Origin of the sequence: Verrucomicrobium sp. 3C (assembly GCF_000379365.1) — a bacterium.
Classification (GTDB): domain Bacteria; phylum Verrucomicrobiota; class Verrucomicrobiia; order Methylacidiphilales; family Methylacidiphilaceae; genus Methylacidimicrobium.
This window is the reverse complement of the sequence record NZ_KB901876.1, coordinates 105066-160587: the sequence shown is the minus strand read 5'-3', so window position 1 is coordinate 160587 and position 55522 is coordinate 105066. Positions and strand designations below refer to the sequence as shown.

Below are 55522 nucleotides of genomic sequence, written 5' to 3'. Positions count from 1 at the left end.
CTTGAAGAAGGCGGAGGAAGCGGACCGGAGAGGGGAAGCGGATCCGGGCAAGCTGCCCGAGGAGATCGGTCGGCGGCAGCGGCTCCAGGAAAAGCTGGAGGAAGCGCAACGCCGCCTGGAGGAACGGGCCAAGGAGCGAGCGGAGCGGGAGCGTGCCGATTACGAGCGGAAGGTAGAAGAACGGGAAGCCCGCAAGGGGAGTGCCAAAGGCCGACACATCCAGCCTCCGGAGGAGAAGCCTGGGGCGGAGGAGCACAGCAACCTGACCGATTCCGAGAGCCGACTGATGCGCAAGAGCCGGAACGAAGCCTTTGAACAGAGCTACAATGCGCAGGCGGCCGTGGATGCGGACGGGAGTGCCTTGGTGCTTTCGGCTCGGGTGAGCGTCTGCGCCAACGATACCGGCGAGTTGGAAGCCGACGTGCGGGCCATTCCTACGGAAGCCGGTCGGGTCCGTGCGGTGCTGGTCGACACGGGGTATGCCAATGGCGAACAGGTCGAGGCTCTGCAGGCGGAGGGAATCGAAGTCTACTGTCCGATGAGGGCCGAAGCTCTGGAATGCCGTCGGCGATACGAGTTCCGGCCCACCGATCGTCGTCGGGAGAAGCCCGTGGCGTATACCGCCCCGTGGAGACGCAAGATGATCGAGAAGCTCGCCAGCCCAGAAAGCCGCCGCCTCTACGCTCGACGCAAGCAGACGGTCGAACCGGTCTTCGGCATCATCAAATCGGTGATGGGCTTCCGAGCGTTTCGGCTCCGCGGGCAAGCCAAAGTCCAGGGCGAATGGTCGTTGGCCTGCTTGGCGTACAACTCCAAGCGCCTTTGGAGCTTATGGGAGGACGCCGAACCGGGCCAAGCCAAGGAGGGATTACCGGATCTCCTAGCATCGCCTCGATCTCCGCGTTCCTCCACGCGCTGGTTGCAGTCTCGCGCTCCGCGCTTTCCGGCTTCGGCAGAAAACTTCTCGCCATCTCGCGAGGGACGCTCCTCAAGCATTGCGGTTTTCTCGCATTAACCCCGATAGGCTGCTAGCGAAAGATTGGGGTAATTGTGAAGCTCAAGAGGGAAGCGAAGACACTGAAAGCCAAGTCCATAGCGTCTTTGAAGCGTGGGCTAGAAGCGTTCAATAACCACGACGACGATGGAAGGCCGGAAACCGTGCTGCTCATGCTCCAGCACGCCAGTGAAATGCTGGCCAAGGCATTGCTGGTTCAGAAGGGGCAGGACGTCTTCGACAAAGAAAAGGGAACCTCCATCGGTATCGAGAAGGCGTTGAACATTGCTCAGTCCAAAGCGTGGATGAGCGCCGCACAAGCCGGGGCTATCCGCGTCATCAACGCGATGCGTGACCAAGCCCAGCACTGGATGATCGTGGTTCCTGAAGACGCTCTCTACATCAACGCGAGAGCGTTGATAACTGTGTTGGACGAAATTCTGAGCGAGCATTTCCAAGATACGCTGGCGGATAACCTTCCGGTGCGGGTCCTGCCTCTGTCTACCCAAGCGCTCCCTGATTTCTTAATGTTGGTGAATCGGGAATACGCGCAGATTCGAGAACTGCTTGCTCCGGGCCGAAGAGCGCGAGATGAGGCCAGGGGACGAATTACAGCACTCCTGGCTATGGAAGCCCACGTCAGCGAAGAGGTAGCGGTTTCCAAACGAGACCTGGACCGAATCGAAGAGGCCATCAGAAACAACACTCCGCTGGAGCAAGTGTTCCCACGGCTGATGACCCTGGCAACGAACGTTAAAGGAGAAGGCCCAACAATTCGTGTCCGAATTACCCGAGCCGCAGAGGCTCCTCCGGTTCGCTTCGTATCGGGCGATGACCCTGAGGGCGCGGCGGCCATCCGTGAAGTAGATCTCCAAAAGAAATACCACTGGAGTCCGAGTGCGTTGGCGGAAAAGCTGCGATTGACAATCAACAAGACCAAGGCTGTCCGCGACTTCCTGCATATAGACGAAGATCCAGCCAACGTCATGGTGTTCGAGTTCGGGTCTCAGAAACACCCTCGGTATTCCGACAACGCACTACGCGCGCTTCGGGAAGCCATCACCCCGAAATTTGGTCGAGGAAGCATGGCGTGCACGCCCACGGGGTCGCGGTAGATAGCTGTCAGGGTTCGCATGATTACCTCCTAGAAAATCGCCGTCCGTTGCTGATCGGGCGTGCGGTGCTTCGGGAGGTTGTGGCAAGCTGGAAAGCCGAGGTAAAGGCATGAGGATCACCCTCTACAAGAATGCGACGACTACGCCGGCGATCCGCACGGCGATTCAACGGGCAACGGGCAGCGATTACGAGTTGGCGACGGCGTTTCGCGTGACTCGGGAGACGATTCGTCGGTGGCGGAAGCGGGATTTTGTCGAGGATGCCAGCCACACCCCGCATCATCTTCCGACGACACTCAATGTGGGACAGGAAGAGCTGGTGATCTACTTGCGCACGCAGCTCCAGCTACCGCTGGACGATCTGCTGGCCGTCATCCGCGAATTTATCGAACGCTCCATGACCCGCTCGGCCTTGGGTCGGCTCCTGCGGCGTCGAGGCCACTCCCGGCTGCCTCAACCGGAAAAACCGGCCAATCCCACCCAACCCTTTAAAGTTTACCTGCCGGGCTATTTTCATGTGGACCTCAAATACCTGCCCCAGATGGCCGACGAGACTTCTCGCCGTTATGTCTTCGTCGCCATCGATCGAGCGACTCGTTGGGTCTTCCTGGCGGTCAAGCGTGCAAAGACCCCAGCGGCCGCACGCAGCTTCCTCCATGCGCTGGCCAAGGCGGCACCCGTGAAAATCCAAACCATCCTCACCGATAACGGCAAGGAGTTCACCGATCGGGTCTTCGGCCAAGAACCCAAGGATGCTACCGGAGCCCATGAGTTTGACGCGCTCTGCCAAGCATTGGGAATCGAGCACCGCCTGACCAAGCTGAAGTCGCCTCGCACCAATGGCATGGTGGAGCGCTTCAACGGAAGACTGGCCCAGATCCTCCGTACGCATCACTTCCAAAGCTCCCTCGACCTGAAAACCACGCTCCACCACTACGCCTGGCTCTACAACGAACACCTCCCTCAAAAATCGCTCAATCACCAAACCCCACTTCAGGCCCTCAAAACATGGCAACAATCCCATCCGCAGCTCTTCCAAAAAATAGTACGTAATCATCCGGGACCTGCCACTTAAGAACCGCGCAGCTTCGAGACGGGATCAGCCAGGCAAAGACATGAAACAGGAGTGATGATGTACGATGAGATTTGTTACGAGAGTAGTTTTCTGAAAGAAGCGATTGCACGCATTGATTTTATTGCGCCGATTGAAGAGCTGAGCAAATCATTACCGCCCAAGTTGGCTGACGCGCTCTCTAAACACTTTCCAATAAGTGAACCAACCGAGGCGATTGCACAGCAACTTCAGTTAACTGGCGAAAAAGTGAGACACAATCAAACGCGCTTCACGAAGTGGACTTTCTTTGGCAAAGAGCGTGAGAAACAGCTAGTTCTGATAGCGCAGTGTGTATTTGTCAGATACGAAAGATACACCACGTTTGAAGATATGAAGGGGCAGTTTACCGCTGTCGTTGACGCCGTGAAAAAGGCGTTTCCCGACGCAAGAGCAGGTCGCTTTGGCCTGCGATATATCAATCTCATCGAGATTCCAGACTTAGCCACTCCCACCACATGGGGCGATTATATCGCTCCTGCACTGCTGGGAACGATGGCTTTCTTTACGCAGCCGCGACATCTGACTCGACTCATCCAGGTCGCTGAACTCAAGCGCGAAGGCCTCGATGTGAGGTTCCAGTTCGGCATGCCCAATCCTGACTATCCGGCGATGATGAAACGTCCTCAATTCCTTTTAGACATCGATGCTTATGTGCCAACGGTGCATGATCTTGGGGAGTCGCTTCAACACATGGAACGGGGGCACGGGCTAATACAGGAGTTGTTTGAGATGAGCATTACCAAGCAGCTCCGGGAGCGGATGAATGCCAGATCAGTCTCCGTTCAAGAGTGACTATGACAAAGGTGAGGGGACAACCTCACGAACTGACGAGGTTCCGCCCGAAAAGCCGATCACTGCCACATCGCAGGCATTTTCCACGGGACCGGGCAGTCTGTCCACTGATGTCGCAAACGTTCAGCTTTTTGGAACTGACTATGACAAAGGTGAGGGGACAACCTCACGAACTGACGAGGTTCCGCCCGAAAAACCGACCACTGCCACATCGCAGACGCCTTCCACGGGACCGGGCAGTCTGTCCACTGATGTCGCAAACGTTAAGCTTTTTGGAGCTGAAAAGCCGCGTCGGGTTGTGATCCGAGGGAGGATTTCCCGTGAATCATGACGTTAATGTCAGAGTGAGGAGAAGACGTCTGGGACGAATCTCGCAAGGCGACATCTTCCGCGAAGTCGAATGCGTTGAATATGTTGCCGAGAAGCACGGGGTGCTGGAAGTAAGCAAGCTCGTGTTCCCCCTTGTTGTTGTTCTGACGCAAGATTGCGATCTGGAACAAGACGCGCGCTATCGGACACGGCAGGGGAAGAAGCCACAGTCCGACGACAAAAAGCTGTTTTCCGTTCTCGTTGCACCACTCTACAACGCCGATCACGTGTATCAAGGTCAGCATCTCCTTGATTTAGAGCTGACTATGGCCAAAATGAACAAGGAGAAGACGGAAGGCAGAACGCTCCGGCAAAACGAGCGGCCCCGTTACCACTACCTGAGTTTTCCGGAAGACGTTCCCATTGTTCCGTCTATTGTCGACTTCAAGCACTATTTTTCGGTCAATTCGTCATACTTGGCAAAACTCAAGCCGAAGCACCTTGTGTGCGGCCTATCCGCGCTTTACCGGGAGGACCTTTCGCAACGCTTTGCGGCCTACCTAGCTAGAATCGGGTTGCCTTATCTTCCAGCAGATGTCGGTCATGTTGGAGCATGCCCTAACCTGGCGTCAGGCGGAGCGGCGAAATAGCGTCAGACTAGAGTCCATTTCTGAATTTATTTACATCTACCGGCAAGGGTAATAGAGTTATTCCTGACACATTTCCCTAAGGAGCACCTTGCACGGTCAGCGCATCGGCTACGTCCGCGTCAGCAGCTTCGACCAGAATCCGGAACGCCAACTTGAGCAGGTTTCGGTGGATCGGCTATTCACCGATAAGGCTTCGGGCAAGGACATCCGGCGTCCCGAGCTGGAACATCTGATCGCCTTCGTGCGCAGGGGCGACACAGTGGTCGTTCATAGTATGGACCGCCTGGCGCGCAACCTCGACGACCTGCGACGACTGGTGCAGAAGCTCACCCAGCGCGGCGTGCGGATCGAGTTCGTCAAGGAGAGCCTGACCTTCACAGGCGAGGACTCGCCGATGGCGAACCTCATGCTGTCGGTGATGGGCGCGTTCGCCGAGTTCGAGCGAGCCTTGATCCGCGAGCGGCAGCGCGAGGGCATCGCACTTGCCAGGCAGCGGAGGGCCTATCGGGGTCGCAAGAAAGCGCTGTCTCCGGAGCGGGTGTCCGAACTGCGCCGGCGATCCGACGCCGGCGAGAAGAAGGCACAACTCGCCCGCGAGTTCGGCATCAGCCGTGAAACCCTCTACCAATACCTGAGAACGGATAACTGACCATGCACCGGCGCTCCATTCTGTCCGCCGCCGAGCGAGAAAGCCTCTTGGCGCGTCCGTTTGCATCTTGCCTCTCATTCCAGTGGCTTCCTTTTTAGCTTAACCACTGGTCGGATGTTTAGGGACTGACTTCGCGCTTTCGGAGCTTTTAGACTAGATTCAAAAGGAACACCGTGGCATGATAATATGGTTATATGAATGTGATTCCACCTCGCCGGTTCTTCCATAGTTTTCCACGCCCTAAATCGGGCGAAAACGAGGATGCCACGATCGAGCGTGGCTTGGCCATCTTGGGTGCTATGAGAACAATTGGCCTAGTCCTCGCGCCAGAAATTGTTGAGTGGGATCTACAGCAGATAACTGGCGGGCGAGAAGAACTAAAACTGCTGCAACGGCGTGCTTCATTTACTGAATTGTCCGATGCTGAACTGCCGCGACATAGCAGACTTTTCGGCCCAATCTCTTTGTCTTTCGACATAGGGTCATTACGTGAAGCAGGTGCGACGCCGGTCATGTATATACCGAACGGGGTTGGCAGCAGCGCTCTTAGCCACATCGGCACATTCTGCGTCCGCGGCGCCTACCACACCCGGTATGTGTTGCGTCAGCTTCAGGGCCTGAAGGAAATTAGCGATTCGCCGACGGCTAGCGCTAGGTGGGGGTGTCCCGTCTCTCCAGATTATAAATTGACGCTAACGAATACAGATGCCACCGACAAAGTTGTCGCGAGCTACGACCTCGCTGCGTCGGACGTTAAGAATATCCTTCAGTATTTGGGCTACAACAACATACCCTTCGCTCACAGCGTCGGGATACTGACGATCTTCATGAATATGTTCTACCCCACGGACAACAAGCACGCCCGCGACGGGTTGGGGTACTACCGGCAACGCGAATGGCGCTTGATCGCTGGTGATGTCAACTTCAACGGCCGACCCATGGGCCGCCCGTTGTCCGGTGCAGAAATCTCAGTGCTCGAAACAACTGATCCAGATTTCTGGACTCGACAAATCACCTACGACGGAAAAGCATGCAAGCGCTCCGAGTTTGCGCTCGTTTATGATCCAGTTCCCGACTGGAATGTCTTTGACCATATTCAGTCTGTCATTGTCCCGGAGCGGGCCGCTGATACAGCGCAAACGATTGTCGCAGACAAGCCGGTACGCGTTTTGGAGAAGTTGTGTCCAGCAACGTAAAGAAGTTCATGGCGTGGACTTTGGCGCCTGAACAGACACTAAAGCGGGCTCTCCGGGGAAGGACCGGACGGGGGGCAGCATACCAAGCAAGCCGTGGTCGACCGCGAGAAAGCAATCGTGTCGACGGCCGATGCCCGGGCGATTCGCGGTCAAGGACAGGACACTTCGACTTCGTCGATCCTCCTTGACGGCGGCTTGCCAAGCGCGCCTCGTTTTCCGATTCTTTGGGCATGGGCGCGAACAAACTTTTAGCGAAAAGCGACGGGCAGAAGAGTCTGCGCGCTTCCCTTTGCGCCACCTATCCCCGATTGGGAAGAGCCATTGGGCTGCGGGAGGCTCTGCAAGAGATCCTTGCCCAAGAGGATCCCCAAGAGCTCCGCTGGTGGCTCCAGTGGGCCGACTGCAGCCGGCTCACTCCCTACCGAAGGCTTTCCAAGACGATCAAAGAGCACATGGACGGCGTCCTTGCTTTCCTCCAGAGCCGGGTGACCAATGGTCTCATCGAGGAGAAAGGCGGCCTCATCCAGCTCGCCAAAAGGATGGCCAGAGGGTTCCGAAGCTTCCGGTGCTTGCGGATCGCCGCTTCCCTCAAAGCCGGAAAGCTGACGTTGGATCTTCCCGCCGTGGCCACTTAAAACGGAGAATAGGCCTTGAAAATGCGCTTCCCGCGCGGGTTTTGGGATGCGCTGCTGCGGCGGCTCCACCCCCTGCCACCGCTGCTCACCGCACGGATGAACGATCACCATTATCTTCTCTGATTTTCTCCGATCTTTTATATACTTCCCCAAACGCGAGTTACGGAGGGCGCATGACCGACGCAATCCTGACGATCCGGGATGTGGCGGAACTTCTTAAATCAATGAGAAGACCGCCTACAAGCTCACCTCGCCGGGCAAGTTTCCTGGCTTCAATGTCGGCGGGTCGTGGAGGTTCAGGCGACAGGAAAGCGCAAACTGGAGGAAGCGCAAGGTGGAAGAACAACAACGGGGGTAGCCGGGAGTGATAATCCAGTACCACTCCAAATCACTTGCCCATGCGCTGAGCGGAAGGCACAAGGCCCTTATCCTCGCCCCTGCGAAGAAGGGGGGCGCGCGACCATGACGACCCCAGCCAGCCCTTTCTTCGAACAACCTATCCTCAACTCCCCCTATGAGGAACCGACCCGGCACCATCCTCTTGATGCCGAAGGCCAGCCGCTCAATGAGCCGCCGCGCAACGGACGGCGAAAGTCCGAACTCATCACGCCTGTCCCCAAGCCGCGCAAAAAGAAGCGCAAGAGCGCCGACTGGGATCAGGGCAGCCTCGACCTGCGAAACGACGACGGGCTTTCGACCAAGGAACAGGAATACAACCCGACTCCCATCATCAATGAGATTCGTACCCATGTCGGCGCATGGCGGCAATCAAACCCAGCCGTTTGGGGCGTGACGCCCGCCACGGCGCGGCTCCTCAATCATTGGCGCAGCTATCAGTTTCAGGGGGTGCGCCCATTCTTCTGTCAGGTGGAGGCTGTCGAGACCGTCATCTGGCTGACAGAAGTTGCCCGAAATAAAAAGCAATATGCCCGTATCTGGGAACACATCCTCGGGGCCAACGAACAGGCCAACCCTGGATTGCTTCGCCTTGCCATGAAGATGGCGACCGGCGCGGGCAAGACCACCGTGATGGCGATGCTGATCTCGTGGCAGGCGGTTAACGCCGTGCGCTCTCCCACCAGCAGCAACTTCTCGCGCGGCTTTCTGATTATCGCGCCGGGTATCACGATCAAAGACCGCCTGCGCGTTCTGCTACCCAGCGACATCGAAAGTTATTACCGCGTCCGCGAACTCGTTCCCGGCGACATGCTGGATGACATCAACAAGGCGAAGATCGTCATCACCAATTACCATGCGCTGCAACTCAAAGAGATTCTGGAAGTCAACAAGGTCGGGCGCTCGCTACTCCAAGGACGCCACGCGCTGATTGCGACCAAGGAAACCGAAGGCCAGATGGTTCGGCGTGTGGCCGAAGAACTCATGGGCCTTAAGAACATTGTCGTCATCAACGATGAGGCCCACCATTGCTATCGGGAGAGGCCGAATAACGAAGATATCGACGAGTTGAGCGGCGATGAGAAGTCCGTCGCGAAGGAAGAAAATGAGGCTGCGCGACTTTGGATTAGCGGCATCGAATGCTTTAAGAAGAAGCTTGGCGTTCGAGCCGTTTACGACCTGTCCGCCACACCGTTCTTCCTGCGCGGCTCGGGCTATGCCGAAGGCACGCTCTTTCCCTGGACGATCAGCGATTTTTCGCTGATGGACGCCATCGAATGCGGCATTGTGAAACTGCCGCGTGTTCCGACCGCAGACAATATCCCCGAGGCAGATGTCCCAGTGTTCCGAGATCTGTGGGAGCACATCCGCGACGAGATGCCGAAGAAGGGGCGCGGCAAGGGGCGGGGCGACCTTGATCCCGATTCGCTTCCGGCCAAACTCCAAACTGCCCTTGTCGCCCTCTACAATCACTATCAGGAAACATTCGAGAAGTGGGCCAAGGCCGGCATCGAAACGCCTCCGGTGTTCATTGTCGTCTGCAACAACACCTCCACGTCGAAGTTGGTCTACGAATGGATTTCCGGCTGGCAACGCCCCGTCGCCGAGGACCGAGAGGAACTGCGCAGCTTCCACCCTGCCCACCTTGAATTGTTCAGCAATTTCGATGAGCACGGCAATCGCCTTTCCCGTCCCAACACGCTGCTGATCGACAGCAAGCAGCTTGAATCGGGAGAAGCGCTCAACGACGATTTCCGCCGGGCCGCCGCCCTTGAGATCGAGCAATACAAGCGCGAGATCGCGCAGCGCTCCGGTGCGGGCGAAGTCGGTGAATTGTCCGACTCCGATCTACTGCGCGAGGTCATGAACACGGTCGGCAAGAAAGAGCGGCTTGGCGAACAGGTGCGTTGCGTCGTGTCGGTCGCTATGCTGACGGAGGGCTGGGATACGAACACCGTCACCCACATCCTCGGCGTCCGCGCCTTCGGCACCCAGCTTTTGTGCGAGCAGGTCGTCGGGCGCGGCCTACGCCGCTATTCCTACGACCTGAATGCCGAAGGGCTGTTCAACGTCGAATATGCCGACATTATGGGCATCCCGTTCGACTTCACGGCGAAGCCCCAGGTCGCTCCGGTTAAGCCGCCCAAGAAGATGACGCGCGTGGCGGCGGTGCGCGAGCGCGTTGCGCTGGAAATGATCTTCCCGCGCGTGGTCGGTTACCGCATCGACTTGCCAGAAGAAAAGCTGCAAGCCAACTTCACCCCAAATTCAAAACTGGTTCTCACCCCCGATATGGTCGGGCCGGGACAGACCTTGCTCGAAGGTATCCTCGGCGAAGGCGTCACCCTCACCGTCGCCGAAATGAAGGACAAGCGCCCCAGCACCGTGTCCTACGAACTGGCGAAGTATCTTCTTTATTCGTATTTCAAAGACGGGGACGGCGAACCTAAGCTGTATTTGTTCTGCCAAATCCAGCGCATTGTCCGCCGCTGGATCGACGAAGGCTATCTTGAGTGCAAGGGCGGTACCGGACCCTGGATGCTCCAAATCCTAAGCATCGCCGCGCAGGCCGCCGAGCGCATCTATAACGGCATTGCAGCCGCCATTGGCGACGAAGAACGCATCCGCGCCGTCCTCGATCCCTACAATCCGAAAGGCTCGACCCGCCATGTCGGGTTCATGACGAGCAAAGATCTCTATACGACCGACCCGGCCAAGAGCCACATCAACTACGTCGTCTGCGACAGCGATTGGGAAGCCGAGTTCGCCCGCGCCGCCGAGGCGCATCCGCGCGTTCTGTCCTACGTCAAGAATCAGGGCTTGGGCCTCGAAGTTCCGTACAAGGACGGATCGACGGCGACATTCTACCTGCCGGATTTCATCGTCAACATCGACGATGGACGCGGCCCCGATGATCCCCTGCACCTGATCGTCGAGGTCAAGGGCTATCGCCGCGAGAACGTGAAGCTCAAATCCGAAACCATGCGCCAGAAATGGATCAGGGGCGTGAACAACCTTGGCACTTATGGACGCTGGGCGTTCGAGGAATTCACCGACGTGTTTGAAATGCAGAAGGAATTCGCCGCGTTGATTGAGCGGGCGGTTGAGGCGAATGGCGACTACCAACTGAAAGAAGCGAGCGAGGCATGAACAAGGGGAGAAGAAAAACGGCGGGTGCGCCCAAGCAGATTGAGACGCTGACGCACACGGAAGCCAAGCGTAAGAACATCCCGACCGCTGAGCTTCAGTCAGCCGCGCAGCGGGCGGAAGAAATCGCCCCCTTCGCGCCTGTCGTCTATCCGCGCCGCTATCCCCTTGCCGAGGGCGAAACCCGCCCGCGCGATGCCGACCTCGATCCGCAGCTTGTCTGGAAAGGCGCGCGCATTCGCCTGACGCGGGAGCAGATCGAGAAGGCGGCGGAGAGCGGCTATGTAGACATATCCGATGCTCAACTCGTATGGCGCGGCAAGGACCAGCAGGATTGGTCGGACCTCGTGGTGAATGCGCCGCCGCTCTACATTCAGGAGAAGATTCACCCCAAGGCGATCATCGACGACCTGGTGCGCCGCACCAAAGCCAAGCGCGAAGCCGAGAGCGATATTGCAGACCTGTTCCAGGACTTCAACGGTATCGATCCCGAAGCCAAGACAGAATTTTACCAGCACGACCAGAACTGGTCGAACCGCTTCATCCTTGGCGACAGCTTGCAGGTGATGGCGAGCCTTGCCGAGCGCGAGAACCTGCGCGGAAAGGTGCAGTGCATCTATTTCGATCCGCCTTATGGAATCAAATTCAATTCGAACTGGCAGGTGTCAACGCGCTCGCGCGACGTAAAGGACGGCAAGATCGAAGAAATCTCCCGCGAGCCGGAACAGGTGCGCGCCTTCCGCGACACATGGAAAGACGGAATCCATTCGTATCTGACCTATCTGCGCGACCGCCTCACCGCGATGCGGGACTTGCTGACGGAGAGCGGGAGCATCTTCGTGCAGATCGGTGACGAGAACGTCCATCGCGTTCGGGCGCTGATGGATGAAGTGTTTCAGCGTGAAAATCTGATAGCCGAGATCGTTAACTCCACAACAACAAGTTCATCGTCGCAATATATCGACACGACGGCAGATTATATTCTTTGGTATGCAAAAGACAGAAGTAAGACAAAATATCGTGCTCTGCTCCTAGACAAAGTTGGAGCGAGCAGCACAGATGCGCTCTATCGTCACTCCCGCACGGTGGATGGTATTTTTCATCGCGGCGTTTTGCCGGGTGCGATTGATAGCGACGCTGAACCGCGCCTCTTTCGTATCGACCAGCTTACATCACAGACGCAAGCCAACACCACCAACTACGAAACAGAGTTTGAAGGGAAACTCTATCCCGTTGGAAAACGCCAATGGGCTACGCCTATTCACGGGATGGAAAGATTGAAGAAGGCGAGCCGCGTAATCGTGTCAGGAAGCTCGCTGGCTTATGTAAGGTTTCTCGATGACTATAGCGTAGTACCGCTGCGTAACATTTGGATGGACACCGGTACGGGTGGCTTCACAGAATCCAAGGTCTATGTTGTCCAGACAGGCACCAAGGTTGTGCAACGCTGCATTCTCATGGCGTCCGACCCCGGCGACCTTGTGCTTGATCCTACCTGTGGCTCCGGCACGACACCGACCGTTGCCGAGCAATGGGGCCGTCGCTGGATCACCATCGACACATCGCGCGTGGCGCTGGCGCTCGCCCGTGCGCGGGTAATGAGCGCGAAATATCCCTATTACCTTCTGGCCGACAGCAAGGAAGGTCTGCTGAAAGAAGCAGAATTAACCGGCAAGCCGCCGGTTGACGGGCCGACACATGGCGATATTCGCCAAGGCTTCGTTTACGACCGCGCGCAGCACATCACGCTGAAATCCATCGCCAACAATGCCGAGATCGACGTGATCTGGGAGGAGTTTCAGGCAACGCTGGAACCGCTGCGCCGCGAACTCAACGCAGCGCTGGGCAAGAAGTGGGAAGAATGGGAAATCTCGCGCGCGCCGATAGAGGAATGGTCGGCCAACGTCAAAGGGATTCACAAGGCGTGGTGGGAACAGCGCATCGCACGGCAGAAGAAGATCAACGAGTCGATTGCCAAGAAAGCCGATGTCGAACTTCTCTACGACCGGCCATGCCTCTTCGCTGTTTTTCGTGGGTTATGAGGTTACGACGGGAAGATCCAACGTCAGCTTTCCGGCTTTGAGGAAAGCGGCGATCCGCAAGCACCGAAAGCTTCGGAAGCCTCTGGCCATCCTTTTGGCAAGCTGGATGAGTCCGTTGATCGCCTCGATGAGGCCATTGGTCACCCGGCTCTGGAGGAAAGCAAGGACGCCGTCCATGTGCTCTTTGATCGTCTTGGAAAGCTTTCGGAAGGGAGCAAGCCGGCTGCGGTCGGCCCACTGGAGCCACCAGCGGAGCTCTTGGGGATCCTCTTGGGCGAGGATCTCTTGCAGAGCCTCCCGCAACCCAATGGCTCTTCCCAGTCTGGGGTAGGCTGCACAAAGGGAGGCACGCAAACTCTTCTGCTCCCTGCTTCGCGTCCATTCGTTGCCTCGCAGCGCCCAGAGGCTTCCCTTCGGCAGCAGCCCCTGACGCACGAACTCCTTGCGTACTTGGTCGACCGCCTCCCCCGCCATCTGCATGAGGTGGAAGCGGTCAAAGACGATGTCCGCCTTGCGGAAGTGCTCCTTGGCTCCGGCAATGTAGGAGGGGCTCATGTCCATGCAGATCAGCCCGATCTGCTCNGGATCCGCTCCGTGCTCCCGCATCTCCTTGGCAAATGCCTCCAAGGTCTCCTTTCCTTTGCCCTCCACCAGGAAGAGGAGCTTCCGGCTGTCCGCGTCGGTAACGGCGGTCACGTAGCGGTGACCCCGCTTGCTGCTTGTCTCGTCGACCAGGATCCGCTTCACCCCGCTCCAATCCTCCTTCCGATAGGCCTTTTCCACGTAGTGCTCCAAGATTCTCCACAGCCGGGTGTCCTGCTCCTTGAGCATCTCGGCCACCTGGGAAACCGGCATCTCCTGGGAAAGCATCCGGATGACCGCCTCCATCATCAGGGTAAACCCGCTCCCCGGCCTGGCCCAGGGAACTTCCGCCAACCGCACTCCGTGCTCCGGACAGTCCACCCGTGGAACCCGCGCCACCAGCTCGGTCTTGTACTGCCAGAAGTTCATGTGCCTCCACCGCTTCTCCACCGTGTCGTGCGCAGGAGAAGGACGCCCGCATTCCGGACAGGGGAACCGATGGCCCTCTCGAAAATCGAGCCAGATCTTCAAGGTATGATCCACCGCAGAAAGTTCGCTTCGAATCACCTTCCATTCCGGACCCAACTGTAAGGCCATCCCAAAAAGCTTGTTCGCATCCATGCCCGAAGAATCGGAAAACGAGGCGAGCTTGGCAATCCGCCGTCAAGGAGGATCGACGAAGTCGAAGTGTCCTTGACGGCAATTCGCCCGGACACAAAATCCGCCGAAGACGGATGGCAAGAACACCGTTTCTTGCCATCCCTCAATGGCAAATCTGCCCCCTCCGCCCATTCTATTCAGCGAAGAGCCCCGGCCATATGAGGATAAATCCCGCATCCGCGTTGCCGGACCATTCACGGTCGAAAGCCTTTCGCCCCATCGTGTTGTCCCGTCCAGCGAAAATGAGCTGACCGGCGAGATCGACGCCGAAGGCAAGCGCAAACACAAACTCCCCAAGGGCACAGACGAACTCAACGATTTCACCACTATGATTCTGGAACACCTCAAAACTTCGGGTGTCCAGCAGGCGAAAAAAGCCGACCGCATCATCTTCACATCCATTACCGGTTGGCCCGGCACCTGGATCGCCGCCGATGGCCGGTTCATGGAAGGCGACACGGAAAAGCACGCCGCGGTCTTTATAGGGCCGGAGTTCGGCACGGTCAGCCGCGCCGACCTGACCGCCGCCGCGCGCGAGGCGCAGGAAGCGCGCTTCGACGCGCTGATCGCCTGCGGCTTCAATTTCGAGGCGCATACGTCCGAACTGAACAAGCTTGGCCCGCTACCGATCCTCAAGGCCAAGATGAACCCCGAGCTGCACATGTCGGACGAACTCAAGAACACCGGAGCGGGCAACCTCTTCGTGGTGTTCGGCGAACCGGACATCAAGTGGGATTTCAACACGGACGGCGAGATCGTCGTCGAAGTCTTGGGCGTCGATGTGTTCGACCCCAAGACCGGCGAAGTCCGCGCCAGCGGCAAGGACGACATCGCCGCGTGGTTCATCGACACAGATTACAACGAGGAAAGCTTCTTCGTCCGCCACGCCTATTTCATGGGCGCGAACGACCCCTACAAAGCGCTCAAGACTGCCTTGAGGGCCGAGATCGACGAGGATGCTTGGGCGACCCTCTACCGGGACAAGTCGCGTCCATTCCCGCGCCCCGACACAGGCCGCTTCGCGGTCAAGGTCATCAATCACTTCGGCGATGAGGTGATGAAAGTGTTTGCGGTGTAGGGGGCGAGCGATGCTGCGACTTGAGATAGACGGAAAATGGGAGCCGGAGGACTTTATTGAAGTTCTTAAGGGCGTTGAATCCCTATATTACAAGGCAGCCCTCCGCCGACGCTTCCCGAGATTCCCATATGAGCCGGATTTCTACTGGTTCGACCGCTCTTACCTGCCTGTGTCCTTTGAAGAGTATCTAAACTTGGCCAACGACCGGCTTCTCGCACGCGCTCGCGCAACGGCACCCGCTGAGTATCGAATGAAGGTCGCGCGGATTTCGTATGCTTCTCCGGGAAACATTGATCTCGCTGGCATGGGACATCTGTGCGATGCGGTTAAGGGCATAATTGGCAGCTTCTTGAAGTTTTCACAGAACGCAATCGTCGCCGCGAAGCCGACGCGCAGGCGCGGATTGAGACTGAAATAAAGAGAGAATCGCTTAGGAAGATGAAGATTAAAACCGCGCGGCAAATCTTAGAGCTTCAGCGCGATTTTCCTGACGCTTCCCAAGACATTTCGATCGCGCTGATCGGGAACGATCTGGATAGGCTTATTCCGCGCATATCCAAAAGAAAGCTTCTCGCCGCTCGGATTGTTGATGGCGAGCCTCCCAGGGATGCCGAGGGGGCATGATCTTCTGCATCGCTGATTGCTTCCAAACCGCGTTGCGCCGCCTCTCTGCCCAGGAGCAGAAGGCGGTCAAGGAGACCGTTTTCGATTTGCAGATGAACCCCGCTGCGCCGGGGCTTCAATTCCACCGCATAGACCAGTCGAAAGACCACAATTTCTGGTCAATGCGCGTCAACCGCGACATTCGCCTGATTGTCCACAAGACGCAGGACAGCTTCCTGATCTGCTACGTCGCCCACCATGACGATGCCTATGCGTGGGCCGAGCGCCGGCGCATCGAAACCCATCCCAAGACCGGCGCGGCGCAGATCGTCGAGGTGCGCGAGCGCGTTCAGGAAATCGTCATCCATAAGCCCATCGAGGTGGAGCAGCCTGCAACGCCGATCCGCGTCGTTCTGCCGCCGCTGTTCCCCGGTATCACGGACGAAGAACTTCTGACCTACGGCGTCCCGGTCGATTGGCTTGCCGACGTAAAGGCCGCCACGGAAGACACGATCTTCGATCTTGCCGAGCATCTGCCGCGCGAAGCGGCGGAAGCGCTGTTGGACCTCGCCACCGGCGCGAAGCCGCAGATACCTGCCGTCACCGCGCCAGAGGTTATCAGCCCCTTCGAGCACCCCGACGCCCAGCGGCGCTTCCGCGTCATGGAGGATGTCGAAGAACTCAAACGCGCGCTCGATTTCCCGTGGGATCAATGGACGGTGTTCCTGCATCCCTCGCAGCGGCAGGTCGTGGAGCAATCGTACAGCGGCCCCGCACGGGTGTCAGGTTCTGCCGGAACGGGAAAGACCGTTGTTGCCCTGCATCGCGCCGCGAACATCCTGCGCCAGTACCCGCAGGCGCGGCTCTTGCTCACGACTTTTTCGCTACCGCTTGCCAATGCGCTTGAAGGCAAGCTGCGTATGCTCACTGGCGAGGATAAGAGCATCGTTCCCCGCGTGACCGTGCTGCCCTTCAAGGGTGTCGCGCACGAGCTGTTCACGTTGGCGTTCGGGCACCACCCGAGGGCGGCGACCGAGGATCAAATTCGCGGGGCGCTCAAAATGGCGGCTGGTGAAGCGTCCTTGAGCAGCTTAACCCCGCGCTTTCTCGCTTCCGAATGGCTCAATGTCGTCGATGCGTGGCAGTTGGACAGCCTCGACGCCTATCGGGACGTTCCCCGGCTGGGCCGCAAGAACCGCCTTGGCGCGAAGCAACGCGAAAAACTCTGGCCCGTATTTGTGCGGACAAGGCAGCTTATCGAGGCGCAGGGGCTTCTCACATGGGCGTCCATCTTTGGGAAAGTCACCGCGCATTTTGCGCAGCGGGCCGACAAGCCTTTTACCCATGCCGTGATCGACGAAGCCCAAGACCTTGGCGTGCCAGAACTGCGGATGCTGGTCGCCATCACGCCGGGCGGCTCCGATACGCTTTTCTTCGCTGGGGACCTCTGCCAGCGCATCTTTCAGGAGCCGTTTTCGTGGAAGAAGCTCGGCGTCGATATCCGCGGGCGCTCGCGTACCCTCAAGGTCAACTATAGAACCTCGCACCAGATCAGGCAGGCGGCCGACCGCCTTCTGCCAAAGATCGTGCAGGATGTTGACGGGAACGAGCAGGACCGGCGCGGCACCGTCTCCGTGTTCAACGGCCCCGACCCGGAAATCCAGACCTTCGCTGACGCCGACAGCGAGATCCAGGGTGTGGCCGACTGGATCGGGCAATCCGTGGCCGATGGAATCGCCCCCGCCGAGATCGGTGTATTCGTACGCGCCAACGACCAGCTTGCCAGGGCGCGCGCCGCCGTGAAAGCCGCGGGTCACGCACAGTTGGAACTTTCTGAAAGGCTTGAGCAGCCACAGGGTCGAGTTGCCATCGGTACCATGCATCTTGCGAAGGGCCTCGAATACAAAGCCGTTGCCGTCATGGCATGCGACGACGACGTATTGCCCCTGCAGGAGCGCATCGAGACGGTCGCCGACGAATCGGAACTCGACGAGGTTCACGACACCGAGCGCAACCTATTCTACGTCGCCTGCACCCGTGCCCGCGACAGGCTGCTTGTTTCTGGCGTTAAACCCGCGTCGGAATTCTTCGCCGACTTCTCCGCTCCGCAAAGCCGAAACAACGTCTGACCGAACTTCCTCTGCGCTGATGCGTACGCGACTGCAGCAGAACGCGACGACTTTTTCGTTCTGCCTACATGGCCCATTTGGGCGGGCGAGCAAAGAGGGGGAGCAGGTCGAGCTTTTGGAGCAGTGCGTTGATGTCGGCGGGGATCTTGGAGAAGAACTCGATCAAAGGCCTTCTGTTCGGGGCGAGCCGGGTCAAGCGGATCGCCTGAAGGCGGCGGAGGACCTTGGGCATCGGTGAGGCTTTTGGCTACTGGTTCAGCCCGGGCGCTAACCTGACTTCCATGTGCGCCGTGAAAAGGGTGCATCGCCCAGTGAGGAGGGAGTGATCTCCACCCGGCAACTATTGCTCCAGCCGGAAGCACCCGGAGCGGCTGCTGGTGGTAACGCCGGTGGTCGAAGCCTCTGGGAAAAGGCCCGGAAAGCGGGTCAGCGAGCAAGCAGGCCCTAAGGGAAGTGAACGCTGAACAAAGCCTCGAAACGCTCAATGCGGACGCCGAGCTCGTATGGAAGAAGCGAAGGCCGTTGTCTCCCTGGAAAGAGAGCAACATGGGCACCGGGGAGAGCCGCCGGGGTATTGGGCGAGGGCATGCGTGCAAAGGACGATACATTCACACGAGCAGTCCATCTGGCCGGGAGTTCCGGTGAGCGCACGCATGCTGACCGCTGCCTCGCGCGGAGGGCAGGCTCTCCGCAGGCGAAAGCCTCTGAAAGAGGCCGGTTAGTCTTGGTGGCGGGCTTCCGCCCGTTCCTTGAGTGCCGCGTTCATGGCCTCCAGCCCCTGCCGGGTCCTCTGCTCCATCAGTGGCCAAAGAAAAGGGAGGAGTAGGCCGTGAAAGGTCTCCCCGTGGTGAAGGAGGACTTTCTTCGGGCCCTGGATCTCGAAGAGGAAGCGATGCTCCCCAGCCAGCAGACGCGGGGAAAGCCAGTGACAGGTCCAAGACAGCTCTCGGTTCGGCTCCACCGCCAGGACCTCGGCGTTCATGGCAACCGGAGGAGAGTGCGGAGCGCGGACGCGAAGCGCAAGTCGCGCGCCTGGACGGGCTTCCCCGCGAACCGAGCGGAGGAAAGGATTCCATTGGGGATAGGAAGAGAAGCCGATCAGCTCATTCCAGAGAGCCATGGAGGAAGCCTGGATCTCGATTTCGGTTTCAATCGTTCGGTTCGGCGACATGGGGATCGGAGAACCGGCTGGTTGCGTCTAGCGGGTCACGGATGGAGCATCCGCTCGTGCGCCACAAATGTCGCTCGGGCAGACGGAGTGGAAGTAACCGCTCCCGCAGGTGATTTGGTGATCGCGCGCGATCGCTCCCCAGTCTCTCTCCAAAATGAGCTCGGTCAAACGGAGCATCCGCTTGAATTCGAGGTTTGGGGAATCTCCCACAATCTTTCCTTCCCAATCGATAAATCGGAGTGTGCCGACGGCAGCGTACTCCCGGTGGGCGAGGGTGAGAAAGACGTCGCCGATCTCCGGAAGCAGCGAAAGCAAGCTGAGGAAAAGGACCCGAGGGGGTAGGTGCGGGACGATGTCGTCGGCGTAGTCGTAACGGAAGCACTCGAATTGCCCGTCGTACGCGGCGGCAAAGACGGCATCGCCGCACCGAGGGGCGCCGAAGGTGTAGATGCTATCCGCCTCGATGCCATGCTCCTTCCAAAGCCGCATGGCGGCAAGATTCGCGAGCGCTCCGCCCTTGCTATGGCCGACGAGGTAGAGCTTGCCGCAGCCCCCTTTTTGGCGTTGGAGCTCCGGCAGAAGAAGAGGCCAGAGCCGGCCAAGATCCTCCCAGAAACCTTGGTGAACCAAGCCCGGAAGAGGAGGAGCGTCGATCGGATCGGCGTCGAAATCCTCCATCCAATCGAGCAGACTGTCTATGTCGTGGATGTCAAGCGGCAGCGTCCCTCGAAAAGCGAGGAGCATGCCCTCCGGAATGCGGCCGAGCAGGCAGGCGCTGATCCCATCGGGATCCTGGATCATCGCGGGGGCTTGGAGAAAGCCGGCAGCCTCGCAATAGGGGTCAACAGAATCGAAGATCCCGGACGAACGGATTGCGTCGCCAACGACGCTCGCGCATAGAACCCGGCAATCAAACGGTGGGCTAGCGACGGACATGGCCGTTTCTCCCGGGAAATAAATGATTCTATACGGTCGTCCCGATGATGAAAACGCAATAGAGTGGACCCCGATTTTGAGCGAATTGACTCATAAATTTTGACACCGAAGCGGAGGCAAGCGGGGCGAGCAAAAGAGGGTCGTTGACTCATAAAAAATGACACCGAAAAACCACGGAGGTCATGAAGATGAGTCAACGGGTTGCGGAAGAGGTGCTTGGGCGCATGCGTGAGCGATACGCCCGGCGGGGGAGGAAGGGGAAGCGGCGGATGCTCGAGGAGTTCTGCGAGCAGTGGGGCTACTCGCGCAAGCACGCGATCAAGCTTTTGTCCGGCAAGCGGGCACAGAAAGCCGAGGGAGGAAGGAGAGGGAGGCCCGCTCGGTACGGAGAAGAAGTCCTGGAGCCGCTCAAGACGATCTGGCAGGCGGGAGAACAGATGTGCGGGAAGCGGTTGGCGGCGGCGATGCCCTTGTGGCTTCCCTACTATCGGAAGCGCTTTGGGAGACTGCCCAAGAGGGTGGAGCGGGACCTTTGCGAGATGAGTCCTGCGACCATCGACCGGCTTTTGGCTCCCATCCGCTGCGTGATTCCCAAGCGACTTTGCGGGATCAAACCGGGCAGCCTGCTCAAGACCCAGATTCCGGTGCGAACCGACCATTGGGACGCCACCGAGCCCGGTTATCTGGAAGCGGACACCGTGGCCCATTGCGGGCAGAGCCTGGCGGGAGACTTCGTCTGGACGGTCACCTACACGGATATCTACTCGGGTTGGACCGCTTCCCGAGCCGTCTGGAACAAGGGAGAGACCCAGATCGTGGAGAAGACACGCCAGCTAGAAGCCAAGCCGCCTTTCCCGATCCTGGGCTTTGATTGCGACAACGGGAGCGAGTTTTTGAACCATCATCTGGTCCGCTACTTCTCCTGAGCGAAGCAGGCATGTACCCTTCACTCGCTCCCGGCCCTATCACAAGGATGACAATGCCCATGTGGAGCAGAAGAACTGGAGCCGGGTCAGGCAGCTCCTCGCCTACGACCCGCTCGGGTCTCCGGAGCTTCTGGAACCGATCAACCGGCTCTATCGCGAGCTTTGGGATCCGCTCCAGAACTTCTTCTGCCCCTCCGTCAAGTTTGTGGCCAAGACACGCATCGGGGGCCGTTACCGCCGCCGCTACGATCGTCCGCAGACTCCTTGCGACCGGCTTCCGCAAAGCCGAGCGGTTGACCCAGCCGCGAAAAGACGGCTGCGGGAGAACCGACGAAAACTGGATCCGTTCGCCCTCAAAGAAGCCATCGAAAGGGCGCTGCGAACGATCCTCGCGCAGCCTCTACACTCCACTCGCCCTACGGGCTCCTTGCGTTCCGAGGCTGCCCTTGCCAAGGCGGAAACCATCACCAATTAGGGTGTCGTCGATTTTTGAGGCAACGACCCTCACTCCTCGCACCCGTTCGGTGTCGTTTATTTTTGAGGCAACAGGCGCTGCGGGGGACGAGGACTAATGCAGGCGAATCGCGTTTCGGAGAAAGCGCCGAGCGAGCGGTCGAACCGGGGTTGCCCTTCGCGCCCGGCTCGCGCAAAATGACTTCGTGAGCGTCGAGGTCTACGGGCGCAAGCATGTCGCGATCGAGGTGGGCGACCAGGGAAAGGCCATTGCTTTTTACCAGGATGTCTTCGAGCTGCGGCTGCTCGACCGGGGGGAAGGAGACGCCTTCTTTGCGCTGCGGGAGCACCAGTTTCTCGCCCTCTTCGAGGTTCCCGAGGTCCGGCCCGATCGGCAACGCCACTTTGGAATCATGGTCCGAGACGAGGAGCAGCTGGCGGAGGTACGGAAGAAGAGCGCTCAGAAGTATGGCCATTCGCTCATCCCGGGCTTTCGCTGCGATTTTCGAGACCCTTGGGGGAACCGGATCCAGGTGGTCGATCTCCATGACGAGTCGCTCGTCTGGCTCTTGCCCTACCGGGAGGTGCGGAAGGCGGGGATCGTATTCCGAGCCAGGGGAAATGATAGCGCCTCTCCCCGGGGAGAGGCGAGAGAAGCGGGCGGAGCATCACCCGCCGCTGCCGCTCCGCTTGGACTTCGACCGGAGATTGCGCGTTTTGCCCTGACCGCCGATACGGTCGTGCTTGGAGTCCGGCAAGGCGAGGCCGCCGTGCTCCTGATCGAAAGAAGGACGCCCCCCATGCGGGCTGCTGGGCTCTGCCGGAGGGGGTTGTGGAGGCGGGGGAGGAGCCGCTGGCGGCGGCGGCCCGGGAGCTCGCCGAGGAGACAGGGGTGGCGGGGCTTCCTCTTTGGGAGGTCGGCGTTTTCGGAAAGCCCGGACGCGATCCCCGCGGGCCGGTCGTGAGCGTTGCCCATGTGACCTGGGCAGACCCGGCGGCGGTGCGAGCAGCCGCCGCCAGCGACGAGGCTGCGGTCCGCTGGTTCCCGGTTACCGGGCTGCCGTTGCTCGCGTTCGATCACGCTGAAATAATCCCGGCGGCCTGCCGGTTCCTCGAAGAGAAGCTGGCTTCTCCCCATCCCGGCATCGTCGCGGGTCAGGACGGGGAGCTCTTGCATCGGGCTCTGGCTCGGCTGGACGGGTAGCCGACAGAACGCGAATCCGGTCATGCGCGGCTCCTCTTCGGCAAGACAGCTGGGCCTCCGCTCCCGTCCGCCCGGTCGATCCTTTCTGCGACAACGCTGGCGTTCCCTTCTATTCCTCCATTGGGCGGTCGATCCCGAAGTGCTTCGGCCTCGGGTCCCGGCCGAACTCAGTCTCGACCTCTACGAGGAGAAGGCCTACCTCGGCCTCGTTCCGTTTTTTCTCGAATGGCGCAGTATTGGATCGATGGCGCTCCCGGAGGGATGGTTCGACTTCCCGGAAATCAATGTGCGGACCTACGTGGTCGACGCACTGGGGCGACCAGGGGTCTGGTTCTTTTCGCTCGACGCGGCCTTGCGGCTCGCCGTTGCCGGTGCGCGTTTTCTCTATAGGCTCCCCTACTTTTTTTCTCGGATCGAAATGGAGGGGGATCCCACGGATAGAGGAGTTCACTACCAAGTGGATCGGCGTGAGGATAGACAGGCCAAGAGCCGCTTCTTCTGGAAGGCGGCGGGTCCGCCCCGCGAAGCCGAGCCCGGGAGTCTTTCGTTCTTCTTGATCGAGCGATATCTTCTCTTTTCCCGCAGCCGCCGCGGCGGGGATCGATGGGCGCGGATCTGGCATTCTCCCTATCCGATCCAGGAGCTGACCGAATGCCGCTGGGATACCGCGCTATTGGGCGCCGATGGCTTGCCCGAGCCCGCCGGGCAGCCCGATCACGCGGTCGCTTCCCCTGGCGTGGACGTGGAGATCTTCTGGCCGCGCCGGGCGGGCGAGGAAGACTAGCCTTTTCCGCCGAAGGAGACGTAGTCGTCCAGATCCAAGAGGTCGAACCAACTGATGATGTCCTCTCGATTCGGAGCAAGCTGCTGGAGGTTCTCGACAAAGACCTGATGAGATTCGGCATCCGCGGGGGGCGAGCCTCCATGTAGGTCGACCAGGCGGCGATCTCCGAGGGGTCGCGGCGGAAAGACATGTTTTCGTTAATCCAAGCGAGCATTTCGGTATCGCTCTTTTCCTTTGCCAGCTCGGCCAGGAGAGCATCGGTGGAGTGGCCCGTGAAGGAAAGCCAGCGTCGGTCCAGAGGGCAATCGTAGCGGTAGCCGCCGATCGTCCGCAGGCCCCTTGCGACTGGCTTCCGCAAAGCGGAGCGGTTGACCCAGCCGCTAAAAGACGGCTGCGGGAGATCCGACGAAAACTGGATCCGTTCGCCCTCAAAGAAGCCATCGAAAGGGCGCTGCGAAGGATCCTCGCGCAGCCTCTACACTCCAGTCGCCCTACGGGCTCCTTGCGTTCCGAGGCTGCCCTTGCTAAGGCGGAAAACATCACCAATTAGGGTGTTGTCGATTTTTGAGGCAACGACCCTCACCCCTCGCACCCGTTCGGTGTCGTTTATTTTTGAGGCAACAGGGTGCTGGGAGGCAAAGCCCTTCTCGATAACCGCGCCCACAGGATCAGGATGTTGATGCCGGAATAGCACCGCTCGGTGGTGGCGTTCTGCGGGAGCGCAAGGCCCGCCTTGGCCCGGCCCGAGGGCTGAACCGAAGGTACGCGGCCTTGCTCAAGCTCGGCGATGATCTGGTCCGTGACTTCCTGATAGAGGCTCGTCCGCTCGCGTCTCTCGCCGCTTCCGGGGGACGGCCAATGAACGACCGCATCGCGCTTGCGCGGGCCGTCCGCCCGCCTCCAGACGGGCGTAGCGCCAGGGATCGACGCCGCAGGCCGAGACGCCGTCGGCGGCTCGGTTCACGAGAGCCCGGCGCGCATCGCCGATACGCGGCTGCCCAGCGAGAGATCATCAGGACGCGTCGGCTCAGCGAATTCGTGCTGGCCGTAATAGATGACGACGTGTAAGCTTACGGTGATGACACTTGGACAACGCATTCGAGAGCTGAGAGATCAACGCGATCTTTCCCTCCGCGAGCTTGCCTCGAGAATCGGCTGCTCCGCCCCATTCCTGTCGGACATCGAACTGGGGCGACGCTATCCGTCCGAGAAGGTCCTCAAGGACATCGCTGACCAGCTTGGCGAGAAGATAGAGGAATTGAAGGCGTTCGATACGCGTCCACCGGTCGAAGCGATGAAGCAGCGGATCGCGGCGGATCCGCGCTACGCCTACGCCTTCAGGACCGTCATCGAAAAGAACATCAGCCCCGACGATCTGCTCGACCTGGCCAACCGCCAGGACAAAAAGAAGAAGTGAGCGATGAAGACTTTAAGAGGCGTAGCTGGTCGGTTTCCCGAACGTCCCTACTTCTCGGATCGAGAGATCGAGAAGATGTGCGCCGACGAATTGCGGAAGGTCGGTCTCTATCCATCGCATTCCGAACCTGTTCGCATCGAGCGCTTTATCGAAAAGCGCTTCAATGTATCGCCGACCTATGCGGAGTTGCCCGACGGCGTGCTCGGCTTCACGAAGTTTGACACCAATGGCGTGAGAGAGGTTGTGATCGCGGCAAGCCTCGAAGGCGCTGAGGGTAGCCCGACGGAGCGGCGCCTGCGCGCAACACTGGCGCACGAGGGTGGCCACGGGTTGATGCACGCTCACCTGTTCGCGCTCGGGACCGAGCCCGCCTCGTTGTTTGGCGATGGCGACGGCACGCCGAAGATTCTGTGCCGCGACATGCTCGGGGAGATGCAGCCGACTCGGGGTTACGATGGCCGGTGGTGGGAGCTGCAGGCGAACAAGGCGATCGGCGGGTTGCTGATGCCGCGAAGCCTGGTGGAGGAAGTGATCCGGTCTTTCACCGTCCCGGTGGGCTCGCTCGGCCAAGTCCTGATCCCGGACACGAATAGAGAGGACGCGGTACGGGAGTTGGCTAACATCTTCAACGTCAACCCGGTCGTGGCGCGTATTCGTCTGGCTGACATTTTCCCGCCGGAAAAAAGCGGGCAGCTGTCTCTGTAACTTTTTTGTTGACACTGTAAGCTACGTCAGCTTACAGTGTTGGCAGCGTGAGAAACGAGGCCGATATGGCGGGAATTTCGATTGTGGGGCCGGCATTGTCAGCGATCATTGCCGAGATCACGAATTACGCCCGCGGCCATGGGGGTCGATTTGCCGACTGGTACGTCGGCATCGCCGCCGATCCGAGGGATCGCCTGTTCAACGGGCATCGCGTCAAAAAGAAGGGCAACGCCTGGATTTACCGGCGTTGCCAGAGCTGCGCCGAGGCCCGCGCCATTGAAGCGCATTTCTTGAAGTCGGGGATGGATGGCGGTCCGGGTGGTGGCGATGACACGACAAGGTCGGTGTACGCCTATCGGAAGACGCCAGCCACCATCGAGTGAACAGCTTGGAATGGAATAGCGCCAAGGAGGTTAAAATGACTGCGCCCGCGAATCACGAAGTCAACATCATCATCGACAAGAAAGAATACAAGTCGCCGAATCCGACGACCGGTGCCGCCCTATATCTCCTCGGCAAGGTGGCGAGCGGATATGACCTGTTTCGAGAGGTCCGGGGCAAGGGCGACGATGAGATGATCCCGAACAACGGCAAGGAAGTCAAGCTGTACGAGGGTGATCACTTCTACAGCGCCCAAAGCACGTTGAATCCTGGTACGTGAGATGCTGGACACCGTGGCGAGCGAGGCGTTGCTGCCGGAAATCGATCGAGACTTCCTTGAGGACAAGGGCTACATTTATGTCGTCGCTCGCGCGGGCGGCGAGATTCTGCTCATCATCCGGGACTACGAGCTTGGCGCCGCGTACATGCCCGCGCGGGCCGACCTGATGATCGTCCTGCCGGCGGGATATCCCAATGCAAGCCCGGACATGTTTTGGACCTTCCCGACGGTCAAGCTGGCCAACGGATCATGGCCGACCCAGGCGCAGCATCATCAAGTCTATAGCGACCGTAACTGGCAGCGGTGGTCGAGACACTTCCACCTCGGCTGGCGGCCCGGTGTCGATAACCTTCGCCCGTACCTCGCGGCGATACGCAAGGAACTGGCGAAGGGGATATGACACGGTACAGCCTGACCATCTGCGCGTCCGATTACGACCGATTGCGCGAGCATTTGGGTTCGGTCCCCGAAATCGAACAGGCCGCCTATCTGGTTTGCCGCGTGGCGCGATCGGAGCCCGAAACCTGCCTGCTCGTTCGCGAGGTGATTCCCGTCCTCGCGGACGACATCGTGGAGGCCGACGCCGATCACATGATCATTCGCTCGCGCTCGTTTACACGGGCGATGAAGCAGGCGAACGACCAGAGAGCGTGCTTCGTCTTCGCTCACTCGCATCCCAATGGCTACCGGGACCATTCGCCGGCGGACGACGAGACCGAGGTGTCGCTATTTCGCACCGCTTACATCAGAATTCGGACACCGGGCGTACATGGGAGCTTGGCGTTCACGCCGTCCGGGTTGTCTGCGGCGCGCGTTTGGCTGCCGGATGGGACGACGGCTCCGCTGGAGCGCGCCCGAATCGTCGGTGACCGCCTTCGCTATTGGTTCCCGACAGGCCCAAGGGAAGCCGTCCCGGAATTCTTTGATCGGCAAGTGCGCGCGTTCGGCAGCGATATCCAGGTGCTGCTTGGTCGTCTTCGCATCGGTGTTGTCGGTGCCGGCGGCACCGGATCATGTGTCGCCGAGCAGCTGATCAGATTGGGTGTCGGCTCGCTCGTGATCGCGGATGGCGAGCGTTTCGAGCGGTCAAATGTCAATAGGGTTTATGGGTCTCGCGCCATCGACGATGAGATCGCGAAAGTGGAATTGATCGAGCGCCTCGCCGCTGATATCGGCTTAAACACCAAGGTGCGGATTATCGACCGGCCGATTTCATATCGTTCTGTCCTAGAAGAGTTTCGTCATTGCGATGCGATATTCGGCTGCACGGATGACGAATGGGGACGCTCCCTTCTGACCAAATTGGCAATCTACTACTGCGTGCCGGTGTTCGACATGGGCGTCCGAATCGACTCCAATGATGGAACCATCCGCAGCATTCAAGGTCGAGTCACAACGCTGCTGCCGGGGACCGCCTGCCTCTTCTGCCGGGGCCGCATCTCGGTGCAGCGGATCAGGGCCGAGTCTCTGAGCGCAACAAACCCTCAACAGGCTGCGGCGCTGATAGAAGAAGGCTACATCCCCGAGCTTGGCGACCCGGCCCCCTCGGTTATCCCGTTCACCACGACGATTGCCGCCAGCGCCATCTCCGAGTTTCTTCATCGCTTGACGGGCTTTCTCGGTCAGGACCGGAAGAGTTCAGAGGTATTGCATCTCATGGAAGACACGCGGGTGAGAACGAACCACCGTCCGCCCAACGAAGAATGCTTCTGTGGCGATCGGACTTATTGGGCTCGGGGCGATGTGGAGCCGTTTCTCGACACGACATGGCGGTCAGAATGAACGTTTTCTCACAACTATGGTATGCTTGGCGCCGGTTGCGGCGCCGCAACCGCTTCACCAAGGTCGTGATGGTTGACAGCATGGACGGTCTGCCGAAGAGGTTAGAGTCGTCTCTCTATGTCGTCGGAGGTTCGCAACCGAAGTGGGTTGTCATGAGCTGTCCCTGCGGCTGCGGCGAGCGGATCGATGTGAACTTGATGCGGACGCAGCGACCGACCTGGCAGCTCTTGCTGCAAGGCGGTCAGATTTCGTTGCACCCATCGCTCTGGGTTCCGAAGGAACACTGTGGCAGCCATTTTATCATCAGAAATAACCATATCACCTGGGTGTAAAGCAGACACTGGTTATAGGCTGGCGCCGGAAACGTATGATCACGCTCATGAAGAAGATCGGAGACTCCTTCGAGCTCAGCGCGACCGATCTGGTCGGCTACCTGAACTGCCATAATCTCGCGGCGCTGGACCGGCGGTGGCCGAAGGGCTCGCACGGCTTCGCCAGCGCGTCGCAGCTGGCGAGTTTCGGAAGAATACCGGCCGATCAGAACAGATCCGTCGTCGCCGGCTTAGGTTGCCCCTCCCTCCGCTTCGGGCAATCCTATGCGGAGATGGCGCGGAATCGGAGCTGGCGGGACCGCTCAGCGGCCTGATGGCGGCAGTTCATTTCTGCGGTTTTGTTGAACTTAGCGCCAGCCGAATATCGGTGAGGTCAAAGTCGTTCCCGACATAGAGCAATGGGGCCGAATGTTGTTTGGCCAGGGCATAGACGAAGCAATCGCCAAAGTTCAATCCGCCGCGCGTGCCAAATCCCCGGCCGTAATCGATCCTCGCCTTCATCGCCGCGCGCGCCAGACGATCGTCGACCGGGGCGATGTCGATGCGGAAGTCGGTCAGGAAGGCGTCCAGATCGGCAATCGCCTCGCGACGGTTTCCGCTTCTGATCCTGCCCGCCATGACCGTTCCGGCTTCGACGTAGTTCACCGCCGAGATGAGACGTGCACCCTCCTTTTGAAGGGCCGTCATACAACCGGAGGCTTCCGCCTCATCGAATAGGATTGCGATGATGGCGGATGAATCCACGACAATCATCGAGAAAAGCCGAGTTCTTCGGGCGTGTCTCCGACAGCTTCATCCCATTCCCGTTTCGTGACCGGGCGACGATCGTAGCGGTCGGCTCGTTCGCGCACGAATGCCTTCATGCGCGCAACGTAATCGCCCTTCGCCTCCTGTTCGGCGCGCAGCCGTTCCAGCCGTTCCGGCATGGCTTTGGTGATGGCCTCGGTCATGGTTTCACCGGTCAGGCGGGACAACTTCCGCGCCAACCTGTCGGCTTCCTCGGACTTGATGCTGAGGCCCATGGCGACACCTATTTCTAGAACAAGCTTCTAGATATACCGGGGATGACCTGAATTCAAACGCAAAGCTCGTTTCCAGGCGACATCATCCATCTGTTTCTTGGCCACCCCGGCTGCGGCGGATCTGCTGGCGGGGGGAACGATGGCCGAGGCACGAGCCGGTGAAGCCTTTCGGCCCAGCCACGTTCGGTTCCGGCCGGTAGCGTCCCGCGAAACGGCCGCTTAGAACAGATTCGTCGTGGCCGCCTTCGGCTGCTCCTCGACACGATCCGGGCAATCGTCCTTGGGAATGTCGCAGAACCGGCATTCCTCGAAGGAGGGCGACTTCACCGGCGCAGACTCCTTCGCCAGCAGCGCCATCGTCGCTTGAAACTTCGGCATGAGCGGATCCTCCTTGCCCTGGCAGACGACTTCTGTGGTGGTCCCGTCGGCATAGAGAACGGTGCCGGCCTTCGGCTTAGGGAGCTTCTTGTAGGACCACTCGACCAGATGTGGCAGGCAGACCAGGTAGATCCAGACCTGCATCGCGTCCGAATGCCGCTGCTTGCCGGTCTTGGCATCCCAGACGCGGACCTCGCCGTCGCGGAAGGCCACGATGTCGGGCTTTCCGCCGATGGTGCCCGACCGACCCTGCAGGTTGAAGCTGTTCTCGGATTCGAGCTTCACCTCCCAACCTTGATCGCGCAGGGACTGCGCCTGCTTCTGGACGAGCGCCGTATGATCGGCGGTCCATCGGGCCAGATCGAAGGAGGAGGGAAGCTTGATGTACCGGTAGTTCGCTCGCAGCCAGTAGGCGAACAGGCAATTGGCATCGCCGGCCATGACCTTGGCCGCCCAAGTGGCCCAGACGTATGGGGATGGACGTCGCTCCATGAGCGATTACTCTATGGCTTCCAATTCGCTGTTACAATACGGATGAGTAAGTTGTGCCACGCATTTCCGAGAGCAAGCCGATAGGGCAACTGGGAAGAAAGGGCGCTGGGGAGATCCCGCGGTTGCCGCCGCCAGAGCCCCCGCAAGCGACCCTGCAGCGGCTGATTCTGGCCCTCGGCCGCCTCGTCGGGCTCGGGGCGGCGCGCACAGGATCCCCTCCGGCATCTGCACGGGGAGGCCACTCCCATCATCATCGTTTCACAAACTCCGTTTCTCGGGCAGACGCAGCGAGAAGCTCGTGTTTTTGCTTCCGCCGGGATCTTTTGACAGAACGCCGAAACCGATCAGCTCGGCAATGTCTCGCTCGGCCGTAGAGAGAGAGCACTTGGCCAGTGTCGCCCACTTCCTCGCCGTCAAGTGACCCTTGAAACCGTCCAGGTAGCGATTGAGGACGGTCTTCTGCCTTTCATTGAGTGGAATCTCGGAGTGACGCATCCAGAACCGAGCCTTGTTCAAGATCCGGCAATGAATCTCTTGTGCGCCATCCACCGCTCGGGAAAAGCAGTCGAGAAACCAGGAGAGCCAGCGGGTCGCGTCCAGTCCGCCCCTGTCCGCATCCTCCAAGGACGCATAGTACGCCTTTCGTTCTTTGAGGATCTGGCCGGATAGGCTGCAGAACCGCTTGTCCGAGTTCTCCGAGCGGGCTAGCGCCATGTCCGTGATCGTTCTCGCGATCCGTCCATTGCCGTCCTCGAACGGGTGAATCATCACGAACCAGAGATGAGCCAACCCAGTCTTGAGGATCCCGTCGATTGATTGCTCTCGGTTGAACCAGTCGAGGAACCGCTCCATTTCCTTGGGAATCCGTGCTGCCGGCGGAGACTGAAAGTGGATCTTCTCCCTCCCGATAGGTCCGGAAACGATGACCATGGGCCCTCTCGCGTCGTCGCGCCACGCACCCGTCCTGATCCGATCCATGCCGGAATAACCGCCCGGGAACAAAGCCGCATGCCACCCGAATAACCGCTCTTCCATTAGAGGCGCCTGATAGTTCTTCGCCGCATCCAGAGCGATCTCGGCTGCGCCTTCGGCCCGCCGATCGAACCGCGCGGAAGCCTCGAAACCGAGTCGCCTCGCCACGTAGGAGCGGACCGACTCCTTGTCGAGTTTCTCGCCTTCGATCTCGCTGTTGCTGACGATCTCTTCGGTGGTTGCGAACGCCTGGGCTTCGGTGCTCAGGGGGGAGCCGATAAGCGACATCGCTCCCAGCAGGCGGCCCTGTTTCAGCCGGGCAGCGGACAATTGGTCGCGGACGACAGCGTCATCGAATCGGAAAGCGGGCCAATCCGGTTCTTCCCAGATGTACATATTCACCGCAACTATTGGCGAGAATGTAGGCCTTTTCTCGTCAGCGTCGAGTTGCCTAGAGGCGAATCGGATCTCCGGGCTGATTGTAATCGTCATGCCAAGGGCAGGAGGTGCTGATGTGAGCGACTTTTGCTTGTTCCCGGACCAGACGGATCGTCTCGTTCGGGTTGAATCCGTTCGGACGGTGATGCTCGAAGAAATTGTTCCGGCGCTCCCTGCCGGTTGCACACCGACGCTACGTCGTGACGGCTCTATGCTTTTGCGGCGCACCAGGGCCCGCCTGGATTCCAGATCGCGTCGAGCGTCTCTGCGCGTCGTGCAGCTGCCGCGAGAGGCATCAAGAAGTCGCGGGCGGCGGTCACTACGGTGCCGAATGAGGCAGGCTGTTCGCTGAGCCGTCCGCGCGCGACGAAGGCGCGCCACTGCGTCTGTTTTTCCGGAGACCCGGCGAAGGCATCGCTCAGGCCCGAGGGCACGTCGACTGGCATAGGCGTGCCACGACGCTCGAATGTCGCCAGTAACGCGCGCGTCAACGTCGCCCCCTCGAAGCCGAACTCTCTGGAAATTACCCAGAGATCGTAGAAATCCTTCATGCGGCTGTTGTCGGCTCCAAGCGCGACGATCGCTTCGAACTTCTCCGCTACGACCGTCTCCTTGGGATAGACTCGCAGTCTCGGGGCAGGCGCGTCGAGGAGGACTGGATAGTCGATCTCGGCTGGCGGCGGCACCACGACGTCGCCGAATCCGACATCGATCTGCACGGGAAGGCGGGCATTGCCAATATGGGCTTCGCTGCGGATGCGGACGCCATCGTACTCGGCGGCATTCCGGATGGCCGCAGCCTGCAGCTTGCCGACATCGAAGACGACGCCGTCTTCCGGTCGCTCAATGCTCATGACTGCCCGGAACACCCGTGCGAGCTCATCCGGCCGAGGGTCGCCTGAGCCAAGTAGGTCAAGGTCTCGCGTCGGCCGGAACGTATCGGCGAACCAAAGCGGAAAGAGCAGAGCACCCTTCAGGATGAACCGCTCTCGATAGGGGGAGAGCGACAGGCGGTAGAGCAGGCGTTCCAGCACGTAGCGCGAGAGGATTACCAGGAAGTCCGCACCGCTCGCCGTTGCGACGTTGCGCAACCGGGCCAGGATCGAGGCGGAAACGTTGTGGACCTTATGCGGCATCGCTCACCACTGCCTCGAGATAGGGACGGATGACTGTCCAGGCCCGGCAGTCCTTGGCATACCGAACGATTTCGTCCGGCCGCGCGCGGCGTTGCCGGACAGCCTCCCGCAGCCCTTCGAGCGCCACATCGAGACCGATCTTCCTGCGGTAGCGGAAGCAGTCCACGACCGTTTTCGCGGGTTCGTAGATGCGGACGCTGGCACCCTCGATGACGTGCGTCTCAATCCCCATGGTCAGGGTCTTCCCGCCGAACCGCACAAAGCGGATCTGTGGGGAAGTCACTTTTGGCTTGCGCGTGGTACGGTCGATGGCCATCCAGACGAAGGGCGGCAGCTGTACGGTGAGACGGTGGAACTGCAGCGCCGAGATCAGACAGATGATGCCCTTAGGTACGAGCTTGGCGGCTTCGGCCAGGGAGTGCTCGGCCTCGAAGCCGGCATCGGGAAGCTGATAGAGCCCACGGGCAAGGCGGACGACCTCGCCGCGGCGGACGAGGCGTGAGACTGTCTCCTCGTCGACGCCGGCACCGATCAGTTCACGGAGCCGTGCCATGCCGCGCTCGGCGAGCAGGGCCAGGGCCCGATCCCTCTGAGTCTGGTCTGTTGCGGTGTTCATGTGTGATATTTCGGCTGCCTCTAAAGCTAAGTGCATCTCTTTTATCACAATTCGGCGCCGACCTCCAGTCTCTCCGCAATGCCTCGCTTTTCAATGCGATTGGGGCTCTCTCATCGCGGAAGAGCGGACTCGTTTACGAGGACGCAACCGCAAAGCACGAGGTCGACCCGAAGCATCAGCCGCACTCCGACCCTCAGGCTAGCATCCAGATCAGCGGGCAGGGCGGGGCAAAGTCCACGCATAAGGGGGGCGTTCTTGGTCTGGGATCAATCGTGGCTATCCAAGTTTGACGAGCTCGCCATGCGCGGCGGATGAGGATTCGGCCCAAGCGGGCCGGAACGTCCCGAAGGATGTTCGTTTCCAGATGCATGGGAAGATGGAGCGGATGAAGCTCTGGGCGGCCCCCCTACGAAACTGAAACGTCTCTTCGAGTGCCGCCGTAAGCCCAACTGGGATTAGGATGGTCCGCAGCCAATCACGGGGAGCACAGACAAGGCGGCCAAGTTGCTCGGGGATCTGCCGCTGAACTGGGTTTTTCCCGCTATAAAGCCGACCGGACGGCTCTGTGGCGACGATGTGTCATATAATGGATCGCGGGACGCACAAGGTGGGCTGCATCGTCTATGATTCGTGGACAGTTGTCGGCGATGCCGATCGCCTAATGCGTGAATGAGAGGGAGTGGGCACTGTAACAGGCGTAGCGGCATTGGCGGCGCATCGGCCGCTGGGACGCGTAGCCCGAAGCCGACCCTTCTTCGGTCAGCCGCCCGGGACGGCTGCATCGCGCCGGCAGAAGGGAAGAAGGTGGAGGCATGAACCGCGGATCCGAAGATCGACGCAGAAGCCTCTGTGATGAGGGAAAATACGATCGAGCGGGTTGCAAACCGGAAGCGGGCGAGGGCGGCGGCGGTGCGGACTTTCCGTTCCCTTGGCCTGGACGGCCCGACTCTCGAACATGCGATGCGGGCGTTCCTGGCCGAAAAGCCGCTGGAACGGCTAGCGGATAGTCCGGACGACCGGATCCTGGAGGAGGCGATTCGATTCCTTGAGGCGATGCCGGCGTTTTCGCCCGATATCGCCGGCTGATCGAAATGCGGGGAATCCTTCCCCATGCCTGCCGGCGACTGGCAGCAGCGGCAACGACACCGTTCGGGTGACAGCGGGCTTCCCGCGGGCACGGAGAACGCTCGGGTGAGGAGGGTTGCCAACAGCTAAATTATATATGGACAATAAGGATCTTTCATGGTAATTCATACTCGTGAAGTTGAGTGTCTGGGCCAAGCGGCAGGGCATTTGCTACAAGACGGCTTGGCGGATGTGGAAGCAGGGGCGTTTGCCGGTTCCGGCCGAGCAGTTGCCGACCGGAACCGTGATCGTGCATGCGGAGGCGGCGCAGCCTAACGGCGTCGCCCTATACGCGCACGTGTCCAGCGCCGATCAAAAAGCGGATCTGGACAGGCAATTGGCTCGCTTGACTGAGTTCGCTCTGAGCAAACGGTTGCCGATCGTCAAGGCCATCAAGGAGGTCGGCTCCGGCATGAACGGTCATCGGAGAGGCCTGATTGGGCTGCTGCGGGATCCGAAGGTCGGCGTGATTCTGGTCGAGCATCGCGACCGGCTGATGCGCTTCGGCTTCGAATTCCTTGAGGCGGCTTTGGCCGCGCAGAGCCGGTCGATTCTTGTCGTGGAGCTCAATGAGAGGACAGACGATATCATGCCCGATCTGCACGAGGTCATCGTTTCCCTGTGTGCCACGCTTTACGGGAAGCGATCCGCCGAAAACCGCGCCAAGAAGGCCCTTGAGGCGCTCGCATGAGCAAGCCCCCTGTTTTTTTAAAGTGGAAGCGGAAGCAAGCAAGCAGAGGTGGTTCCATGGTAACCGAAGAGCGCAACGGCGTGAATGGCATTAGGCGAATTGCGCGGGAAGACGGCCTTCGAGGAAGAGTTGGCCGGGAAGGGGAGGTGACGCATGAGCGGGCTCAACTCCACGAATAGGACTAGTCTCATTAAGCCTGCCGGCCGACGCAAACGCAAGGAGATGCTGGCGATCCGGGACAGGTTGCGGGAAATCCTCGCGGAAGAGAACCCAATGACGGTGCGCCAAGTGTTTTACCAAGCCGTGAGCCGGGGCATTGTCACCAAGACGGAGAACGAATACAAGCAGACCGTCTGCAGGCTATTGGGGATCATGCGGCGGAAGCGAGAGATTCCCTTCCGCTGGATCGCCGACAATACCCGGTGGATGCGCAAGCCCCGTAGCTATTCCTCACTCACGGAGGCGCTGGAGCTTACTAAGAGAACTTACCGGCGAGCGTTGTGGGACAACCAGACGGTTTACGTCGAAGTCTGGCTAGAGAAGGATGCGCTGGCCGGTGTCCTTTACGAGGTGACTTCGCTCTACGACGTGCCCCTTATGGTCACGCGGGGCTACCCCAGCCTGAGCTATCTTTACGAGTCCGCCGAAGACCTGATGGCGAGCAGAAAGCCGGCATACATCTACTACCTAGGCGATTTCGACCCCTCGGGCGTGCATATCCCTGAGGTGGTGGAACGGGATCTGCGCGAATACGCGCCGGAGGTTGAGATCGTCTTCGAGCGTCTAGCGGTCGCGCCCGAGCAAATTGTTGCCTGGAACCTTCCGACGCGCCCTACCAAACGGACGGATACGCGGGCGAAAAACTTTGGCGACCAGAGCGTGGAGGTAGACGCCATCCCGCCGCACCAGTTACGCCAGTTGGTCCGAGAGGCCATCGAGCGGCACATCGACCAGCATGCGCTGCAAGAGCTCAAGCTAAGCGAGGCCGCAGAAAGGGAAACCCTTCAGCGCTTGGTGGCCCGCTTCTCGGAGGCGCAGGAATGAAACAAGCCAGGATGAGCGAGCTTCCTGCAACGTCCAGCGGCCTGCGTCCCTACCAAGCCCAATGCCTGGAAGCCATCCGCAACGGCTGGAAGGATGCCCGCTCTCTCCTTGTTTCTGCGCCTACTGGATCGGGCAAGACCGTGATCTTCGCTTATGTCGCCGCTGAGGACGTGGAGGCCGGCCGGAAGGTCTTGGTCTTGGCGCATCGGGAGGAATTACAAGCCCAGGCCCAGAATTGGCTCAAGCGATTTTGCGGCTGTCCTCCGCGCTCGAGAAGGCCGAAGCCGTGGCATCCCTGAAAAGCTCCCCGGGATCGGAGCTCTGCAGATCGGCAGCGATGAGTCGGTTCCCTCGCGCTATCCTCCTATAAGATCTTCGCAGTCTCATAGGCCCCCAGAAAGGGACTGGGGAGCAACTGGACAAGCGGACGGCTCCGTCATTGCCGATCCGCGGCCCATGGCCGTCCCGGCGATCCGTCGCGCCATCTCGAGCATGTCCGCTCTTGCTTCAATAGCTTTGTGAGTCGCTATCGGTAGAAGGCGATCTATTGACCCCGGGTCAGTGGGCGGAGCGGTATTCCGGAATGCGAAAGCTTCGGATTGAAAGAAGACGGGGGTAGAGGCTGGCCGGCATTCGGTTCCGTACTCCCGGCATCTGGTTCGGATGTTGCCGGCTGCCTGTGCCTGCCTGCCGATCCGCGATCACCGATCGCCGGGGCATCAGATGTGTGCTGGCCGCCCGATAGTCCGTGAGTGTTTCGGCTCGCCCATCAGGACGTTCTCGCAGCCGGTGTGATCCGGGCGCAGGATTGATGCAGCCGCACGTCGTCATTCGACGCGCGCCCAAGAGGTTGGATCCATGCTTTCGTTGGGAGGGCCTCTGGTTTTCATGAGATTGCTGCGCATCGTCATTTGATGCGAGCCCAGGAGGTTGCGCCCGTCAGTCACACGGACTCTTGGTGCTGCCGCACGTCGTCATTCGACGTGCGCCCAGGAGGTTGGAGTCGCGCCCTTCGGAGCCGCATCTTGGTTGCGTTCCTATCAGGACATTGCTCGATCGCTTGTCGTAGGCGTCGGGATATTGCCGCGCATCGTCATTCGATGCGCGTTTAGGACGTTGGACGCACAGGGTCGATCGGAGGGGGAGGTTACCGCGCGCCGTCATTCGGCGCGCGGACATCGAGTTGCCTCCGCCTATCGCCAGATCAGAGGGATATTGCCCCGCATCGTCATTTGATGCGAGCCCAGAAGGTTGCGCCCGTTCCTCCGACCTTGGGTCGCTGCGCCGTTATGCGGGCCTACTTGTGGACTCCCGTCGCATCCTGCTGGCAGCCGCGTGTCTTCGTGCTGCAGGCCCTTGTTGCGGGTTGCCTCATCCCTGGGCGTTGGCGCCCGTTCGGCGGCTGGTCCCGTAGCCCGTTTCCTCCGATTCGGTCGTTCTCGCCCTTCCGTCCCGCAGCCTGCGTCTCCCGGCGCGCCGCGTCCTGCTCCCTCGCGCCCGCTACGCTTCTTTCGGGCCGTCTCGTTCCGTCGCGTTGCGCGCGTCCGTCCGGCCCATCCCCACGCATCCTTCGCTTCGCCCCGGCGCGTTTTCGCCCTTTTCGGGCACCATGCGCGCTACTCTTCCCGGGGAGCGGGCGGCGCGCCATCCTTCCTGTTCCGCCCGCCCCCCCTTTAGGTTTTTCGCAGAGCTTGGAGGTGAGCCACTTACAAAAAGAAGTGTACACAAGAAAAAACGGCCGGCGGCGGGTCGTTCGGCGGATCAGCGCAAAAGAGAAGATAGACAGGAACCAGAGAGGGAAAAAGCGGCCAACGGAGAGAAAAACGGCCTTGGGAAAGGGAACGGAGAGCAAAAAGGAGGAACAATAGAGATGTGGGAACGGAATGAGAGAGAAACTTCCAAAAAAGAGAGAGAAACGAGCCGAACAGGGTCCGGCAGGTACTCCAAAACCGCGATCGTGACCCCGGCCGTGATCGTTTTGCGGCAGGCGGGCTGGAAATGGCGGGAGATACGCCAGTGGCTGGCGCAGCGTCCTCAGGCGGCGATCCACATTTCGATTCAGCAGTTGTGGAAGATCAGGATACCTGGAGAGCCCTTTAGGCCGAGTCCATCGGACTCCCGATTGGTCCTCGACGCCAGGGCCGCAGCCGCATCGAAATCGGTGCGCGCATCGTCCATCGACCGACACTGGACATGGGTGTCCCAGATGATCGAGCGAGGCGTCAGCATCAAGGAGATACATGCCGCCTTCCGGACCCGCTGGAAGCCGGAAGACGGTCCGCGAATCCCTGGCTACGAACGGATCCGTGGCTGGATTCGCGCGAAGAGGGAGGCGCAGCCAGATGCAGTGGCGAACGCCTCCGAGGGATCAGCGCATAGGAAGCATAGGTTCAATGATCCGATGGATCTGTACCGGTAACGAACACAGGGAGGACAAATGAGACGCATCGTGACGCCCTACTGCTCAAGGGGCAATATCGGCAAATCGACCGAGGCCGCCCTGCGGGGCGCCTGGATGGATAACCTAGGCATTCGGTGGAAGGGATTCGACCTTTCGCCGGATCGGCGAACGCTCGCTTCCGCGTCGAGTGTCGTGGAGGCCGTCCGCATCCGGCTCGACGAAGAGCCGCAAGGGGAACTGTTGCGGGTGCTCGCACGGATCCTGCGCGACCAGGATGCGGCCGTCTTCGCGCTCGACCCGATGGTGAACATGGCCCCGCTTCTCGAGGAGACCTTGCTGAGCAAGGCGTTTCTCGAGGAAGCGGCGGAGGCTGGGATGAGGATCACGCTGTTGCTCTTTCCCATGGACGACCAGGAGATCATGGCGGAAATCGACGGTGCGGTGCAGCGTTTGGGAGAAGCCGTCGACTACGCAGTCGTCCGGAACCGGCACTCGGCTTCGAAACACCAGATGCTCGAAGGATCTGAGCTCGAGCGCGATCTGGAACGGCTGCGAGCCCCAACGATCCTCCTCGGAAAGCTCCTCACCGACACCAAGAACATCATGGCTGCGGTTGCCGAGGAGTGGCGCGAGAACGGAGGAAACGGCGTGTTCTCCTACGCGGACGCCATCGCTTCTTCCCAGATGCCGCGACTCCACAAGTACATCCTAAATGAATGGATGAGGAAGGTATGGAGGCAGTACCAGGAGCGGTCCGACGTCTTCCTTCCGGAGGCCGTCCAGCCGGATCCGGGAGAAATCGCACGCCAGGAGCCTGCGGCGAGACGGAGATCGTTCAATCTTTCGAGCATGAGGTAAGCCATGAACAACGGAAAACCGGAAGAGTCCAGAATTCCGGAGTTTGAGGACATATCGCCCGCTCAATTTTGGCAGGAGGCGATCAACCTTATGCCAGAAAAATACAGGAAACTCGCGCAAAAGACCTACGAGAAGCTCGACTCGGAGGACGCACGCGACACGATAGGCGAGTGGCTCGTGCTGATGCACGCGCATGCCGCCTGGGTCAACAGGCGCCTCCAAGAATCCGACCTACACGCCGAGGAAATCGCGATCGCCGCGGCCAAGAGGTTGCCCAAGGAGGCGCTCGATACGCTGGCGGCGGTGAAGGCGGGTAAGCTTTCGGAGCAGATGGAGCGTGCGACCGAGAATGCCGGCAAGTCGGCGAAGCAGATTTTCACCTACTGCCGGATCGCCGAGGACGCCTTGCGCAAGAACAAGGAACTCCTCGAGAATGCGCTTGCCGATGCAAGCCGTCTCTGGCGCTGGTGCTTGCTTCTGGCCGGGCTCGTAATCGGTATGCTCCCATCAGCTGTAGAAACCCTGGTTGTGGCCATTCAGCATTTCCGCCAATGAAACTACGATGAACTGCTGTATGCGCCATCTCGCTTCCCGTTCCGTCGGTTGCGCTGTTTCGGCCACAAGTGGAGGCGGAGGCGAGTCGTCTTCGTTTAAGCGGTGGAAGATTACCACGAGGAGCAGAGCTAACGGGGTGCGATAGCCCCGACGATCCGTTCCCCATGAGCGGACCAATCTCGCCCGAGGAGGGATGGAGCCGGGAGCGGCAACCGAGAAAAGAGAGTAGAAATATGATGCGCAAAGGAAAACGGAGACCAGCGTAGGAGCGGGGTGGCGAAAAGGGGAACTGAAGGGGAGTGCAAATTCGATAATTGCTCCCCAAACGCCGTCGTGCGGGCAGCGGTGATCATCCTGCGGCAGGCCGGCTGGAGGTGGAGACATCCAGCGGTGGCTGGAACAACGTCCTCGTTTCCCGATTGCAATTTCACTCAAACAACCCTGGAGAATCAAAGTGTCAAGCGAGCCCTTTACGGGCGCTGCGTCTGACGATTCGTTGGCGGAGGAAGCCAGGGGTGCTGCCAGGTTGCAGTCCCCTCGAAGGCTATAGGAGCGCTGGAAGGCAGATAGCGGCGGGAATTGCCCCAGCTATCGGCAGCTACCGCGCTACATCTAGAGGAAAAGGAGAAAGAAAATCTCCTCTGCTGGGCAACAGCAAGGGCCACGGCAAAAGCCATGGGCACCCGATTTCGCGCAGTCCATCCCATCAGCGCATATCGAAGCAAGGTCGAGCATTCCGCCGGAAAAGAAGCGGTATCACATCCCGAGGCCTGGAGAGGCGGGATGGCTCGGCTACTGAAAGCAAGGAGGAAAGAAGTGACGGAGATCACACACAGAGTCCTGGTGCCGCTCGTCCGAAAAGGCGGAGTCGGCAAGTCGACGACGATGTCGACCATCGCCGACTGGTTGACGACCAACGGAGTGGATTGGAGCGGTTACGATCTGGACGACGAGCAACGGACGTTCATGACATACAATGCGGATCGGGTGCGGATCCTGCCTGCGGACGAGCGCCGGCAGACGCAGCTGATGTGGATCTTGGGAGAGGCGGAGAAGCACGCCGTAACTCTGGTCGACCCAAAGGCGCACCAATACGAGGAGCTGCTCGACGTGTTGCGGCTCATGGCCAAGGCAGAGGAAAGGGTGCTGGCGGACGGTGTTCGCATTACTGTCTTGCTCTTCCCGGCGGATGAGGAGCAGAGGCTAAGCGACATCCAGGGAACGGTGGCTGCCCTGATGGATACGGTCGACTACCTGGTAGTCGACAACACGCAGGTCCATCGGGAAAAGCTGGTGTTTTTCGAGCAGGCCGCGCTGCTCGAAAACCTGATGTCGCTGGCAGCCCGGCACATCAAGCTCCCAAGCCTATGGGAGACGACAAAAAAGTGCATGGCCATCGCCAGCGAAGATATCGGGAGGCCTCTGGGTTTCCTCGAAGCCAGCCGGACGAAGCAGATGGAAACGTTTCACCGCCTCTTCCTGGCACGGTGGCTCCAGATGCTCTTCGCCGAATACAAGCAGGCGCAAACGGTCTTGCTGCCAGATGGACTGAAAATTGCAGAATTGGAGGACCATCAACCGACTCAACGGCAAGAACGGAAATTCCGGTTCGCCCGGCAGTAACCGGATGGCGGGTCAGGACGACGCCGAAAGTTTTTGGAGTCGCTCGCCCGATCGATCGGACGGAGCCTGCCGCAGACTCCGGCTATGGGGCTCGTGCCGGAGGCAGCTAATGGGTACTCGGCGAGGAAGGCGAGCCTGAGCACGGCTGGAGGCCAGCCGAAGGCGACGGGGAAGAAATCATCCTGCGGCAGCTCGAGGAAGGACGATTTCAACGAGAAACGTCTGTCGAAGAAAGAGATCGAGGAGCTCAAGAAACAGCGGGCGAAGAAGAACGGTCTCTGGTGGTGAATAGGCTGAGCGACATCTCTTTGCAAGAATCGAACGTGTGTTGCAGATCATCGTTGTGAAAGACGATGAGTTGCATTCGATCGAAGCCTTTCACCTTGAGTTTCTCTATCATCTGACAAAGCGGCTTTCCTCCGGCCGTTACGTAGTGAAGGGCGGCTGTAACCTTCGCTTCTTTTTTGCCAGCGCGCGGTTTTCGGAGGACATCGAAATTGATGCGGATACTTCGATCCGGAAAGAGGCCCTGGAGGCAAAGGTACGGAAGATTCTTTCGTCGCCTTCCTTCGTGCTGGCGCTGGCTGCCCGCCGACTGCGTATTCTTTCGATATCCGGGCCCGAGGAGGACGGGGCGTCACTGAAATGGAAGATCGCGCTGCGAAAGGGACGGTCCGTTCTCCGCACCGGGATCGAGTTTCTTAAGACGGGGAGCGAGCCAGGAGCCGTCGCCGAGACGGTGGCTCCGTACATTGTCGTGGCGCACAACATTCCTCCTCTGGTTCTACCCCATTACGCCGTCGATACGGCGATCGAACAGAAGATGCGGGCGCTGGCCGGAAGGAGTCTGCCCCAGGCCAGGGACGTGTTCGATCTCGCCTTCCTTCTGATAAAACGGGGAAGGCCGCTAGAGTTGGCCTCGGAATTAGCGACGGCGGCCAAGCGAAACTTGTCCTCGATCCGCTATTCGGATTTTACGGAGAATGTGCTGCCGTTTCTGGACTCGAGCATCCGGTGCGGATTTTCTTCCGAGTCGGCATGGGAACGGATGCGGAAGCAGGTGGAGGAGGGATTGTCGACAGAGGGACGATGACTGCGATTCAGGTGTACGCCAAGTTGTCCTCCCTGCGTTGGCCGCTTTTCTCGACGCGGGATGCGGCGGCGCTCTGCGGGATGACGGTCAAGGCTGCAAGCAAGGCGTTGTCCCGTCTCGCCGCGGAGGGTCTTCTTCGGAGAATGACCCGTGGCTTCTGGGTGATTCCGGACCGGCTAAACGAGATGAGCTTGGCCGAGCCGTTGATCGGCATGCCTTCCTATGTGTCTCTTCTGTCGGCTCTTTCGTTTCACGGGATGATTTCCCAGGTGCCTCAAGACGTCTATTCGATAACGGTCGGGAGAAGCCGCAAGATCGATACCCAAGAAGTAGTTTACGCGTTCCATCACTGCGAGCCCGACTGCTTCTTAGGCTTCGATCTTCCCACTGAAAACCCCTGGCTCAAGATCGCGACGCCGGAGAAGGCGCTCTCGGACGTGTTCTACCTGCGACGCTTTACTGGCAGGTTGGAATTCTCCGCCTTGCCCGAAGTAGAACTGCCGAAGGGGTTCTCCTGGGAGCGTCTGCGTTCCTGGGCGAACCGAAAGGGACTTCACGCCTACGTCGAGGGATTCGAAAGGCAGCAAGCGGCCCGCGAGGAGTGCCTCGGCCATTGCTTTTAGCCAAGTGAAACGGCATCACCGACCGATCGAGCGATCGTCCGTTTCTCCGGCCGGGTAGAGATTGGGGAAAAGTGTTCCTACTGAGTTGACAGGAAAAACCAACCCGATTGGGCCTTTTGGGGTTTTGCTGTGCAGGAAGCCAGCAGTCTCCAAATGGCGGATCACGGTTTGCGCGGTTCTCGGTGAGACGCCAAGTATCCTGCTAGCTTCACCCCGGCGTATTTCCCCGCGCAAGAGAACGTCGCGCAGGAGGATGGAGCTGCGTTTAGGCAGCTCCCGCGTCTCCTCCCGCAGGCGAGCATAAGCGAAGAGGCGTGCTTCCAATCGTTCCGAGTCGATCAATGAGGCCATGAATGCTGTCTGGTCTGTAGCAGTATCCAGCATGAAGCGGCAGAATTCGGACAGCCGCTGTTCTGAAAGCGCGCCTCGGCCGTCCGTATCGTGGAGTCTGGGCGAATCGGCGGCGGCGAGAACCGCCTTGTATTGGGCATTGCGTCTGGCCAAACCCCGGCAAAGAGTCCACATCCCCACGCCTTCCAGGCCGGATTTCAGGAGCCACGCCTCGGTAAAAAGGCGGATCACGCGACCGTTGCCGTCTCCGAATGGATGGATCCAGGCCAAGCGATGGTGAGCGGCCGCCATCGCGACGAACGATCTTGGAGACCTGTCTACCATGGAGCCGAACCGTTCGTGGAATACGGCCAGAAAGTCCGCAAGTTCTTCGTGCCTTGGAGGGATATGCGTACCGATCCTTACATTGAAGTCACGTAATCTTCCTTCCGGGACCGGATGAAGCCTTCCGCGCATATCGCTTACCTTTCGCAGCGTTTCCGGAAGACGCGCATAGAACTCCCCATGGATCCAGCAAAGGAATTCGGGCGAGCAGACGTCCTGGGACGGCATGGAAAGCAGCTTTTGCTCCATGAGCTTCTGGGTTTCCAGATGAGCCAGATGCATGAGCTGCATGTCCCTGCGTTCCGAAACATCCGAAAAGTGTCCCTCGAGAGCGGCTTGCACATCTGCCGGGAAGGTGCGGTAGCCTTCGATCAGATTGGAGTAGTAGCCGTTCATGGCGCGCACAATCTCCACGATTTCCCGCGCGACCGGCCGACGCAGCGGCGCGGCAAGCTTCGCGCTTCCTGCAATCAGGCGTGCAGCGGCAGCGCGAAGCGATCCATCCCGGTCCTCGGGAAGTAATGGTTCGATGGCATGAACGACAGAGTAAAGTTTGCGCATGTTGTTGCCGATTGAATATTGCACACAAACTGCACGAGAGCAAATAGATAACAATCAGTGCTGTGGATAGGAATAGGAAACGTTGCCGATCTTGCTCTGAAGATGGCGGCACGCTTGCCGCAAGCCCAGCAGCTGACCAAAATCCCCTTGACAGCAAGTGTCAGGAATAGGCGCAATATTTTCAAAAAAAGGACCGCTATGCGACTCCTGCTTCTGCCGATGATCCTGGCTGTTGGCATGCCGACCTGCTCGTACTTCGGAGGAGGTGGCCAGCCGCGGGAACCCGTCCAGCAGGCTGGTCAGGCCACGCAGGCTGCTGCGGCAGTGCCTAGTGGATCCGCGTCCAATGGCATGTTTGGATTTCTCCCGGGAGGCTGTCCGGCGATTACGGAAGCGACCAGGGTGGAGGTCAACAACTGGATCTACACGGCGATAAGGGAGGAGGGGATGTTTTCACCGCCTATGCCAGCGGGATCAAGCGGATTGGCACCGTTTTTGACATTGACATCGCTGACGGTAACTCCTAGCCGCACTCTGCATTGCGGCGTCTACGCGCAATGGACGACATCATATCGCTATCATACGATAACGCGCACGATTTCAGGATCGGCCGACTTGCCCGTGGACAGCGGCGGCCACATTGATCCCAGCGCAATGGCATCCCTTAAGACATGGACCAAGATGGTGGACACGAATTACTGGGGTCCGGATTTGTATGCTTTCTCGCTAGAAACCCAAAAGCGTCTGGAAGCCCAATAGCGCCTTACTGGCCTCTACGTCTGGGCAAGTTGCGGAAGAAATCGCCAGCTTGCTGAAACATCCCTCCGGTCATCTGGCCGAGTCCGCTGCCGACCGCGCCGCCGATTCGGTCGATGCTGTCCCGATGCGCGCCGATCCATGCCGAGGCGGCTTCCGCAAATGCTTTTAGCCATGAAAAGGCGATCTGAACGGCAGTGACAGTAACTGTCGTTGCAATGCCGAAGGGCTTTGCCTGATGGCAACTCCGCCCTTGACGAAAAGGAAGACGCTTCTCGCCTACGCCGAGAAATTTGAAAGAAACGAAGCGGCCGACGAGGAGTGCCTCGGCCAAGACTTAGCGCGATAAGTCCTGGCTTTCCCTCCGGATCGCCAGGGCCTGCCGGATCTTCGGCATTTCCAGAGCGAATCCGGGCAGCAGCGGAGTCGTGAGCGTATCGCCGAAGCTGTAGACCGCAACCGGCTCCTCCGCGTTTTCCGCGAACTGGAAGATCCGAACCGTTTCCTGGTGTCGATCGAAGATCCAGTATTCCCGTACGCCGGCCTCGCGGTAGATCTCCACCTTGTCCACGAGGTCGATCCGGCTGGTCGAAGGAGAGGGGATTTCGACCACCAAGGCCGGGATTACGTCCTTCTGGACGTTCGCCTCGACATTCGCACGTGCCAGCTGGTCGTTCGGGATGTAGCAGAGATCCGGGACTACGCCTTCGCGGTCGGCGTCCGTGATTCCAGGGAAGCAGAAGGCGATGTTGTTCATCATGATGCCAGACGGGTGGTCATCGAGATAATCATCGATTCTGCGCCAGACCTCATAGACCATCCGGCTGTTGCCGAAGCTTTCCTCCGTCATGACGAGATTCCCGTGGATGAGCTCCCAATGCTCGCCTTCGGGAGTAGCAAGCCAATCCTTGACCGTGTACGGGCCTAGAGTCGTCGTGGGCATGGGGAGTTCTCCTTACCTCTCTTTCGAGAATACGCGCGCCTACGGGATGCGGCAAGGCCGGCCTCGTTCCGCACGCGTCGTCTGGAAACGGAAGTGGGTCGTCGTCCGGCCGGGTTGTTTTCACGCCCCAGCCAGATTACAGTTCGGACGTGAGCGCTCCCATGCACTCCGCCGACAGCATCCCGGCCGCTCTCCGCGAGGATCCGGAGTGGGAGAGAGGTGTTGAACGCCTTCCTGGCCGATTCCGACGGGACGGAGGAGATCAGAAGCAGGCTCTTGAGATCCGGTTGCCGGTTGAAGCGGAAGACCGAAAGCGGCTGCGATGGCAGCACCCGACCCCGCGAGTGCGGGAACGTTGTAACGCAAGCGAGAGCCTCGGAGAGCCGGATCTCTATTCCCGAGGACCCCGGGCCCTCGCCATGCAGGATCAGGCGGATTGGGCAGGCGAGAAGTTTCCGTGCTAACAAGATGAGTACCGTTTTAGGGCATATCGAGATCACCCCGGGAGTGGCGGGAGGCAAGCCCCGGATCGCCGGACACCGGATCACGGTTCAGAATGTGGTCATCTGGCACGAACGGCTGGGACTGACCGCCGACGAGATCGCCACCGAGTATGGTCTGTCCCTGGCCGACGTGTACGCAGCGCTTACCTACTACTACGACCACCGCGACGAGATCGATCAGTCGATCCGAGCGGATGAAGCATTCGCCGCCGAGATGCGCAACCGCACTCAGTCGATCCTAAAAGCGAAGCTCGGTGGCTGAGTCGATCAAGTTCTACCTCGATGAGCACGTGCCGCGAGCGGTAGCGGAAGGGCTGCGTCGACGCGGAGCGGAGACTCTCCGAACCCAGGAAGCCGGAATGCTGGGAGCCAAGGACGAGCAACACCTAGTCTTCGCGCTGAGCGAGGGACGAGTCTTTGTGACACAGGATGCGGACTTTCTGCGCTTGCATGCTGCCGGCCAGCCGCACGCCGGAATCGTCTACGTTCCACACGGGACGCCCATTGGTACGATGATCCGGGGACCGATGCTCATCCAACTCGTACTGAATGCTGAGGACATGAGGAACCGCGTGGAGTTCCTATGAGCGTCCCGTGACGCCTGACCAGGGAATTGCTGTCAAGCGGCAGGGCAAGGGAGTCTTTCTGGCTGTCGGAATCTCTTACGTGATCGGCAAGGACGACGTGAAAGGGGCGAGCGGTCGATCGGCGATTCTGACGAGGGCCATGGGCGAAATCCAAGGCAGAGGCGCATTCCCGTCTTGCCCGTTGTGATCAGAGGACACCATTGGCCAGGATGCAAGGGAAGCGGCCAGAGAACGCCAGGTCTGGACCGTGCTCGGAGAAGCGCGGGAAACCGCTCCGGGAGCCGATCGAGCCGTCGAGGCGTTGAACCGCGGTCTGCTTCTGCTCCCCATTTCCCTCAGGCCGGTTGCTGGGACCGAACGGGAAGGGTACGGTAGCCCAGATGGGCGATGAGTGGGACGAGAATAGGGTCGAGGAAACGTCGCAGTGGTGTTTCGCGTCGCGAATCGAATGCAGAGGCCTGTCGCTATTTCTTCCGTGGAGAGGGGGGAGCCGTTGGCACACCCTTGACCGGCATCAGTTGCGAAAAATGCTCCGGTCGACCGGAGACTCGCTCGCGCTTTCCGAACAAGACGAGAAGCTGCTGGTCTGGACGGACGCTCTGGCGGTCGCGAAAGAGAAGGAGACTGGGGAAACGAGCTGCATCGCGATGATGGTCCGCGAGAATATCCGCGCGGAGAACGTGCAGTGGGCGGCCAGGCGGCGTGATCTCTTCCGGCTGGTGCTAGAAGCCGCCGTCCGCTTGGGCGATGCTCCGGTATTGCGCTGGATCGACCGGCCGCCCAAGGAAAGCCTCGCTCTCATCGTCGGACGGCGGATCGATGAGAGAGCAAGGAAGGAAGCCGAGCGAAACCATGTCTTGGTGGATCTCGTCCATTTGGATCACGATCAAGACCTGCCGCCGCTGCTGCGGACCATCCTTCGGGCGCGGCTGCTTCTGGCGTATGCCGATCTCGGTCCCGAGGCGGCGAGGCGGTTGGAGGGACGAATCGACCAGGCGCTGCAGGAGATCCGGGAAATTTGCCGGGATGAACGCTTTGTGCTCAACTGCGTTCCCCACATGGCCTTCGAGGAGTATCCGGCCGCGGTTGCTGAGGCCGCGGCAGAAGCCGAAAGGACCAGTGTGCGGATGGCCTCCGGAGACGTGCCCGAACTCTGCCCGTGGAGCGCCGGGGAGATCCTCGGCTGCCGGGAACGGGTGCCAAAGGGCGAACTGGAATCAAGGCGGGGCCGGATGCGCGAGCAAGGTCTCTCTTGGCTGGAGCTGGGCGGGAAGGACGATGCATTGCGGCGATTCGCTTGGTAGGAAGATTGCCGAAGGGGGGGTATCTTATCCGCACGAGCATGGAGACTGCGTTGCGCATGGCCAACGAGGCCTTTCGTGGACGATATAGAGCTGCTTTTTGGCGCTTCCCGGACAGCTTTGTGGCCACGGAGAAAAACCTACCGGTGTTTCTCCGTGTGCTGCGAGAATGGGGAGGGCGCGATACATGGTTTTTAGCTGCAAAAATTGAAAGGGAGGCTGGACTGGATGCTAATCGCCGAATTTCCGAAGGAAATATTCGCTCTGCTCAAGGCGCATAGGAGCCCGGAAAGTTATGCCGCCGAGCCGGCGGTCCTTCCGCGATCGGAGGGTGCCGCGGGATCCGCGGACGATAGCAATCTCCTCCAGCGCGGAGAGGCGGCCGTCGAGGATGCGTTCCGCCGAGATTGCGCCGTTCTCGATGCGGTCGGATACGATCTCGAGGTCGTCTTCGATCAGCCGTCGCTCAAGCGGGTCAAGGTCCGAAAAGGAGCCGACAGCATCGGGATAGAATGGGTGCTGGACTCGGCGATTCGCTACTTTCCGTTCCAGGAAGATGAGGAGCTCGGTTGGACGCTCTCGATGCCGGATCTGGCGGTCAATAAGGCGCTCACCACGGCGTACCAGGGACAGCCGGGGGACGTGGTCGAGATGATCTTCTTCCACAAGACCTTCCTCCCTCTCGCCGCGATCGTGTGGGCCGCGAACGGGAAAGATCCGAGATGGACGCCGGACCGGCTGCTGGACGGGATGAGAAGGCACTCCCGGTTAAGCGTGCCTGAGTTGGCTCCCTACTTTCCGGATGGAAATGTGGACCATCCCGAGATCAAGATGGAGTTTCTCGCCATCCTGTACAAGGCCGAAGAGTTGGTCCACCAGCTTCCTCCGGAGGATCTCGGGTGCTTCTATCTCGAGCCGGGATCGCGCAGGCCGGCGATGCCCGACTTGTCGCGGATCGGCGACTACATCCGGGTTCAGCCTGCCGTCGGCGGCGTCTGGCCGGCCATAAGCTTCGATCTCCTGCTCCGCAGGCAACCCGCCGCGGTCGTGCGCTCATTCCTTTCCGAATACCGGTCGTTCTAGCAACGGGCGGAGCCGGGCTCGGTCGGGCCTGCCCTCACGGCTCTTGACCGGCTAATTCCGCGAATTGGACTTGAACGAGGAGCGCGTCCCGGACGGCTGCCCGGCGAATTGCTTTAGGAAATCATCGAGGGTCTCCCATTCCTTTCGTCCTTCCTCCTTGGGGATCTTATCCGCCTCCTTCGCCTTCCGGCCGGCGATCCGGCGCCAGGTCCAGGCCGCCTCGTCGCGCAGCTCCAGCGCAAGCTCGTGGGCCTTTTGAACGGCCCAGATCACCGTGTGCGCGAGGTAGACGATCGCGGCGAATCCGGCCAGGAGCACGACCGCCAGCTCGGCGACATGGACCAGGTCGACGAGGACGTTCGTGAAGGATACGGGATCGCGGAAGCCGTCGACGACCGAGCGCAGCAGCCCGATATACGTGTCCACGATCCAGGAAACCAAGTGCTCGATCCAATATTGCTTCATTACGTTTAAACTACTTCGCAGTATGCGCCGATCGTCCGGAACCCGAGACGGAAGAGGCTCCCGGCGTACGGGCTTCGCCTCTTCAGGAACGGGTGCCGCGCCCTCGGGCGGCAGGGAGATGCGAAGAGCGTCCCGGTCGGCCGGATGCGCCAAGGAGGAGCGCGGAGGGAAGGCGCCGGTCGCGGCGGCCCCCCTGCGTCTGCTGCCTTGGAGGCCGCGGTCGGAAGAGATGTCTCGATGCCCAAGCCCTCTCCGCCGGACAAGTATTGGCCGCCGGTCGCGAAGGGCATCCAAGGCTCCGAGAACATCCGGGAGATCCACCGGCTCATAACAGAAGCCGAGAAGAGAAACGCAAGCGACATCCCGACCTACCGGCGGGTGCGTCGGTGCGTACACAAAAAGCGGGCCTGTGGTTTTCGATGTCGCGGAACCCTCAAACGGTGCCCGGCCGATCGACCCGACAACAAGGAGACCACAGGCGCTTCCGGAAAAACTTCCCTTCCGGGAATAGCGCTGCTTCAAAAAGGTCCGAGCACTTCCCGGCAATGGAAGCAGCTTGCCCCGGTTTACGGCCTTGAGCGGCTTAGTCATCCGGAACTGGACCGGCACGAGAAGGGCCATCAGCGCATAAAGCGGTATGAAGGACTGGATCACCGTCGAGGAAGTAGCTGACCTGCTAGGAATCAGTCAGAGAATGGCGCTCAAGCTCTGGCGCGAGAAACGGCTCCCCGGCGGAGTCAAGCTGGGGAAGCGCACCATCAGATTCAAGCGCTCGATCGTGGAGCAACATCTGGAGGAGCTGGCTCTCCCCACGGCAACGAGAAGGCCGAAACGCCGTATTCGTTCTTCCCATGGCCCTGAGTTCTCGGGAAGAACAGAGACGGGAAAATGCTATGAGTGTGGAGATCCATTCCAGCGACGATAGGAACGCAGGGGATTTTCAAGAGCTGAAAAACGAGCGGCACGGGAGCGATTGACGAGGTGGAGGGAGCTCAACCCCGCCGTCCCGGGCCGAAGCCGCCGGCGCCGGCGTCACGGCCCGCTGGCAGTGGACAAGGCACCCTCTCGCCAAGGCGACCGCACCGCCGGGGCTCGGCGTGGAAGTAAGCATCTCGCCCACCGTAGATCCGAAATAGTGTACGCGCGTATAGGAATATCCCTCGAAGGCTGGTGGAATGGGCAGCTGGGGAGGACAGTGTTGGGGCTGAGCCGCTGTCCTCTCCCGCCAATCGTCTCGCCATTTTCTCGCCACTTTTGGGGAGCACGTATGGGTATTTTTGGGTCTCTTTGTGTTATACAGGTGCGCCTACGACAAAATCGGCTTATGATTACTATTCCAGAGGAAATAGCTTTCAGAAGTCGATTTTAATCTGGTCGCACCCGGCAGGATTTGAACCTGCGACCAACGGATTAGAAATCCGCTGCTCTATCCCCTGAGCTACGGGTGCTGGGCGGCGAGCCGTTCTTACGGCCCTGCGCTAAAGAAGAGAAGGGATTTTTCCGCTCTTGGCAAGAAAGGCCATGCATTCTTTGTTCAGGATCGGCAAAAAGGCATCGGGCCGGAGCGGGTGCCGAGGTATGCTGCCGCCGGCAACCAATCGGATGGAGCAGCATGGGGATTTCTAAGAAGGACTTGTTTCGATGGCTCCAGATTTTCGGCCTGGGTGTAGTGGTCATTCTCCTCGTCAGCCTGGCGGCGGGAGCCTTTTGGCTCAACTCCTTCGTGCGGGGGCAGCGCATGGCCGACTACGCCGCCAAGCTTGTGGAGCGGGAAACGGGTTGCCAGGGGATCTTTGAGCCGTTCTCCTTTGCCGGGTTCGGATTCGCTACGAAGGGCTATCAGGGGGAGGGCGGCGCGTCTTCCCACTTTGCCTCCATTCAGGCGAAGGGCATCCGGATCGAGATCGAACCCTTCGCGCTCTTACGCGGCTCGCTCGAGATGAGGCGGATTCTGATCCAGAAACTCACGGTGGCGTTGCAGAAGCCTTCCGGAGGGGAAGAGCTCTTGGCGGAACGCGTACCGCTGCCTCGGCTCGCGGAGGAGCGGGGTCACTTCCTGGGACGATTGCGGATCACGTCCTTGAGCTTCGAATGGCCGCCGAACCTCGCCGGAGGAGGTTCGGCCAAGGGAATGGATTTGCGCGGCGAAGGGACCGAAGAAGGCTGGGGGCTGCGGGTGCGAAGAGGGAGCATCCGCGTGGCGGAACTGCCGGAGCTCATCCTTTCGGAGGCTCACGGGCTCTTGGAAGGAAGAACCCTTCGTATCGAGGAGGCGGAATTTCATCCGAAGAATGCTCCCGAGGCGCTATTGGCGGGCACGGGAAAGTTCGCCCTTTCCTCGTCGGAAACGACGGATCTTTCCTGGCAGGTCCAGGCACTGCCGACGGGAACGGTTCTCCCCAGCCCGTGGAGGGATCGGGTGACCGGGAAGATCCGCGGGTTCGGAAAGGTGCTGGCGGGGGTGGGTCATCCGGATGAGACCGAGGGAGACCTCTTTCTCGACCAGGGCTCGCTTCATGGGATCCCCTTCCTGCTCGCTCTCGATTCCCTTTTGAAGGTGCGGGACCTGCAGGACCTGCCCTTGAGCCGGGCACAATGCCATGTCGAGGGAAAGGGGGGGTGGATGCGCATTTCCGCAATCGACATTCAATCGGGAGACACGATGGCGATGAACGGCTGGGCGGAGATCGAGGGGAAGCAGGTTTCCGGCGTGCTCAACGTCGGTCTGCGATCGGCCCTTGCGCAACGCATCCCCCACCTGAACGTCGGGCTGTTCCAGTTGGGGGCGGGAGGATATTTCTGGACCACGGTTAGGCTCTCGGGGACCACCGACAACGTGAAGGAGGACCTCACCCCTCGGCTCGATTGGGCAATCAAGAAGAGCGTACCCATGCAGATCGAGCGTAAAGGACAACGACTCCTCCGGCGCGTGGTGCCGACGATGCCCTAGCCTGCATGTTTCGTGCGCCGTGAAAAGGGTGCATCGCCCAGTGGGGAGGGAGTGATCTCCACCCGGCAACTATTGCTCCAGCTGGAAGCACCCGGAGCGGCTACTGGTGGTAACGCCGGTGGTCGAAGCCTCTGGGGAAAAAGGCCCGGGAAGCGGGTCAGCGAGCAAGCAGGCCCTAAGGCAAGTGAACGCTGAACAAAGCCTCGAAACCGGCAATGCGGACGCCGAGCTCGTGAGAGAGAAGCGAAGCCCGTTGTCTCCCTGGGAAGGAGAGCAATACGTGCACTGGGGAGAGCCGCCGGGGTATTGGGCGAGGGCATGCGTGCAAAGGACGATGCATCAACACGGGAGGCCCATCTGGCCGGGAGTTCGGGTTAGCCCCGAGCGGACCGACCGCTGCCCTGCGAGGGGCCGAAGCGGGGCCGGGTGGGAGTCGGATAGGCCCGAGGTACCGGAGAACTCGGAGAAAGTTCGAGGGAGGGAAGGGGCCTTAGTTCAAGGGAAACGTACGAAGGAGAGAGAGCACGGAGATTGGCGGCACGCCTACAACCTCCCTTGCGGGTTCAGAGGCTCCAGAGGACGTTGCAGGAGAAAGCGAAGGCAAGTTCGACCTCATCCCCCTCGGGAGATGTACGCGGAGCTTACCGTGGGCATAATCCTGCGCCAACCTTGTCCGGAAGCCGAATGCGGGAAATCCGCCTGTTCGGTTTGATGAGCGGGGAGTGGAAACGGCCGATAGGGAGAGATACTCAGGCACTGTCATACCGAAAGGGGCAGCTCCCGCTATGGCTCTCCTACGTCGCACCGCGCCACTCCTCGACTCCACAAAGCGCTTTCCTGCGGCTTGCGCAAATGGGTCCGGCTGCTTAGTTGGGACTTGGGTTTTTGGCCTTCCTCGCAGTATGTCGTCACACAACTCCGGGGGAAAACCTGCGCCCCGCATCGGCTACGAACTTTGTGAGACAGGCTGCTAGCGGTAGCACCAAGCCCAGATCCCTTCGCCGTAGATCTGCGCATGGGCACGCTTTTCGCTGGGGCTGAAGAGGAGCAATCCCTTGGCACCATGCTCGACACCCTTCGCGACCAGCTTATCCAGACATTCGTCCAACTCGTCCTCGTCGATAAAGACAGCGCCAAAGATATGGTAGTGGGAAGGAGCGCCCGCCAAGTAGACGGGAACCCCGTTGACCTGCTTGCGAATGACCTCGCTTGTCCGGGCCAGGATAGGAGGCCGCTGGACCGCCACCCAGCGCGCGCCCGCCATCGCGGGGGAGACGAGCAAAAACAAGAGTATCAGGAGGATGGTTCCTGTTGATGGCTTCATGGGCATCTCCAGCGTCGAGCGAGAGGCTAGGAGAAGTCGCACCGATTGTCCAGGTCTTCTCTTTGCTCGGCAAGAATTAGCCTGCCTCTCTCGTGCGCCGTGAAAAGGGTGCATCGCCCAGTGGAGAGGGAGTGATCTCCACCCGGCAACTATTGCTCCAGCCGGAAGCACTCGGAGCGGCTACTGGTGGTAACGCCAGCGGTCGAAGCCTCTGGGGGAAAAGGCCCGGGAAGCGGGTCAGCGAGCAAGCAGGCCCTAAGGCAAGTGAACGCTGAACAAAGCCTCGAAACGGGCAATGCGGACGTCGAGCTCGTGAGAGAGAAGCGAAGGCCGTTGTCTCCCTGGGAAGGAGAGCAATACGTGCACTGGGGAGAGCCGCCGGGGTATTGGGCGAGGGCATGCGGGCAAAGGACGATGCATCAACACGGGAGGCCCATCTGGCCGGGAGCTCGGGTTGGCCCCGAACGGACCGACCGCTCCCCTGCGAGGGGCCGAAGCGGGACCAGGTGGGAGTCGGATAGGTCCATACTGTGCGCTGGGCAGCGCATGAATCAGGAGGGTTTAAGTCCCTCCGGCGCTCGAATGAGGAGCGTTGTATCCAAAAGCGGGGGTATTGCCTCGCTGGTCACCGGCGTAAGGCGTTGGAGGACAGTGTGTCCGGAGCGATCCGGAATCCGAAGGGTTTGAGGAGAAGTATTGGGCTGTAATCAATGAGGGCAACCTCGAGGATGAACAGGTCGGCCAAAGATGGGGCAAGGTCGAGCCCGTAGTATGGGGGCGAAGGCGTTACTCATTCACCCATCGTACCAAGGTGTTTGCTGGCGGCACGATACGGAAGATTCATG

Annotated in this window: 60 protein-coding genes, 1 tRNA gene and 7 pseudogenes (1 of these 68 running past the window's edge); 49 read left to right on the top strand and 19 right to left on the bottom strand. The window is 59.9% G+C overall.

Features of this window, described 5'->3' with window-relative positions:
- The 11 genes and pseudogenes from A37A_RS17345 to A37A_RS17335 form a co-directional block, all read left to right on the top strand.
- Positions 1–1015: the 3' portion of an IS1182 family transposase gene (locus tag A37A_RS17345; RefSeq protein ID WP_020494376.1), read on the top strand. It extends 518 nt beyond the left edge of the window; the window shows 1015 of its 1533 coding nt (coding positions 519–1533); its start codon lies beyond the left edge, outside the window; the stop codon is at positions 1013–1015.
- A 35-nt stretch (positions 1016–1050) separates the two neighbouring features.
- Positions 1051–2113 (top strand): annotated as a pseudogene (locus tag A37A_RS17340) (hypothetical protein).
- A 105-nt stretch (positions 2114–2218) separates the two neighbouring features.
- Positions 2219–3184, top strand: coding sequence for an IS481 family transposase (locus A37A_RS0111655; protein WP_018291675.1), 966 nt, complete (start codon positions 2219–2221; stop codon positions 3182–3184).
- 54 nt (positions 3185–3238) lie between these two features.
- Positions 3239–4015 carry a TIGR04255 family protein gene (locus tag A37A_RS0111650; protein WP_020494375.1) on the top strand — a complete coding sequence of 259 codons (777 nt, stop codon included), beginning with the start codon at positions 3239–3241 and terminating at the stop codon, positions 4013–4015.
- Positions 4016–4335: 320 nt separating this feature from the next.
- On the top strand, positions 4336–4974 hold the full coding sequence (locus A37A_RS0111645) for a hypothetical protein (RefSeq protein ID WP_155996661.1): 639 nt from the start codon (positions 4336–4338) through the stop codon (positions 4972–4974).
- 88 nt (positions 4975–5062) lie between these two features.
- Positions 5063–5623, top strand: coding sequence for a recombinase family protein (locus tag A37A_RS0111640; protein WP_018291671.1), 561 nt, complete (start codon positions 5063–5065; stop codon positions 5621–5623).
- A 194-nt stretch (positions 5624–5817) separates the two neighbouring features.
- Complete coding sequence (locus A37A_RS0111635; protein WP_020494373.1) at positions 5818–6819, top strand: hypothetical protein; 1002 nt, start codon at positions 5818–5820, stop codon at positions 6817–6819.
- A 230-nt stretch (positions 6820–7049) separates the two neighbouring features.
- Entirely contained in the window at positions 7050–7454 is a 405-nt protein-coding gene (locus A37A_RS0111630; RefSeq protein WP_018291669.1) for a transposase, read from the top strand.
- 173 nt (positions 7455–7627) lie between these two features.
- A pseudogene (locus A37A_RS22070) lies at positions 7628–7812 on the top strand (helix-turn-helix domain-containing protein).
- A 104-nt stretch (positions 7813–7916) separates the two neighbouring features.
- Positions 7917–11000, top strand: a complete 3084-nt coding sequence (locus A37A_RS0111620; protein WP_018291668.1) for a BPTD_3080 family restriction endonuclease — start codon at positions 7917–7919, stop codon at positions 10998–11000.
- Positions 10997–13009 (top strand): annotated as a pseudogene (locus tag A37A_RS17335) (site-specific DNA-methyltransferase); the annotation flags it as partial. The gene A37A_RS0111620 and the pseudogene A37A_RS17335, both read left to right, overlap by 4 nt.
- A gap of 24 nt (positions 13010–13033) precedes the next feature.
- On the opposite strand, the gene A37A_RS0111610 reads toward A37A_RS17335, so the two are convergent.
- The gene (locus tag A37A_RS0111610) at positions 13034–14242 is read right to left on the bottom strand and encodes an ISL3 family transposase (RefSeq protein WP_018291667.1); all 1209 of its coding nucleotides are present in this window, start codon (positions 14240–14242) and stop codon (positions 13034–13036) included.
- Between the two features lie 190 nt (positions 14243–14432).
- Between A37A_RS0111610 and A37A_RS17330 the strand changes: the two are divergent.
- From A37A_RS17330 to A37A_RS0111590, 3 genes and pseudogenes are all read left to right on the top strand, one after another.
- Positions 14433–15359, top strand: a pseudogene (locus A37A_RS17330) (site-specific DNA-methyltransferase); the annotation flags it as partial.
- Between the two features lie 10 nt (positions 15360–15369).
- Positions 15370–15777 (top strand): hypothetical protein, encoded by a 408-nt coding sequence (locus A37A_RS0111600; RefSeq protein ID WP_018291665.1) that lies wholly within the window; start codon positions 15370–15372, stop codon positions 15775–15777.
- A 202-nt stretch (positions 15778–15979) separates the two neighbouring features.
- Positions 15980–18091, top strand: coding sequence for a 3'-5' exonuclease (locus tag A37A_RS0111590; RefSeq protein WP_018291663.1), 2112 nt, complete (start codon positions 15980–15982; stop codon positions 18089–18091).
- Positions 18092–18155: 64 nt separating this feature from the next.
- On the opposite strand, the gene A37A_RS20730 is transcribed toward A37A_RS0111590, so the two are convergent.
- The 3 genes from A37A_RS20730 to A37A_RS18495 all read right to left on the bottom strand — a co-directional run bounded on the left by A37A_RS20730 (position 18156) and on the right by A37A_RS18495 (position 20198).
- The gene (locus tag A37A_RS20730; protein ID WP_018291662.1) at positions 18156–18323 is read right to left on the bottom strand and encodes a hypothetical protein; all 168 of its coding nucleotides are present in this window, start codon (positions 18321–18323) and stop codon (positions 18156–18158) included.
- Between the two features lie 486 nt (positions 18324–18809).
- Positions 18810–19262: an SRPBCC domain-containing protein gene (locus tag A37A_RS0111580; protein ID WP_018291661.1), complete on the bottom strand. Its 453-nt coding sequence runs from the start codon at positions 19260–19262 to the stop codon at positions 18810–18812.
- Positions 19263–19289: 27 nt separating this feature from the next.
- Complete coding sequence (locus A37A_RS18495; protein ID WP_018291660.1) at positions 19290–20198, bottom strand: Mbeg1-like protein; 909 nt, start codon at positions 20196–20198, stop codon at positions 19290–19292.
- A 188-nt stretch (positions 20199–20386) separates the two neighbouring features.
- On the opposite strand from A37A_RS18495, the gene A37A_RS17320 reads away from it, so the two are divergent.
- The 5 genes and pseudogenes from A37A_RS17320 (at position 20387) to A37A_RS17305 (ending at position 23565) form a co-directional block, all read left to right on the top strand.
- Complete coding sequence (locus A37A_RS17320; RefSeq protein WP_231363910.1) at positions 20387–21124, top strand: hypothetical protein; 738 nt, start codon at positions 20387–20389, stop codon at positions 21122–21124.
- Between the two features lie 61 nt (positions 21125–21185).
- Positions 21186–21599, top strand: coding sequence for a hypothetical protein (locus A37A_RS21500; protein WP_051076287.1), 414 nt, complete (start codon positions 21186–21188; stop codon positions 21597–21599).
- 184 nt (positions 21600–21783) lie between these two features.
- Positions 21784–22050: pseudogene (locus A37A_RS22065) on the top strand (VOC family protein); the annotation flags it as partial.
- 359 nt (positions 22051–22409) lie between these two features.
- Positions 22410–22781 carry an NUDIX domain-containing protein gene (locus tag A37A_RS20725; RefSeq protein WP_231363909.1) on the top strand — a complete coding sequence of 124 codons (372 nt, stop codon included), beginning with the start codon at positions 22410–22412 and terminating at the stop codon, positions 22779–22781.
- Positions 22782–22803: 22 nt separating this feature from the next.
- Complete coding sequence (locus tag A37A_RS17305; protein ID WP_018291657.1) at positions 22804–23565, top strand: YqjF family protein; 762 nt, start codon at positions 22804–22806, stop codon at positions 23563–23565.
- On the opposite strand, the pseudogene A37A_RS19460 reads toward A37A_RS17305, so the two are convergent.
- Positions 23562–23923: pseudogene (locus tag A37A_RS19460) on the bottom strand (DUF5069 domain-containing protein). The gene A37A_RS17305 and the pseudogene A37A_RS19460 sit on opposite strands and share 4 nt — an antisense overlap.
- Between A37A_RS19460 and A37A_RS21490 the strand changes: the two are divergent.
- Complete coding sequence (locus A37A_RS21490; RefSeq protein WP_018291656.1) at positions 23831–24115, top strand: hypothetical protein; 285 nt, start codon at positions 23831–23833, stop codon at positions 24113–24115. The pseudogene A37A_RS19460 and the gene A37A_RS21490 sit on opposite strands and share 93 nt — an antisense overlap.
- Positions 24116–24202: 87 nt before the next feature.
- Here the strand turns inward: A37A_RS21490 and A37A_RS22060 are convergent.
- Positions 24203–24357: pseudogene (locus tag A37A_RS22060) on the bottom strand (ArdC-like ssDNA-binding domain-containing protein); the annotation flags it as partial.
- Positions 24358–24619: 262 nt separating this feature from the next.
- Between A37A_RS22060 and A37A_RS18480 the strand changes: the two are divergent.
- The 8 genes from A37A_RS18480 (at position 24620) to A37A_RS0111510 (ending at position 28776) form a co-directional block, all read left to right on the top strand.
- Entirely contained in the window at positions 24620–24982 is a 363-nt protein-coding gene (locus A37A_RS18480) for a helix-turn-helix domain-containing protein (protein WP_018291655.1), read from the top strand.
- A gap of 75 nt (positions 24983–25057) precedes the next feature.
- On the top strand, positions 25058–25687 hold the full coding sequence (locus A37A_RS0111540) for an ImmA/IrrE family metallo-endopeptidase (protein ID WP_018291654.1): 630 nt from the start codon (positions 25058–25060) through the stop codon (positions 25685–25687).
- A gap of 65 nt (positions 25688–25752) precedes the next feature.
- Positions 25753–26070 carry a hypothetical protein gene (locus tag A37A_RS0111535; protein ID WP_018291653.1) on the top strand — a complete coding sequence of 106 codons (318 nt, stop codon included), beginning with the start codon at positions 25753–25755 and terminating at the stop codon, positions 26068–26070.
- A complete protein-coding gene (locus A37A_RS0111530) occupies positions 26067–26348 on the top strand; it encodes a hypothetical protein (protein WP_018291652.1) in 282 nt (93 codons plus the stop codon). The genes A37A_RS0111535 and A37A_RS0111530 overlap by 4 nt, the downstream gene beginning before the upstream one ends.
- Position 26349: 1 nt before the next feature.
- Positions 26350–26748: an E2/UBC family protein gene (locus tag A37A_RS17295; RefSeq protein ID WP_018291651.1), complete on the top strand. Its 399-nt coding sequence runs from the start codon at positions 26350–26352 to the stop codon at positions 26746–26748.
- Positions 26745–28130 (top strand): ThiF family adenylyltransferase, encoded by a 1386-nt coding sequence (locus tag A37A_RS0111520; RefSeq protein ID WP_018291650.1) that lies wholly within the window; start codon positions 26745–26747, stop codon positions 28128–28130. The genes A37A_RS17295 and A37A_RS0111520 overlap by 4 nt, the downstream gene beginning before the upstream one ends.
- Positions 28127–28462: a DUF6527 family protein gene (locus A37A_RS18475; protein ID WP_020494368.1), complete on the top strand. Its 336-nt coding sequence runs from the start codon at positions 28127–28129 to the stop codon at positions 28460–28462. Before A37A_RS0111520 ends, A37A_RS18475 begins: the two co-directional genes overlap by 4 nt.
- Before the next feature lie 35 nt (positions 28463–28497).
- Complete coding sequence (locus A37A_RS0111510) at positions 28498–28776, top strand: hypothetical protein (protein WP_018291648.1); 279 nt, start codon at positions 28498–28500, stop codon at positions 28774–28776.
- A gap of 10 nt (positions 28777–28786) precedes the next feature.
- Here A37A_RS0111510 and A37A_RS17285 read toward each other — a convergent pair whose 3' ends face one another.
- The 6 genes from A37A_RS17285 to A37A_RS0111480 all read right to left on the bottom strand — a co-directional run bounded on the left by A37A_RS17285 (position 28787) and on the right by A37A_RS0111480 (position 33516).
- A complete protein-coding gene (locus A37A_RS17285) occupies positions 28787–29215 on the bottom strand; it encodes a type II toxin-antitoxin system VapC family toxin (protein ID WP_018291647.1) in 429 nt (142 codons plus the stop codon).
- Positions 29212–29484 carry a type II toxin-antitoxin system VapB family antitoxin gene (locus A37A_RS0111500; protein ID WP_018291646.1) on the bottom strand — a complete coding sequence of 91 codons (273 nt, stop codon included), beginning with the start codon at positions 29482–29484 and terminating at the stop codon, positions 29212–29214. The genes A37A_RS17285 and A37A_RS0111500 overlap by 4 nt, the downstream gene beginning before the upstream one ends.
- A gap of 219 nt (positions 29485–29703) precedes the next feature.
- Positions 29704–30354 (bottom strand): PD-(D/E)XK nuclease family protein, encoded by a 651-nt coding sequence (locus A37A_RS0111495; protein ID WP_018291645.1) that lies wholly within the window; start codon positions 30352–30354, stop codon positions 29704–29706.
- A gap of 258 nt (positions 30355–30612) precedes the next feature.
- Positions 30613–31722 carry a Fic family protein gene (locus A37A_RS0111490; RefSeq protein WP_018291644.1) on the bottom strand — a complete coding sequence of 370 codons (1110 nt, stop codon included), beginning with the start codon at positions 31720–31722 and terminating at the stop codon, positions 30613–30615.
- A gap of 251 nt (positions 31723–31973) precedes the next feature.
- Positions 31974–32900 carry a nucleotidyl transferase AbiEii/AbiGii toxin family protein gene (locus tag A37A_RS0111485; RefSeq protein ID WP_018291643.1) on the bottom strand — a complete coding sequence of 309 codons (927 nt, stop codon included), beginning with the start codon at positions 32898–32900 and terminating at the stop codon, positions 31974–31976.
- The gene (locus A37A_RS0111480; RefSeq protein ID WP_018291642.1) at positions 32890–33516 is read right to left on the bottom strand and encodes a type IV toxin-antitoxin system AbiEi family antitoxin domain-containing protein; all 627 of its coding nucleotides are present in this window, start codon (positions 33514–33516) and stop codon (positions 32890–32892) included. The genes A37A_RS0111485 and A37A_RS0111480 overlap by 11 nt, the downstream gene beginning before the upstream one ends.
- Positions 33517–34368: 852 nt before the next feature.
- Here A37A_RS0111480 and A37A_RS0111470 point away from each other — a divergent pair.
- The 5 genes from A37A_RS0111470 to A37A_RS0111450 all read left to right on the top strand — a co-directional run bounded on the left by A37A_RS0111470 (position 34369) and on the right by A37A_RS0111450 (position 36675).
- Entirely contained in the window at positions 34369–34602 is a 234-nt protein-coding gene (locus A37A_RS0111470) for a hypothetical protein (protein WP_018291639.1), read from the top strand.
- A 172-nt stretch (positions 34603–34774) separates the two neighbouring features.
- Complete coding sequence (locus A37A_RS0111465) at positions 34775–35332, top strand: IS607 family transposase (RefSeq protein ID WP_018291638.1); 558 nt, start codon at positions 34775–34777, stop codon at positions 35330–35332.
- A 56-nt stretch (positions 35333–35388) separates the two neighbouring features.
- Entirely contained in the window at positions 35389–35511 is a 123-nt protein-coding gene (locus tag A37A_RS21835; RefSeq protein WP_255324914.1) for a hypothetical protein, read from the top strand.
- Between the two features lie 43 nt (positions 35512–35554).
- Positions 35555–36376 (top strand): hypothetical protein, encoded by an 822-nt coding sequence (locus tag A37A_RS0111455; RefSeq protein WP_018291636.1) that lies wholly within the window; start codon positions 35555–35557, stop codon positions 36374–36376.
- A gap of 11 nt (positions 36377–36387) precedes the next feature.
- On the top strand, positions 36388–36675 hold the full coding sequence (locus tag A37A_RS0111450; RefSeq protein WP_231363908.1) for a DEAD/DEAH box helicase: 288 nt from the start codon (positions 36388–36390) through the stop codon (positions 36673–36675).
- Positions 36676–36934: 259 nt separating this feature from the next.
- On the opposite strand, the gene A37A_RS21485 is transcribed toward A37A_RS0111450, so the two are convergent.
- Positions 36935–37207, bottom strand: coding sequence for a hypothetical protein (locus tag A37A_RS21485; RefSeq protein ID WP_155996657.1), 273 nt, complete (start codon positions 37205–37207; stop codon positions 36935–36937).
- A gap of 1126 nt (positions 37208–38333) precedes the next feature.
- On the opposite strand from A37A_RS21485, the gene A37A_RS0111430 reads away from it, so the two are divergent.
- The 7 genes from A37A_RS0111430 (at position 38334) to A37A_RS0111400 (ending at position 43529) form a co-directional block, all read left to right on the top strand.
- Positions 38334–38795 (top strand): hypothetical protein, encoded by a 462-nt coding sequence (locus tag A37A_RS0111430; RefSeq protein WP_155996656.1) that lies wholly within the window; start codon positions 38334–38336, stop codon positions 38793–38795.
- An 18-nt stretch (positions 38796–38813) separates the two neighbouring features.
- Positions 38814–39635: a hypothetical protein gene (locus A37A_RS0111425; RefSeq protein ID WP_018291632.1), complete on the top strand. Its 822-nt coding sequence runs from the start codon at positions 38814–38816 to the stop codon at positions 39633–39635.
- Between the two features lie 3 nt (positions 39636–39638).
- Positions 39639–40190: a hypothetical protein gene (locus tag A37A_RS0111420; RefSeq protein ID WP_018291631.1), complete on the top strand. Its 552-nt coding sequence runs from the start codon at positions 39639–39641 to the stop codon at positions 40188–40190.
- A gap of 816 nt (positions 40191–41006) precedes the next feature.
- Complete coding sequence (locus A37A_RS0111415) at positions 41007–41813, top strand: division plane positioning ATPase MipZ (protein ID WP_196799605.1); 807 nt, start codon at positions 41007–41009, stop codon at positions 41811–41813.
- 33 nt (positions 41814–41846) lie between these two features.
- Positions 41847–42101: a hypothetical protein gene (locus tag A37A_RS0111410; RefSeq protein ID WP_020494362.1), complete on the top strand. Its 255-nt coding sequence runs from the start codon at positions 41847–41849 to the stop codon at positions 42099–42101.
- A gap of 37 nt (positions 42102–42138) precedes the next feature.
- Positions 42139–42906, top strand: coding sequence for a nucleotidyl transferase AbiEii/AbiGii toxin family protein (locus A37A_RS0111405; RefSeq protein ID WP_018291628.1), 768 nt, complete (start codon positions 42139–42141; stop codon positions 42904–42906).
- A complete protein-coding gene (locus A37A_RS0111400; protein WP_018291627.1) occupies positions 42903–43529 on the top strand; it encodes a type IV toxin-antitoxin system AbiEi family antitoxin domain-containing protein in 627 nt (208 codons plus the stop codon). Before A37A_RS0111405 ends, A37A_RS0111400 begins: the two co-directional genes overlap by 4 nt.
- Before the next feature lie 15 nt (positions 43530–43544).
- Here the strand turns inward: A37A_RS0111400 and A37A_RS0111395 are convergent, their stop codons facing one another.
- Positions 43545–44765 (bottom strand): Fic family protein, encoded by a 1221-nt coding sequence (locus A37A_RS0111395; RefSeq protein WP_020494361.1) that lies wholly within the window; start codon positions 44763–44765, stop codon positions 43545–43547.
- Between the two features lie 219 nt (positions 44766–44984).
- On the opposite strand from A37A_RS0111395, the gene A37A_RS0111390 reads away from it, so the two are divergent.
- The gene (locus tag A37A_RS0111390; protein ID WP_155996655.1) at positions 44985–45524 is read left to right on the top strand and encodes a hypothetical protein; all 540 of its coding nucleotides are present in this window, start codon (positions 44985–44987) and stop codon (positions 45522–45524) included.
- A gap of 4 nt (positions 45525–45528) precedes the next feature.
- Here A37A_RS0111390 and A37A_RS0111385 read toward each other — a convergent pair whose 3' ends face one another.
- A complete protein-coding gene (locus tag A37A_RS0111385; protein WP_018291624.1) occupies positions 45529–45855 on the bottom strand; it encodes a hypothetical protein in 327 nt (108 codons plus the stop codon).
- A gap of 3 nt (positions 45856–45858) precedes the next feature.
- A complete protein-coding gene (locus A37A_RS18470) occupies positions 45859–46464 on the bottom strand; it encodes a Uma2 family endonuclease (RefSeq protein WP_018291623.1) in 606 nt (201 codons plus the stop codon).
- A gap of 161 nt (positions 46465–46625) precedes the next feature.
- Between A37A_RS18470 and A37A_RS0111375 the strand changes: the two genes are divergently transcribed.
- From A37A_RS0111375 to A37A_RS0111345, 6 genes are all read left to right on the top strand, one after another.
- Positions 46626–46928, top strand: coding sequence for a hypothetical protein (locus A37A_RS0111375; RefSeq protein WP_020494360.1), 303 nt, complete (start codon positions 46626–46628; stop codon positions 46926–46928).
- Positions 46929–46932: 4 nt separating this feature from the next.
- Positions 46933–47229 (top strand): DUF433 domain-containing protein, encoded by a 297-nt coding sequence (locus tag A37A_RS0111370; protein ID WP_018291621.1) that lies wholly within the window; start codon positions 46933–46935, stop codon positions 47227–47229.
- The gene (locus tag A37A_RS0111365; RefSeq protein ID WP_018291620.1) at positions 47222–47554 is read left to right on the top strand and encodes a DUF5615 family PIN-like protein; all 333 of its coding nucleotides are present in this window, start codon (positions 47222–47224) and stop codon (positions 47552–47554) included. Before A37A_RS0111370 ends, A37A_RS0111365 begins: the two co-directional genes overlap by 8 nt.
- 7 nt (positions 47555–47561) lie before the next feature.
- On the top strand, positions 47562–47741 hold the full coding sequence (locus tag A37A_RS0111360) for a hypothetical protein (protein ID WP_020494359.1): 180 nt from the start codon (positions 47562–47564) through the stop codon (positions 47739–47741).
- Positions 47742–48081: 340 nt separating this feature from the next.
- Positions 48082–48858, top strand: coding sequence for a hypothetical protein (locus A37A_RS0111350; protein ID WP_018291618.1), 777 nt, complete (start codon positions 48082–48084; stop codon positions 48856–48858).
- A 225-nt stretch (positions 48859–49083) separates the two neighbouring features.
- Positions 49084–49938, top strand: coding sequence for a hypothetical protein (locus A37A_RS0111345; RefSeq protein ID WP_018291617.1), 855 nt, complete (start codon positions 49084–49086; stop codon positions 49936–49938).
- A 51-nt stretch (positions 49939–49989) separates the two neighbouring features.
- Here A37A_RS0111345 and A37A_RS19450 read toward each other — a convergent pair whose 3' ends face one another.
- The gene (locus A37A_RS19450; RefSeq protein ID WP_081616308.1) at positions 49990–50403 is read right to left on the bottom strand and encodes a hypothetical protein; all 414 of its coding nucleotides are present in this window, start codon (positions 50401–50403) and stop codon (positions 49990–49992) included.
- 637 nt (positions 50404–51040) lie between these two features.
- Between A37A_RS19450 and A37A_RS22180 the strand changes: the two genes are divergently transcribed.
- On the top strand, positions 51041–51328 hold the full coding sequence (locus tag A37A_RS22180; protein ID WP_020494356.1) for a helix-turn-helix domain-containing protein: 288 nt from the start codon (positions 51041–51043) through the stop codon (positions 51326–51328).
- A 450-nt stretch (positions 51329–51778) separates the two neighbouring features.
- On the opposite strand, the gene A37A_RS0111330 is transcribed toward A37A_RS22180, so the two are convergent.
- Positions 51779–51851 (bottom strand) — tRNA-Arg (locus A37A_RS0111330).
- A gap of 164 nt (positions 51852–52015) precedes the next feature.
- On the opposite strand from A37A_RS0111330, the gene A37A_RS0111320 reads away from it, so the two are divergent.
- Complete coding sequence (locus tag A37A_RS0111320; protein ID WP_020494355.1) at positions 52016–53353, top strand: hypothetical protein; 1338 nt, start codon at positions 52016–52018, stop codon at positions 53351–53353.
- A 970-nt stretch (positions 53354–54323) separates the two neighbouring features.
- Here A37A_RS0111320 and A37A_RS0111315 read toward each other — a convergent pair.
- Positions 54324–54677 carry a hypothetical protein gene (locus A37A_RS0111315; RefSeq protein WP_018291611.1) on the bottom strand — a complete coding sequence of 118 codons (354 nt, stop codon included), beginning with the start codon at positions 54675–54677 and terminating at the stop codon, positions 54324–54326.
- Positions 54678–55522: the final 845 nt, after the last annotated feature.

Bases quoted from the DNA above. Each gene is read 5' to 3' on its own strand.
- A37A_RS0111655 (WP_018291675.1), top strand. From the start codon at position 2,219: ATGAGGATCACCCTCTACAAGAATGCGACGACTACGCCGGCGATCCGC.
- A37A_RS0111650 (WP_020494375.1), top strand. From the start codon at position 3,239: ATGATGTACGATGAGATTTGTTACGAGAGTAGTTTTCTGAAAGAAGCG.
- A37A_RS0111635 (WP_020494373.1), top strand. From the start codon at position 5,818: ATGAATGTGATTCCACCTCGCCGGTTCTTCCATAGTTTTCCACGCCCT.
- A37A_RS0111630 (WP_018291669.1), top strand. From the start codon at position 7,050: ATGGGCGCGAACAAACTTTTAGCGAAAAGCGACGGGCAGAAGAGTCTG.
- A37A_RS0111620 (WP_018291668.1), top strand. From the start codon at position 7,917: ATGACGACCCCAGCCAGCCCTTTCTTCGAACAACCTATCCTCAACTCC.
- A37A_RS0111600 (WP_018291665.1), top strand. From the start codon at position 15,370: ATGCTGCGACTTGAGATAGACGGAAAATGGGAGCCGGAGGACTTTATT.
- A37A_RS0111590 (WP_018291663.1), top strand. From the start codon at position 15,980: ATGATCTTCTGCATCGCTGATTGCTTCCAAACCGCGTTGCGCCGCCTC.
- A37A_RS20730 (WP_018291662.1), bottom strand. From the start codon at position 18,323: ATGCCCAAGGTCCTCCGCCGCCTTCAGGCGATCCGCTTGACCCGGCTC.
- A37A_RS0111580 (WP_018291661.1), bottom strand. From the start codon at position 19,262: ATGTCGCCGAACCGAACGATTGAAACCGAAATCGAGATCCAGGCTTCC.
- A37A_RS18495 (WP_018291660.1), bottom strand. From the start codon at position 20,198: ATGTCCGTCGCTAGCCCACCGTTTGATTGCCGGGTTCTATGCGCGAGC.
- A37A_RS17320 (WP_231363910.1), top strand. From the start codon at position 20,387: ATGAGTCAACGGGTTGCGGAAGAGGTGCTTGGGCGCATGCGTGAGCGA.
- A37A_RS17305 (WP_018291657.1), top strand. From the start codon at position 22,804: ATGCGCGGCTCCTCTTCGGCAAGACAGCTGGGCCTCCGCTCCCGTCCG.
- A37A_RS18480 (WP_018291655.1), top strand. From the start codon at position 24,620: ATGACGACGTGTAAGCTTACGGTGATGACACTTGGACAACGCATTCGA.
- A37A_RS0111540 (WP_018291654.1), top strand. From the start codon at position 25,058: ATGTGCGCCGACGAATTGCGGAAGGTCGGTCTCTATCCATCGCATTCC.
- A37A_RS0111535 (WP_018291653.1), top strand. From the start codon at position 25,753: ATGGCGGGAATTTCGATTGTGGGGCCGGCATTGTCAGCGATCATTGCC.
- A37A_RS17295 (WP_018291651.1), top strand. From the start codon at position 26,350: ATGCTGGACACCGTGGCGAGCGAGGCGTTGCTGCCGGAAATCGATCGA.
- A37A_RS0111520 (WP_018291650.1), top strand. From the start codon at position 26,745: ATGACACGGTACAGCCTGACCATCTGCGCGTCCGATTACGACCGATTG.
- A37A_RS18475 (WP_020494368.1), top strand. From the start codon at position 28,127: ATGAACGTTTTCTCACAACTATGGTATGCTTGGCGCCGGTTGCGGCGC.
- A37A_RS0111510 (WP_018291648.1), top strand. From the start codon at position 28,498: ATGATCACGCTCATGAAGAAGATCGGAGACTCCTTCGAGCTCAGCGCG.
- A37A_RS17285 (WP_018291647.1), bottom strand. From the start codon at position 29,215: ATGATTGTCGTGGATTCATCCGCCATCATCGCAATCCTATTCGATGAG.
- A37A_RS0111500 (WP_018291646.1), bottom strand. From the start codon at position 29,484: ATGGGCCTCAGCATCAAGTCCGAGGAAGCCGACAGGTTGGCGCGGAAG.
- A37A_RS0111495 (WP_018291645.1), bottom strand. From the start codon at position 30,354: ATGGAGCGACGTCCATCCCCATACGTCTGGGCCACTTGGGCGGCCAAG.
- A37A_RS0111490 (WP_018291644.1), bottom strand. From the start codon at position 31,722: ATGTACATCTGGGAAGAACCGGATTGGCCCGCTTTCCGATTCGATGAC.
- A37A_RS0111485 (WP_018291643.1), bottom strand. From the start codon at position 32,900: ATGCCGCATAAGGTCCACAACGTTTCCGCCTCGATCCTGGCCCGGTTG.
- A37A_RS0111480 (WP_018291642.1), bottom strand. From the start codon at position 33,516: ATGAACACCGCAACAGACCAGACTCAGAGGGATCGGGCCCTGGCCCTG.
- A37A_RS0111470 (WP_018291639.1), top strand. From the start codon at position 34,369: ATGAGGGAAAATACGATCGAGCGGGTTGCAAACCGGAAGCGGGCGAGG.
- A37A_RS21835 (WP_255324914.1), top strand. From the start codon at position 35,389: ATGGTAACCGAAGAGCGCAACGGCGTGAATGGCATTAGGCGAATTGCG.
- A37A_RS0111455 (WP_018291636.1), top strand. From the start codon at position 35,555: ATGCTGGCGATCCGGGACAGGTTGCGGGAAATCCTCGCGGAAGAGAAC.
- A37A_RS0111450 (WP_231363908.1), top strand. From the start codon at position 36,388: ATGAGCGAGCTTCCTGCAACGTCCAGCGGCCTGCGTCCCTACCAAGCC.
- A37A_RS21485 (WP_155996657.1), bottom strand. From the start codon at position 37,207: ATGACGACGTGCGGCTGCATCAATCCTGCGCCCGGATCACACCGGCTG.
- A37A_RS0111425 (WP_018291632.1), top strand. From the start codon at position 38,814: ATGAGACGCATCGTGACGCCCTACTGCTCAAGGGGCAATATCGGCAAA.
- A37A_RS0111420 (WP_018291631.1), top strand. From the start codon at position 39,639: ATGAACAACGGAAAACCGGAAGAGTCCAGAATTCCGGAGTTTGAGGAC.
- A37A_RS0111400 (WP_018291627.1), top strand. From the start codon at position 42,903: ATGACTGCGATTCAGGTGTACGCCAAGTTGTCCTCCCTGCGTTGGCCG.
- A37A_RS0111395 (WP_020494361.1), bottom strand. From the start codon at position 44,765: ATGCGCAAACTTTACTCTGTCGTTCATGCCATCGAACCATTACTTCCC.
- A37A_RS0111390 (WP_155996655.1), top strand. From the start codon at position 44,985: ATGATCCTGGCTGTTGGCATGCCGACCTGCTCGTACTTCGGAGGAGGT.
- A37A_RS18470 (WP_018291623.1), bottom strand. From the start codon at position 46,464: ATGCCCACGACGACTCTAGGCCCGTACACGGTCAAGGATTGGCTTGCT.
- A37A_RS0111375 (WP_020494360.1), top strand. From the start codon at position 46,626: ATGCACTCCGCCGACAGCATCCCGGCCGCTCTCCGCGAGGATCCGGAG.
- A37A_RS0111370 (WP_018291621.1), top strand. From the start codon at position 46,933: ATGAGTACCGTTTTAGGGCATATCGAGATCACCCCGGGAGTGGCGGGA.
- A37A_RS0111350 (WP_018291618.1), top strand. From the start codon at position 48,082: ATGCTCCGGTCGACCGGAGACTCGCTCGCGCTTTCCGAACAAGACGAG.
- A37A_RS0111345 (WP_018291617.1), top strand. From the start codon at position 49,084: ATGCTAATCGCCGAATTTCCGAAGGAAATATTCGCTCTGCTCAAGGCG.
- A37A_RS19450 (WP_081616308.1), bottom strand. From the start codon at position 50,403: ATGAAGCAATATTGGATCGAGCACTTGGTTTCCTGGATCGTGGACACG.
- A37A_RS22180 (WP_020494356.1), top strand. From the start codon at position 51,041: ATGAAGGACTGGATCACCGTCGAGGAAGTAGCTGACCTGCTAGGAATC.
- A37A_RS0111320 (WP_020494355.1), top strand. From the start codon at position 52,016: ATGGGGATTTCTAAGAAGGACTTGTTTCGATGGCTCCAGATTTTCGGC.
- A37A_RS0111315 (WP_018291611.1), bottom strand. From the start codon at position 54,677: ATGAAGCCATCAACAGGAACCATCCTCCTGATACTCTTGTTTTTGCTC.